Annotated in this window: 52 protein-coding genes and 2 pseudogenes (1 of these 54 only partly in view); 29 read left to right on the top strand and 25 right to left on the bottom strand. The window is 65.2% G+C overall.

Features of this window, described 5'->3' with window-relative positions:
• The 4 genes in view from ggt to AC1DGP_RS23340 are tightly spaced (at most 4 nt apart) and all read right to left on the bottom strand, a layout consistent with a single transcriptional unit that may run on beyond the window.
• On the bottom strand, nt 1-16 hold the beginning of the coding sequence (gene ggt, locus AC1DGP_RS23355) for a gamma-glutamyltransferase (protein ID WP_476832573.1). 1592 nt of this gene lie to the left of the window's left edge; 16 of the gene's 1608 nt are visible here — the first part of the coding sequence; its start codon is at nt 14-16; its stop codon lies beyond the left edge, outside the window.
• 4 nt (nt 17-20) lie between these two features.
• A complete protein-coding gene (locus AC1DGP_RS23350) occupies nt 21-1436 on the bottom strand; it encodes a dipeptidase (protein ID WP_476769310.1) in 1416 nt (471 codons plus the stop codon).
• On the bottom strand, nt 1433-1840 hold the full coding sequence (locus tag AC1DGP_RS23345; RefSeq protein ID WP_476832572.1) for an AtuA-related protein: 408 nt from the start codon (nt 1838-1840) through the stop codon (nt 1433-1435). Before AC1DGP_RS23345 ends, AC1DGP_RS23350 begins: the two co-directional genes overlap by 4 nt.
• Nucleotides 1837-3213: an acyclic terpene utilization AtuA family protein gene (locus tag AC1DGP_RS23340; RefSeq protein ID WP_476832571.1), complete on the bottom strand. Its 1377-nt coding sequence runs from the start codon at nt 3211-3213 to the stop codon at nt 1837-1839. The genes AC1DGP_RS23345 and AC1DGP_RS23340 overlap by 4 nt, the downstream gene beginning before the upstream one ends.
• Before the next feature lie 172 nt (nt 3214-3385).
• On the opposite strand from AC1DGP_RS23340, the gene AC1DGP_RS23335 reads away from it, so the two are divergent.
• Entirely contained in the window at nt 3386-4276 is an 891-nt protein-coding gene (locus AC1DGP_RS23335; protein WP_441493559.1) for a LysR substrate-binding domain-containing protein, read from the top strand.
• Between the two features lie 101 nt (nt 4277-4377).
• On the opposite strand, the pseudogene AC1DGP_RS23330 reads toward AC1DGP_RS23335, so the two are convergent.
• From AC1DGP_RS23330 to AC1DGP_RS23320, 3 genes and pseudogenes are all read right to left on the bottom strand, one after another.
• Nucleotides 4378-4479 (bottom strand): annotated as a pseudogene (locus AC1DGP_RS23330) (IS481 family transposase); the annotation flags it as partial.
• Between the two features lie 60 nt (nt 4480-4539).
• Complete coding sequence (locus AC1DGP_RS23325) at nt 4540-5865, bottom strand: epoxide hydrolase family protein (protein WP_476832570.1); 1326 nt, start codon at nt 5863-5865, stop codon at nt 4540-4542.
• A gap of 43 nt (nt 5866-5908) precedes the next feature.
• Nucleotides 5909-6130 (bottom strand): annotated as a pseudogene (locus AC1DGP_RS23320) (LysR family transcriptional regulator); the annotation flags it as partial.
• A 216-nt stretch (nt 6131-6346) separates the two neighbouring features.
• Here AC1DGP_RS23320 and AC1DGP_RS23315 point away from each other — a divergent pair.
• The gene (locus AC1DGP_RS23315) at nt 6347-6943 is read left to right on the top strand and encodes an IMPACT family protein (RefSeq protein WP_476769306.1); all 597 of its coding nucleotides are present in this window, start codon (nt 6347-6349) and stop codon (nt 6941-6943) included.
• A gap of 152 nt (nt 6944-7095) precedes the next feature.
• Nucleotides 7096-9168, top strand: a complete 2073-nt coding sequence (locus AC1DGP_RS23310) for a transglycosylase domain-containing protein (RefSeq protein WP_476832569.1) — start codon at nt 7096-7098, stop codon at nt 9166-9168.
• Between the two features lie 269 nt (nt 9169-9437).
• Here AC1DGP_RS23310 and AC1DGP_RS23305 read toward each other — a convergent pair whose 3' ends face one another.
• Both AC1DGP_RS23305 and AC1DGP_RS23300 read right to left on the bottom strand, forming a co-directional pair.
• The gene (locus tag AC1DGP_RS23305) at nt 9438-9812 is read right to left on the bottom strand and encodes a VOC family protein (protein ID WP_441508292.1); all 375 of its coding nucleotides are present in this window, start codon (nt 9810-9812) and stop codon (nt 9438-9440) included.
• A 171-nt stretch (nt 9813-9983) separates the two neighbouring features.
• Nucleotides 9984-11396, bottom strand: a complete 1413-nt coding sequence (locus AC1DGP_RS23300; RefSeq protein WP_476832568.1) for a M20 family metallopeptidase — start codon at nt 11394-11396, stop codon at nt 9984-9986.
• A 496-nt stretch (nt 11397-11892) separates the two neighbouring features.
• Between AC1DGP_RS23300 and AC1DGP_RS23295 the strand changes: the two genes are divergently transcribed.
• Both AC1DGP_RS23295 and AC1DGP_RS23290 read left to right on the top strand, forming a co-directional pair.
• Nucleotides 11893-12771, top strand: a complete 879-nt coding sequence (locus tag AC1DGP_RS23295) for a helix-turn-helix domain-containing protein (RefSeq protein WP_476832567.1) — start codon at nt 11893-11895, stop codon at nt 12769-12771.
• A 201-nt stretch (nt 12772-12972) separates the two neighbouring features.
• Nucleotides 12973-13875 carry a PhzF family phenazine biosynthesis protein gene (locus AC1DGP_RS23290; protein ID WP_476770743.1) on the top strand — a complete coding sequence of 301 codons (903 nt, stop codon included), beginning with the start codon at nt 12973-12975 and terminating at the stop codon, nt 13873-13875.
• 35 nt (nt 13876-13910) lie between these two features.
• On the opposite strand, the gene AC1DGP_RS23285 is transcribed toward AC1DGP_RS23290, so the two are convergent.
• Nucleotides 13911-14144 (bottom strand): hypothetical protein, encoded by a 234-nt coding sequence (locus AC1DGP_RS23285; protein ID WP_441493829.1) that lies wholly within the window; start codon nt 14142-14144, stop codon nt 13911-13913.
• 371 nt (nt 14145-14515) lie between these two features.
• On the opposite strand from AC1DGP_RS23285, the gene AC1DGP_RS23280 reads away from it, so the two are divergent.
• Nucleotides 14516-16318 (top strand): mechanosensitive ion channel family protein, encoded by a 1803-nt coding sequence (locus AC1DGP_RS23280; protein ID WP_476832566.1) that lies wholly within the window; start codon nt 14516-14518, stop codon nt 16316-16318.
• A 512-nt stretch (nt 16319-16830) separates the two neighbouring features.
• Here AC1DGP_RS23280 and rfbD read toward each other — a convergent pair.
• The 3 genes from rfbD to AC1DGP_RS23265 form a co-directional block, all read right to left on the bottom strand.
• A complete protein-coding gene (gene rfbD / locus AC1DGP_RS23275) occupies nt 16831-17724 on the bottom strand; it encodes a dTDP-4-dehydrorhamnose reductase (RefSeq protein WP_476832565.1) in 894 nt (297 codons plus the stop codon).
• On the bottom strand, nt 17724-17924 hold the full coding sequence (locus tag AC1DGP_RS23270; protein ID WP_476770288.1) for a dTDP-4-dehydrorhamnose 3,5-epimerase family protein: 201 nt from the start codon (nt 17922-17924) through the stop codon (nt 17724-17726). The genes rfbD and AC1DGP_RS23270 overlap by 1 nt, the downstream gene beginning before the upstream one ends.
• A 279-nt stretch (nt 17925-18203) precedes the next feature.
• Nucleotides 18204-18890, bottom strand: a complete 687-nt coding sequence (locus AC1DGP_RS23265; protein WP_476832564.1) for a GntR family transcriptional regulator — start codon at nt 18888-18890, stop codon at nt 18204-18206.
• A gap of 64 nt (nt 18891-18954) precedes the next feature.
• Between AC1DGP_RS23265 and AC1DGP_RS23260 the strand changes: the two genes are divergently transcribed.
• From AC1DGP_RS23260 to AC1DGP_RS23250, 3 genes are all read left to right on the top strand, one after another.
• On the top strand, nt 18955-20694 hold the full coding sequence (locus tag AC1DGP_RS23260) for an IlvD/Edd family dehydratase (RefSeq protein ID WP_476770286.1): 1740 nt from the start codon (nt 18955-18957) through the stop codon (nt 20692-20694).
• Nucleotides 20695-20773: 79 nt separating this feature from the next.
• On the top strand, nt 20774-21778 hold the full coding sequence (locus AC1DGP_RS23255; protein WP_476770285.1) for a Bug family tripartite tricarboxylate transporter substrate binding protein: 1005 nt from the start codon (nt 20774-20776) through the stop codon (nt 21776-21778).
• 91 nt (nt 21779-21869) lie between these two features.
• Nucleotides 21870-22787 carry a 3-hydroxyacyl-CoA dehydrogenase NAD-binding domain-containing protein gene (locus tag AC1DGP_RS23250; RefSeq protein ID WP_476770284.1) on the top strand — a complete coding sequence of 306 codons (918 nt, stop codon included), beginning with the start codon at nt 21870-21872 and terminating at the stop codon, nt 22785-22787.
• A 95-nt stretch (nt 22788-22882) separates the two neighbouring features.
• Here the strand turns inward: AC1DGP_RS23250 and AC1DGP_RS23245 are convergent, their stop codons facing one another.
• Both AC1DGP_RS23245 and AC1DGP_RS23240 read right to left on the bottom strand, forming a co-directional pair.
• A complete protein-coding gene (locus AC1DGP_RS23245; protein WP_476770283.1) occupies nt 22883-23158 on the bottom strand; it encodes a hypothetical protein in 276 nt (91 codons plus the stop codon).
• A 326-nt stretch (nt 23159-23484) separates the two neighbouring features.
• Nucleotides 23485-23640 carry a c-type cytochrome gene (locus AC1DGP_RS23240; protein ID WP_441493704.1) on the bottom strand — a complete coding sequence of 52 codons (156 nt, stop codon included), beginning with the start codon at nt 23638-23640 and terminating at the stop codon, nt 23485-23487.
• Between the two features lie 193 nt (nt 23641-23833).
• On the opposite strand from AC1DGP_RS23240, the gene AC1DGP_RS23235 reads away from it, so the two are divergent.
• Nucleotides 23834-24979, top strand: coding sequence for an MFS transporter (locus tag AC1DGP_RS23235; protein ID WP_476770282.1), 1146 nt, complete (start codon nt 23834-23836; stop codon nt 24977-24979).
• A 123-nt stretch (nt 24980-25102) separates the two neighbouring features.
• On the opposite strand, the gene AC1DGP_RS23230 is transcribed toward AC1DGP_RS23235, so the two are convergent.
• Entirely contained in the window at nt 25103-26596 is a 1494-nt protein-coding gene (locus tag AC1DGP_RS23230; RefSeq protein ID WP_476770281.1) for a sensor domain-containing diguanylate cyclase, read from the bottom strand.
• A 479-nt stretch (nt 26597-27075) separates the two neighbouring features.
• Here AC1DGP_RS23230 and AC1DGP_RS23225 point away from each other — a divergent pair, with 479 nt between their 5' ends.
• Nucleotides 27076-27348: a hypothetical protein gene (locus AC1DGP_RS23225; RefSeq protein WP_476770280.1), complete on the top strand. Its 273-nt coding sequence runs from the start codon at nt 27076-27078 to the stop codon at nt 27346-27348.
• Nucleotides 27349-27597: 249 nt separating this feature from the next.
• Here AC1DGP_RS23225 and AC1DGP_RS23220 read toward each other — a convergent pair whose 3' ends face one another.
• Nucleotides 27598-28596 carry a hypothetical protein gene (locus AC1DGP_RS23220; protein ID WP_476832563.1) on the bottom strand — a complete coding sequence of 333 codons (999 nt, stop codon included), beginning with the start codon at nt 28594-28596 and terminating at the stop codon, nt 27598-27600.
• Between the two features lie 845 nt (nt 28597-29441).
• Here AC1DGP_RS23220 and AC1DGP_RS23215 point away from each other — a divergent pair.
• Complete coding sequence (locus tag AC1DGP_RS23215) at nt 29442-29684, top strand: hypothetical protein (protein ID WP_476770738.1); 243 nt, start codon at nt 29442-29444, stop codon at nt 29682-29684.
• Nucleotides 29685-29833: 149 nt separating this feature from the next.
• Here the strand turns inward: AC1DGP_RS23215 and AC1DGP_RS23210 are convergent, their stop codons facing one another.
• On the bottom strand, nt 29834-30640 hold the full coding sequence (locus AC1DGP_RS23210) for a TlpA family protein disulfide reductase (RefSeq protein WP_476832562.1): 807 nt from the start codon (nt 30638-30640) through the stop codon (nt 29834-29836).
• A 137-nt stretch (nt 30641-30777) separates the two neighbouring features.
• Between AC1DGP_RS23210 and AC1DGP_RS23205 the strand changes: the two genes are divergently transcribed.
• From AC1DGP_RS23205 to AC1DGP_RS23190, 4 genes are all read left to right on the top strand, one after another.
• On the top strand, nt 30778-31413 hold the full coding sequence (locus AC1DGP_RS23205) for a TlpA family protein disulfide reductase (protein WP_476770736.1): 636 nt from the start codon (nt 30778-30780) through the stop codon (nt 31411-31413).
• A gap of 243 nt (nt 31414-31656) precedes the next feature.
• Nucleotides 31657-33606 (top strand): PrkA family serine protein kinase, encoded by a 1950-nt coding sequence (locus AC1DGP_RS23200; protein WP_476832561.1) that lies wholly within the window; start codon nt 31657-31659, stop codon nt 33604-33606.
• Between the two features lie 18 nt (nt 33607-33624).
• Nucleotides 33625-34929, top strand: a complete 1305-nt coding sequence (locus tag AC1DGP_RS23195) for a YeaH/YhbH family protein (protein ID WP_476832560.1) — start codon at nt 33625-33627, stop codon at nt 34927-34929.
• An 11-nt stretch (nt 34930-34940) separates the two neighbouring features.
• Complete coding sequence (locus tag AC1DGP_RS23190) at nt 34941-36497, top strand: SpoVR family protein (RefSeq protein WP_476832559.1); 1557 nt, start codon at nt 34941-34943, stop codon at nt 36495-36497.
• Between the two features lie 91 nt (nt 36498-36588).
• On the opposite strand, the gene AC1DGP_RS23185 is transcribed toward AC1DGP_RS23190, so the two are convergent.
• The gene (locus AC1DGP_RS23185) at nt 36589-37491 is read right to left on the bottom strand and encodes a GNAT family N-acetyltransferase (RefSeq protein ID WP_476832558.1); all 903 of its coding nucleotides are present in this window, start codon (nt 37489-37491) and stop codon (nt 36589-36591) included.
• A gap of 292 nt (nt 37492-37783) precedes the next feature.
• Between AC1DGP_RS23185 and AC1DGP_RS23180 the strand changes: the two genes are divergently transcribed.
• From AC1DGP_RS23180 to AC1DGP_RS23165, 4 genes are all read left to right on the top strand, one after another.
• Nucleotides 37784-39007, top strand: coding sequence for a M20/M25/M40 family metallo-hydrolase (locus AC1DGP_RS23180; protein ID WP_476832557.1), 1224 nt, complete (start codon nt 37784-37786; stop codon nt 39005-39007).
• A 353-nt stretch (nt 39008-39360) separates the two neighbouring features.
• Nucleotides 39361-39648 carry a hypothetical protein gene (locus AC1DGP_RS23175; protein WP_476832556.1) on the top strand — a complete coding sequence of 96 codons (288 nt, stop codon included), beginning with the start codon at nt 39361-39363 and terminating at the stop codon, nt 39646-39648.
• 17 nt (nt 39649-39665) lie between these two features.
• Nucleotides 39666-40166: a hypothetical protein gene (locus AC1DGP_RS23170; protein ID WP_476770729.1), complete on the top strand. Its 501-nt coding sequence runs from the start codon at nt 39666-39668 to the stop codon at nt 40164-40166.
• Between the two features lie 2 nt (nt 40167-40168).
• Complete coding sequence (locus tag AC1DGP_RS23165) at nt 40169-40786, top strand: OmpA family protein (protein ID WP_476770728.1); 618 nt, start codon at nt 40169-40171, stop codon at nt 40784-40786.
• Between the two features lie 397 nt (nt 40787-41183).
• On the opposite strand, the gene AC1DGP_RS23160 is transcribed toward AC1DGP_RS23165, so the two are convergent.
• Nucleotides 41184-41975, bottom strand: a complete 792-nt coding sequence (locus AC1DGP_RS23160) for a phytanoyl-CoA dioxygenase family protein (RefSeq protein ID WP_476770727.1) — start codon at nt 41973-41975, stop codon at nt 41184-41186.
• A 348-nt stretch (nt 41976-42323) separates the two neighbouring features.
• Between AC1DGP_RS23160 and AC1DGP_RS23155 the strand changes: the two genes are divergently transcribed.
• Nucleotides 42324-42785 carry a GNAT family N-acetyltransferase gene (locus AC1DGP_RS23155; RefSeq protein WP_476770726.1) on the top strand — a complete coding sequence of 154 codons (462 nt, stop codon included), beginning with the start codon at nt 42324-42326 and terminating at the stop codon, nt 42783-42785.
• 365 nt (nt 42786-43150) lie between these two features.
• Nucleotides 43151-43747, top strand: coding sequence for an SIS domain-containing protein (locus AC1DGP_RS23150; protein WP_476832555.1), 597 nt, complete (start codon nt 43151-43153; stop codon nt 43745-43747).
• Nucleotides 43748-43935: 188 nt separating this feature from the next.
• Here AC1DGP_RS23150 and AC1DGP_RS23145 read toward each other — a convergent pair whose 3' ends face one another.
• The 3 genes from AC1DGP_RS23145 to AC1DGP_RS23135 all read right to left on the bottom strand — a co-directional run bounded on the left by AC1DGP_RS23145 (nt 43936) and on the right by AC1DGP_RS23135 (nt 47596).
• The gene (locus tag AC1DGP_RS23145; protein WP_476832554.1) at nt 43936-44727 is read right to left on the bottom strand and encodes a hypothetical protein; all 792 of its coding nucleotides are present in this window, start codon (nt 44725-44727) and stop codon (nt 43936-43938) included.
• A gap of 168 nt (nt 44728-44895) precedes the next feature.
• The gene (locus tag AC1DGP_RS23140; protein ID WP_476832608.1) at nt 44896-46518 is read right to left on the bottom strand and encodes an arylsulfatase; all 1623 of its coding nucleotides are present in this window, start codon (nt 46516-46518) and stop codon (nt 44896-44898) included.
• A 139-nt stretch (nt 46519-46657) separates the two neighbouring features.
• A complete protein-coding gene (locus AC1DGP_RS23135; RefSeq protein ID WP_476832607.1) occupies nt 46658-47596 on the bottom strand; it encodes a formylglycine-generating enzyme family protein in 939 nt (312 codons plus the stop codon).
• Nucleotides 47597-48212: 616 nt separating this feature from the next.
• On the opposite strand from AC1DGP_RS23135, the gene AC1DGP_RS23130 reads away from it, so the two are divergent.
• Complete coding sequence (locus AC1DGP_RS23130) at nt 48213-49163, top strand: glutathione S-transferase family protein (RefSeq protein ID WP_476832553.1); 951 nt, start codon at nt 48213-48215, stop codon at nt 49161-49163.
• 258 nt (nt 49164-49421) lie between these two features.
• Here AC1DGP_RS23130 and AC1DGP_RS23125 read toward each other — a convergent pair whose 3' ends face one another.
• A complete protein-coding gene (locus tag AC1DGP_RS23125) occupies nt 49422-49835 on the bottom strand; it encodes a hypothetical protein (RefSeq protein ID WP_476832552.1) in 414 nt (137 codons plus the stop codon).
• Nucleotides 49836-50268: 433 nt separating this feature from the next.
• Between AC1DGP_RS23125 and rpiB the strand changes: the two genes are divergently transcribed.
• The 3 genes from rpiB (at nt 50269) to AC1DGP_RS23110 (ending at nt 52453) form a co-directional block, all read left to right on the top strand.
• On the top strand, nt 50269-50718 hold the full coding sequence (gene rpiB / locus AC1DGP_RS23120; RefSeq protein WP_476770225.1) for a ribose 5-phosphate isomerase B: 450 nt from the start codon (nt 50269-50271) through the stop codon (nt 50716-50718).
• 158 nt (nt 50719-50876) lie between these two features.
• Nucleotides 50877-51611: a metallophosphoesterase family protein gene (locus AC1DGP_RS23115; RefSeq protein WP_476770218.1), complete on the top strand. Its 735-nt coding sequence runs from the start codon at nt 50877-50879 to the stop codon at nt 51609-51611.
• On the top strand, nt 51608-52453 hold the full coding sequence (locus AC1DGP_RS23110; protein ID WP_441508262.1) for an EamA family transporter: 846 nt from the start codon (nt 51608-51610) through the stop codon (nt 52451-52453). The genes AC1DGP_RS23115 and AC1DGP_RS23110 overlap by 4 nt, the downstream gene beginning before the upstream one ends.
• 3 nt (nt 52454-52456) lie before the next feature.
• Here the strand turns inward: AC1DGP_RS23110 and AC1DGP_RS23105 are convergent, their stop codons facing one another.
• Nucleotides 52457-53350 carry a LysR substrate-binding domain-containing protein gene (locus AC1DGP_RS23105; protein WP_476770219.1) on the bottom strand — a complete coding sequence of 298 codons (894 nt, stop codon included), beginning with the start codon at nt 53348-53350 and terminating at the stop codon, nt 52457-52459.
• 105 nt (nt 53351-53455) lie between these two features.
• Here AC1DGP_RS23105 and AC1DGP_RS23100 point away from each other — a divergent pair, with 105 nt between their 5' ends.
• From AC1DGP_RS23100 to AC1DGP_RS23090, 3 genes are all read left to right on the top strand, one after another.
• On the top strand, nt 53456-54601 hold the full coding sequence (locus AC1DGP_RS23100) for a 2-aminoethylphosphonate--pyruvate transaminase (protein ID WP_476770220.1): 1146 nt from the start codon (nt 53456-53458) through the stop codon (nt 54599-54601).
• Between the two features lie 11 nt (nt 54602-54612).
• Nucleotides 54613-55866 carry a phosphonoacetate hydrolase gene (gene phnA / locus AC1DGP_RS23095; RefSeq protein WP_476832551.1) on the top strand — a complete coding sequence of 418 codons (1254 nt, stop codon included), beginning with the start codon at nt 54613-54615 and terminating at the stop codon, nt 55864-55866.
• 1 nt (nt 55867) lies between these two features.
• The coding region (locus AC1DGP_RS23090; protein WP_476832550.1) for an aldehyde dehydrogenase family protein at nt 55868-56202 on the top strand (335 nt) is incomplete at its 3' end.

The following is a 56202-nucleotide window of genomic DNA, read 5'->3' as shown; positions in this document are numbered from 1 at the left end:
CGATCATCCCGGCCATCGGCTCAGCCCTTCCCGCCCGGAGCGTCAGCCCCAAAAGCCGCGGCAGGAAAACGCCCGAGCTCCTCCAGCAGCATCGGCCAGGCCTGCAGGCCGAGCGGGATCGACGCCAGATGGAAGAACTCGTTGGGCGCGTGCACGTCCTCGTCGGGCAGATTGAAGCCGAACATCAAGGTGTCGAGACCGAGCGTCTCCTTGAAGATCGCGGTGATCGGCACCGTCGCGCCGAGCCGGACATGGACCGGCTCCTGCTGCGATGTCGTCCTCAGGACGCGCGTGGCGGCCTGGACCAGGGGGTGGTCGGCAGCCAGCGTCGAGGCCGGCGAGCCGCCGCCTATCGCCTCGAAGCTGACCGCGACGCCGGGCCGCGCCACCGCCAGGATATGTCCCTGGAGCGCCTGCGCCGCCTGGTCGGTGTCCTGCCCCGGTGCGAGGCGGATGGTGATCTTGGCGCGCGCCTCGTCGGGGATCACCGTCTTGCTGCCGGAGCCGGTATAGCCGCCCCACATGCCGTTGACGTCGATGGCGGGGCGCAGCGTCAGTCTCTCGCGGATGCTGTAGCCCGGCTCGCCGGCCGCGATGCCGCCGATATCGCCGACAAAGGCCGCCTCGTCGAAAGGCAGGGCGGCGGTGTCCTGCCGGTCCCGCTCACTGAGCGGGCGCACGGCCTCCATCAGCGCCGGGATGGCGATCGCGCCATTCCTGTCATGGAGCGTCGCGATGATCGCGGCGAGCTCGTGCAGGGCGTTGCGGACCGCGCCGCCATAGCGGCCGGAATGCAGCTCCTTGTCGGCGGTGCGGACCACGAGTTCGAGCTTGGTCAGCCCGCGCGCCCCGACATTGATCGTCGGCACGGTCGGGCTGGCGCGGCCACCATCGGCGGAGATCATGGCGTCGGCCTTGAGCAGCGGGCCATAGCGCGCGACGATGGCATGCAGGCTCGGGCTGCCGGTCTCCTCCTCGCCTTCGATGAAGAGCTTGATATTGACCGGGCAGCGGCCCTTGACCGCCAGGAAGGCCGCGACCGTCTCGATGGCGATCGTGGTCGAGCCCTTCACATCCGACGCGCCGCGCGCATAGAGCCGGCCGTCGCGGGTCGTCGGCTCGAAGGGCGGCGTCTTCCAGAGCGCCAGCGGATCGGGCGGCTGCACGTCGTAATGGCCGTAGATGATGATCGTGGGGGCGCCGGGCGCGCCGAGCCAGGTGCCATAGACCGCCGGCTGGCCGCCGCCATCGAGCAGCTGGACATCCGACAGCCCGATCTCCCTGAGCCAATCGAGCAGGAACGTCCTCGTGTCCTGCATGCCCTGCGCATAGGCCGGATCGGTGCTGACGCTCGGCAGCCTCAGGAAGGCATTCAGCCGGTCCAGTACGGCATCGTGCCGGGCGAGCAGATGATCGACGACGGGCTGGGCGCTCATCGCGGGCCTCCAGGAGTTTGGGGATGGCGGGTCGAAGCGAGGATCGGGGTCTCGTCGGCGACAGCGTTCAGCACGGCCTTGGGGACCGGGACGGAGGCCGCGAGCAGCAGGAAGGACAGGGTCTTGCCATGGCCGTCGAGGCCCAGGCTGGCATTGACGCCGCCGTCCAGAACATCGTCGAGGACGAAATTGAAGGCAGCCAGCCGGGGCAGTTCGTAGCGCACGACCCGGGAGGGCGCCCTCGCCCGAAAGATCTCCGCCACCAGATCGGCCGTGAGCTCTGCGGCCAGCACCGGGAAGAGCGCCGGGTGGCGGCAGACCAGCGCGATATTCAGGCGGTTGCCCTTGTCGCCGGAGCGGGCATGGGCAAGCGCATGGAGCGGCGTGCGGATCGGCTCGATCATGCCGCCTCCTCCAGGAAGCTGACGCGGGGCGTGACCCTGTCGCGCGCGACCAGGCAGGACGCGCTGCGCAGCCGCGGCGTCAGCCGCTTGCGCACCCCGCCCCCGCCCGCCGGCCCGGCGCAGTACAACGCCTCGACCTCGTCCAGCAGGCACTCGGCGGCAGCACGATCATCGCTCTCGGCGGCGAAGCGGATGCGCAGATCGGTCGGCAGCCTGTCCCAGACGAGGTCGGAAATGCCGGAGCCCGCGCTGTCTCCGAAGACGCTGACGGCGCCGATCAGATCGACGCGAATGGCGAGAGCAGGATGGAAGCGGCGCATCCGAAGCTGCACGGTCTCGATTGCGAGCTTCGCGCGCGCCCCGGCATTGGGGCCGGCATAGGAGATTTCGGCCTCGGCGAGATGGCCGCCATCGACGCAGATCGTCGCCTTCAGTGTGGGCGGCAGCGGGTGGCCCCTGGCGCCGGTGACGCGCACCCGGTCGGGGCCGACCTGCTCGATCTCGACCTCAGTCAGGTCGAGCACGACATCGGGCGTCAGATAGGCGGCCGGATCGTGGATTTCATAGAGGATCTGTTCGGTAACCGTGCGCCGGTCGACCAGCCCGCCGGTGCCGTCCGGCTTGGTCACGACGAAGCTGCCATCGGCCTCGACCTCGGCGATCGGATAGCCGATCCGGTCCATGCCCGGCACGTCCTTGATGCCCGGATCGGCGAAATAGCCGCCCGTGACCTGCGACCCGCATTCGAGCAGATGCCCCGCCAGGATGCCGGCGGCGAGCCGGTCCCAATCGTCCCAGACCCAGCCGAAGCTGTGGATCAGCGGCCCCAGCACCAAAGCGGGGTCGGCGACGCGCCCGGTCACGACGATGTCGGCGCCGCGCGACAGGGCCTCGGCGATCGGGGCCGCGCCGAGATAGGCATTGGCGGCGATGATCTCGGGCGCCCGCGCCAGGATCGTGCCATCGCTCTCGCAGGCGGTGAATTCGGCCGGGCTCATCAGGCCGAGAAGGTCATCGCCCTCGACCACCGCGATCTTCAGGCCGGGATATCCGGCCTCTGCGGCCCAGCTGCGGATTTTCGCGGCAGCGGCCCGCGGATTGGCCGCGCCGAAATTGCCGATGATCCTGATGCCGTGCCGGGCGGCGTCCCCGAGAGCCGGGCGCAGCAGGCGCTCGAGCGCGGGCACCTCGCCGCGGGCGGGATTGGCGATCCGGTCGATCTGCGCGAGCGCCAGCGTGCGTTCGGCCAGCGTCTCGAAGATCAGGAAACGGGGCCCGTCATGCTGCGCCAAGGCTTCGATCACCGGCCCGGCCGAATCCGATCGGTCGCCGGCAAAGCCCGCCGCAGCACCGATCCGAACCTGTGTCGCCATGCCGAACCCATCCGTTGCCGCCAGCCCGGCCCATGGCCGCGCCTGATGCATTGGTGGCGACGCATTCAGAAAGTCAAATAATGGGAATTCATTATTCCATAGGACGAGCCTATGACTGAGCTGCACGGGAGGCGACAGACCGCCGGCCCGGCCGATCGACCACCGAGGCGCCATGAATCTGACAATCCGGCAGTTGGAGATCCTGGTCGCGATCGGCGAAACGCTGAATCTCACGGCCGCGGCCGAGCGCCTGGGCATCACGCAGCCCTCCGTCAGCGAGACGCTGAAGCGCATCGAGGCCGAGCTCGGCTATCGGCTGGTGCACCGGACGACGCGCGCGCTGACGCTGACCTATGAAGGGCGGCACGTCGTCGCCAGCGCGCGCGATGCCGTGCGCAGTCTGCACCAGACCTTCGAGGCGATCGCCAGCCGGAACGAAGGCGTGCACGGCCGGGTCTCGATCGCCGCACTTCCATCCGTGGTCTGCACGCTGCTACCCCCGGCGATCCGCGCCTTTCGCAGCAGCTTCCCCGGTATCGATGTCCAGATCCGCGACGCGCCCCAGGACCGGGCGACGGAGCTGCTGGAGGACGGTATCGTGGACCTCGCGATCGTCGGCCACCCGGCCTCGCTCGGCGCCTTCGCCTTCGATCCGGTGACGTCGGACCGCATGCACCTGGTCTGTCACCGCCAGCACAGCCTCGCCACGCGCGAGAGCGTGACCTGGGCGGACCTCGCCGGCCATGACTTCATCGCGATCTCGCCGGCTTCGTCGGTGCGCAGGCTCACCGATGCCGGGTTCGTCCACGGCAACCTGTCGATCGAGCCGAGATACGAAGTCGACCAGATCCCCTCTGCGGCAGCCCTCGCGGCGGCCGGCCTCGGCATCACCGCGCTGCCATCGATGACCTTTGCGATGTTCCGGAGCACGGACCTGGCCATGGTGCCGATCACGGCGCCCAGCATCGAGCGCCGGATCGGCTTGCTCTGGGTCAAATCCCGGCCGCTCTCGCTCAGCGCGACCCGGCTGGCGGACGCGATCCGGACGCATGGCGGCGCCTGACCCAACGGCGCGTCGACGAGCCCCCTCGCCGTCTCAAGGTGCAACCGCTCTTCGCCGAAGGGCTGGATCATCGGACCGGAAATCGTGTCCGGTCCGATGATCTAGCTGTGGAGCGTCAACAGGTTGTCCTCGTCGAGAGCGAGTCTGCTGATGGGTGTCTTGGCCTGGATTCCGCCGTGGGGGCGATGCCAGTTCTGGGGATGCGTTCCGGCCGCAGGCTCGGCAGAAGCCCGCGGCCGGAACCGTGCACTTTGTGCGACGCCTCAATGCAGCGAGCGGAATGTCGCGCGCAGATCGTCCGTCAGGGCTTGCGGCTGCTCCCAGGCCGCGAAATGCGTGCCCGTGTCGTGGCGCCTGTAGAAGACCAGGTTCGGATAGGCCTTGCGCGTCCAGCTTTCCGGCGCCTGGTAGATCTCGTCGTGGAATGCGCTGACGCCGGTCGGCAGCGGCACACCCTTGGGCGCGAAGAACGCGAGCTTGCTTTCCCGATACAGCCGCGCCGAGGAGACCGCCGTGTTCGTCAGCCAGTACAGCGTGATGTTGTCGAGGATATCGTCCCGGGTCAGGCCCTCCTTCGCGCCATCGAAGACGCGCGCGATGAGGTTATAGCTGCGGATGTCGTGGTCGATGATCCAGGCCGCCAGCCCCACCGGCGAATCCGCCAGCGCGTAGAGAGTCTGCGGCCGGCCCGCCATTTCCTGCGCGTAGCCGAGCCCGTTCGCATAGAAATCGACGAGCTGGTCCCAGGCATGCTTTTCCTCGGCATCCAGGCCCGCGGGCTCGGGGCCGTTGGGAAGCAGCGGGGCGATCTCGGCGGGAACGGTCGCCGGCATGTTGGTGTGGATCCCGGCCAGCCCGGCCGGGCGCTGTAGCGCCATCTGCTCGGTGACCGCATTGCCCCAATCGCCGCCTTGCGCGACATAGCGCGTGTAGTCGAGCCGCTGCATCAACACCGCCCAGGCGCGTGCGACATGCTGCGGATCCCAGCCGTTGACGGCCGGCTTGCCGGAAAAGCCATAGCCCGGCAGCGACGGGATCACGACATCGAAGGCATCGGCTGCAGTGCCGCCAAAAGCGGTCGGATCAGTGAGCGGGTCGATGATCTTCAGCTGCTCGATGATCGACCCGGGCCAACCATGCGTGACGATCACCGGCAGCGCGTTCGGGTGTTTCGACTTCACCTGGATGAAGTGAATATCCACCCCGTCGATCGTCGTGACGAAGTTCGGGTAGCTGTTGATCCGTGCTTCGACGTCTCGCCAGTCATGCTGGTCCGCCCAATACGCGGCGAGCTTCTCGATGCTCGAGAGGCTGACGCCCTGGGTCGGGTCGTTCTCGCGCTCGGGCCATTTCGTCGCCTTGATGCGGCGCTTCAGGTCGGCGAGTTCTTCGTCGGTCGCGTGGTAGCGGAATGGCCGGATCGAACTGTCGCCGCTCGCCTTCGGGTCTGCGGCCGCGCTCTCCTGCGGCGAGCGCGAGGGAGAGGGCGCTGCGGTCGCGCTCACGGCGGGAAGCATCGCGCCGATCGTTCCCACGACGGTTGATGCGATGAAGCTCCTGCGGCCGATCAACGGGTGCGGACCAGGCATGGCGGTTCTCCTCAGGGGTTAAGGCGGAGACGTGGACGGTCTGTGCGATGATCTGGCGTGCCGCATCGACATAGTCGCGCCCCGCATCGGTGAGCTGGACATTCCGACTGGTCCGGACGAGCAGGCGCGTACCGAGATGGCGCTCGAGCTCCGCGACTTTCCGGCTGACGCTCGGCAGCGGCGCGTTCAGCTTGCGGCTTCCCGCAGACAGGCTGCCGGCATCGACGACCGCCAGAAAAACCTGCATCGCATCGAAGCGGTCCATCAGGCCCCACACTCCTTTGCGCCGGCGGCAGAGACGTTGTCCGCGCCCCCGGTCCGAAGCTTCGCACCGGCCTCGGCCAGCCCGATCGATGGGCCGGCTTCAGTCTAACGCGCGGTCGGCCTTGCTGCCATGGGTGACGCACCAGTCCCGGTCGCGCCCAGGCGGAGATCTGTCATTGGCTTTGCCCAGGGTGCTCCTGAGCCGGTACATGAGCGCATGGAAAACCGCTTCACACTCCTTGGGCTCAACTCATTCCGGCAGGAGATCAAGAAGAGCCGCTTCATTGCGACCGCCGCTCCCGTTGCGGATGAGGCGGCAGCCAAGGAGTTCATCGCTGCCCACTCGGACCCGGCGGCCAATCACAATTGCTGGGCCTGGCGTTGCGGACAAGGCTATCGCTTCAACGATGACGGAGAACCGAGCGGCACAGCGGGAAAGCCGATACTCGCGGCCATCGACGGGCAAGCGCTGGACGGCGTCGCGGTTGTCGTGACGCGCTGGTTCGGCGGGGTCCTGCTCGGCAGCGGCGGCTTGATCCGCGCCTATGGCGGCACGGCCGCCCTCTGCTTGCGCGCGGCCGAGACGGTGGCGCTGGTCGAGGCGGCATCAGTGACGATCACCTGCGCGTTCGGCGATCTGGCGCGCGTCCAGGCGCGGCTTGGTGATCTGCCGGGGGTGCAGCTGCGCGATCAGGTCTTCACGGATACCGGCGCAGTGCTGTCGGTGTCGGTTCCAAAGCTGGAGGCCGATCTGGTCTCCAAACTGGTCAGGGACATCACCAGCGGACGCGCGGCGATCAGATGGGACGACTAGGTTCTCGCTCTCCGGGCGGACGCGCGCCCGGCGACATCGCGCTGGCACGGAGATGGCGACAGAGCGCTTTGTCTGCTGGTCTTAGTTGCGCCAAGACCCGATGTCAGAAGCGCCCGATGGCACCGGCTGCACGGATTGGGGGCTGACCACAGGTGGCGAACGGATCTGACCGGCGCGAGCCGCTTGTCGACGCGCTGGCGACGGACGCGCATGAGCTGGATTTTCGCCCCTCCTCCGAGGATCGGGAGGGTGAGACCACGGCGCGCGGGCCGGCCTCTCAGGTCAGCGCTGATGCGTCCAGCCAGCCCGGGAAGGCCCGGCGCGTGGGCGGCGGCTTGGTCCTGAGAAAGCTGGCCTGTGCCGGGCTCGTGCTTTGCCTGGGCGGCGTCATCCTCTTGGGCGGCGGCGTCGCCTACTACGCCGCGCAGCTGCCTCCGCTCAGCCAGCTCACGGTGCCGAAACGGCCCCCGAACATCGCCATCCTGGCGAGCGACGGCTCGCCTCTCGCCAATCGCGGCGAGACGGGCGGCCGCGAGGTCTCGCTGGGGGAGCTGCCGCCCTCCCTGCCCAAGGCTTTCGTCGCCATCGAGGACCGGCGCTTCTACGACCATTGGGGCATCGACCTGATGGGCCTTCTCCGCGCAGCCTACCGCAATCTGGCCCATGACGGAGGCCTCCAGGGCGGCTCGACGCTGACCCAGCAGCTCGCCAAGAACCTGTTCCTGACCCAGGAGCGCACGGTCTCGCGCAAGATCCAGGAAGCGATCCTGTCGCTCTGGCTGGAGCGCAGCTACAGCAAGGACCAGATTCTCGAACTCTATCTCAACCGGGTCTATTTCGGCGCCGGTGCCTATGGTGTCGAGGCCGCGGCGCAGCGCTATTTCGGCAAGTCGGCCCGCAACCTGTCGCTGTCGGAAGCCGCCCTGCTGGCCGGCCTCGTCCAGTCCCCCTCGCGCCTGGCCCCCAGCCGCAACCGGGAAGCCGCACAGGCCCGCGCCGAACGCGTCATCGCGGCGATGAAGGAGCTCGGCTTCATCACCCCCGACATGGCCAGCACGGCTCTTGGCGCACCGGCGCAGATCGTGCGTCCCAAGGCGGCCGGCTCCGCCAATTATGCCGCCGACTACGTGATGGAAGCGCTCGACGACACCGTCGGCGCCATCGATTCCGACATCGTGGTCTCGACCACCCTCGAGCCAGCCCTGCAGGCGGCGGCCGAGCGGGTGCTCGTGGACGAACTCGACGCCAAGGGCCAGAAATTCAATGTGAGCCAGGGCGCCTTCGTGGCGATGCGGCCGGACGGGGCCGTGACAGCGCTGGTGGGTGGCCGCAACTACGAGACGAGCCAGTTCAACCGGGCGACCTCCGCCCGCCGCCAGCCGGGCTCGGCCTTCAAGCCCTTCGTCTATCTGACGGCGCTCGAGCGGGGGCTTCGCCCCGACACCGTGCGCTCGGATTCGCCGGTCAACATCAACGGCTGGAAGCCCGAGAACTATGACCGCGGCTATCGCGGGCCGATCACCCTGCGCAATGCTCTCGCCCTCTCCCTCAACACGGTGGCGGTGAAACTCACCATGGAGGTCGGTCCTCAGTCCGTCGTGCAAACGGCACAGCGCCTCGGCATTGCCTCGCCGCTCCAGGCCGACCCCACGATCGCGCTCGGAACCTCCGAAGTCACGCCGCTCGAGCTCGTCGGCGCCTATGCCAGCTTCGCCAACGGGGGCTTCGGGGTCGTGCCCTACKTGATCACCGAGGTGAAGGCTGCGGATGGCAAGCCGATCTTCAGCCGCCCGGCGCCGGACGATGCGGGCCGGATCATCGATCCAGGCACCGATGCGATGATGAACGCGATGCTGCACAACGTCTTCGTCATCGGCACGGCCCAAAGGGCGCGGATGCCCGGCTGGCCCATGGCCGGCAAGAGCGGCACCACCAACGACTACAAGGACGCCTGGTTCGTGGGCTTCACCGGCAATCTGGTTGCCGGCGTCTGGCTCGGCAACGACGACAGCACACCCACCAAGGGCGTATCCGGCGGCAACCTGCCGACCGATATCTGGCACAATTTCATGAAGATCGCCCTCAAGGACCAGAAGCCGGTCGGCCTGGCGGGCGTGGCCGGCGCCGGACAGGATCCGCGCTACGCCAATGAAAGCGGCAAGGGCCAACCCCGGCAGCGCACCAAGCGCCAGAAGAATTTCTTCGAGAGGCTGTTCGGGCTCTGAGGTCCAGTCGTTCGGCCCAGAGCTGAGCCCGTTGTTGTCACGGGGCCGCTCCGAGGCTGCGCCAGGAGCAGACTCTGGCTGGTGGCCTGGAAGCAGAGATTGCAAATCGTCTCGCCTGAATTCCGTTCGCGACCCATCTGGGACTGCGGGGAGGTCCGCTTTCTGTCGGGCCGATTGACCCGAAAGGAGAGGCCGAGATTGGACCGTCCGCTTGCCGGCGGATTTCCCGAAAAGCGGGATGATCTTGGGAGCGGCTGTTGCCAGTTGTGTTACTTCGTCGGCTGAGAGCGCGCGGTGAGCTTGTTTCCGTCCGGATCGCGAAGGTAGGCGACGAAGGCTCCGTTCGGGCGCTCGCTGGGTGGGCTCTCGATCGCCGTCCCACCATGCGTGGTGCCGGCCTTATGCCACGCGAGAACATGGTCACGGCTCGCAGCGGCGATACCGATAGTCCCACCGTTGGCCGCGGTCGCTGGATTGCCGTCGATCGGCTTCGTGATCATCAGCCGACCGCCCTTGTGGGCATAGATCAGCCGGCCTCTGGCATCTATCTCGCCAGGCTCGCCTCCTAACGCGGCGAATGTGGCGTCGTAGAAATCTCTAGCCCGCTCCAGGTCGTTGCTGCCGATCATGACATGAGTGAACATGCTTCTATCTCCAAAGAGGGCCTGTGCGAGATAGTCGCGCGCGGTCCGCAAGCGCCCCCCAGAATGCCGTCGCGGCACAGGCGATCGTGGGACTTAGGAGGCTCGGTGAGCTAGCGCGAGCTCGCGGCCATGGCCCGACCATTCGTCGGCCGGGCCATGGCCCTCCATTCGTCAGAACATGTGGAAAGGTGGCTTGGCGTCGTCTGGCAGGAGCGCCTTATAGGGCGTCCGGACCAGGCGCTCCTCGAAGTCGGCCTTGGCCTTTTCCAGCAATCCCGGTTCGACGAGCACGTCCGCGGCTACGCCCGCCATGACCTTCGCAACGTGAACCATGCCCTTGTGCGCCAGCGGCGATTGACCATGGGCCGTCAACTGCCAGGAATGCCCCGGCGTGCCGATCGTATACGTCGCGCCCCGCGCCTGTACCGTCGGCACGGCCCAGGAGACATCACCGACATCGGTCGAGCCCATCATACGCGGCCCCGGCACCTCCTTGGGTGCGATCGCGTTGCACAGGGGAAAATCCGTCACCGGCAATCCCGAGCGGCGAAATGCGCTTTCGATATGCGCGGGCGTCACGCACTTCTGCATGCGCCTGGCGAAGGCGACGTCGTCTGCATCGAACGGAGGCGGGCCAAGCCGATCGAAATTGCGCTGCATGGCATCCTCCAGGGGCGTGTTCGCCAGCAAGCTGCTCATCGCGCTGACGACTTCGCTGGTGACCGTGGTCTCCGTCATCAGTGCCGCTCCTTCGGCGATTTTCCGGACCCGGGCGAGGAGTTCATGGACCTGGGAGACCATCGTCGCCCGCACGACATATCGGAGCTTGGCCTTGGCTTGGACAACGTTCGGCGCGATGCCGCTTGCTTCGAGATACGCGTAGTGGATGCGCGCATCGCTCGGCATGTGCTCGCGCATGTAGTTGACGCCGACATTCATCAACTCGGCGGCGTCGAGCGCTGAACGGCCGAGATGCGGAGAAGCGGCGGCATGGCTGGCGCGCCCGGAAAACTCGAAGTCGATCGTCGTGTTGGCCAGGGATAAGGCTGCCGTCACCGCCGCAAAATCCGCGGGATGCCAGGAAATCGCGATGTCGACGTCCTTGAAGGCGCCCTCCTTGACCATGAACGCCTTGCCTGCCCCACCTTCTTCCGCCGGGCAGCCATAGTAGCGGACGCGGCCCTTGAGCCCACGCTCCGCGAGGAAATCCTTGACCGCCGCGGCCGCCAGCATGGCGCCGGCCCCCAGCAGGTTATGGCCGCAGCCATGGCCGGCCGGCTGGTCCGGAAGCGGTTGATGCTCGGACATGCCGGGGGCTTGCGAGAGCTCAGGCAGCGCGTCGTACTCGCCGAGGATGGCGATCACCGGGCCGTCCTCTCCCGCCTCGCCCATGACGGCGGTCGGCAATCCGGCGATGCTCGTCTCCACGCGAAATCCCTCGCGCCGAAGCTGCTCGGCGTGGGCCGCAGCCGACTTGACCTCGCGGTAGTTGAGTTCGGGCATTTCAAAGACGCGGTCGCTCAACTCGATGTAGTCCGCCTGCTTTGAATCGACGATCGTCCAAATCTTATCGGTATTCTGCACAGCCTTCTCCCGAGATTGCATTCGCGCCATAGAGGCCGCTGAAGGCCGCCGTCATCCGCAATCGCCGGATATCGACAGCCCCAGCCTTCGGGAGGCTACTACAAGGCGAACGGCAGAATGGCCGAATTTTACTCAGAAGAATCGGCAATTATTGCAGACTGATCGACGTTTGCTTGTGCGCTTCGAAATTCGCGATGCTTGCCTTTGTCCGTTCGTCCAACGACGGAGTCGGCTTTGCGCCCCAAGGCCTAGCCGTGAGCACGGCTAACGGAGCTTGGCGATCCCGATGCCATCGCGTTTCGCGCTGTCGATGGTTTCTTCGCTGTGGGTCATCGCTTTCGAAATCGAGTGGCAAGGCGGATCGTCTCCAAACCCCCTTACGCCCCCTGGGGGATATTCCTGTCGGGCTCGCGCGCAGAGACCGCCGGTGCTTGCCGAACGCAAGTGCAGGAGCCAATCATTCTCTGATCTCGCTTCTGATGCTAGGCATGCAAACATGCTCCGGTCGATCCAACAGCTTCGGGACAGCTCCGCGGTGGGCGCGCTGCTTGCCGATGGCGAAGAGCAATTGACGCTGATGGGCGGCGGCTCCGAATACCGCATGCCGTGGCATTGGCACGACTGCCTGATGATATTCCTGCCGCATGTCGGAGCGGTCGATTTCCGCGACGAGTCCAGACAATCCGGCGCCTGGCTGAGCGAGGACCGTTTCGTCGTCGTTCCGCCGGGCCTCGCGCACCAGACCTCGGCAGCCCGGCCGGTCCATCGCCATGTGGCGATCTACGCTGCAGATGGACAACTGGCGAAGATCGAGGCCCGCATCGGCTCATTGCATCGTGTGCGCGGCAAGCTCGGACGAACAGGCTTTTTCCCAATGACGTCCGAGATCCGGTCGCTTCGCGGGCTGTGCCAGAGTGGGCAGGCCGATGACGCCGTTGCGCAGGTCACGCGCAGCCACCTCGCTGCGGCATTGCTGATCAATTGCCTCGCGCAGATCGAGCGAAGCGATGAACTGTCCGGCGCGCGCCCGGAGGGTCATGGCGAGATGCTGGTTTCGGAGATCAGGTCGTTCATCAGCCAGAACGCCAGCAAGGACCTGCCGCTCGACCTCATCGCCGACAGGTTCGGCTTGTCCAGACGCCATGCAACACGCTTGTTCCGCGACAAGACAGGCTTCTCGATCGCCACCTTCCAGGACCATGAGCGGATCAGGCAGGCGCAGGAGCTGCTGGTCGAGACCACGCTTCCCATTGGCGAGATCGCCTGGCGCGTCGGCTTCGAATCCGGCTCCGCCCTGGCGCGGGCGATGAAGCGCCTGACCGGCCTGACACCCACGACCGCGCGGCGGGACCTGGCCCGATCCGACAAGTCTTGAGGCCCGCTCGGTCGCGCGAGGGCCGCCCCGCCCCTTATCCTGGCGGGATGCTTCAAGAGCCAGGGGAGGACATGCGATGCAGGGCGCTCAACCAACAGACTTCGTCATTGGTTCGGATCTGACGCAGACATTTCCGGTCGGCTCCGGGACTGCCGCCGTCGACGCCGTCGCGCCGTCCATGACGCGATCGGGGCTGCAACGATGAACGACATCAGGCTTGTCAACGTCTTCACCCATAGGGGAAGCGGCGGGAATCCTTGCCCGATCGCGATCGATGCGTCGGGATGGCCCGACGAAAGAATGCAGGCGGAGGCCCAGCGCTTCGGCCACGAATCCGGCTTCGTCCTGCCAGGCTCCAGTGCCGATTTCGATTATGCCTTCCGCTTCTGGGTGCCGCGCCACGAGATGGAAATGTGCGGGCACGCCACGATCGGCGCGCTGTGGTGCCTCGCCATGGCTGGCAGGCTCCAGGCCGATCAGCTGCGCATCGAGACGCGCAGCGGGCCGGTGACCGGCTATGTCGATCTGACGGATCCCGATGACCCGTCGGTCGAGATCAGCCAGCCGGCCGGCAAGGTCGTCGACCTGACAGCGGCCGAGGAGGAGGAGGTTCTGGCGACCCTCAACCTCTCGCGCCGTGATCTCCTCGACCTTCCCATCCAGAATGCGGTGACATCGCGCGTCAAGACGCTCATCCCCATGAAAAGCACCGCGCTTCTGAATGGCCTCTCGTTGAACATGAGGCGGACGGAAGACTGCTGCGGGCGCATCGGCTCCACGGGCCTGTATCCCTACGCGATCGAGGATCGGGGCGCGCGGCGTTTCGAGGCGCGGCAATTCCCGAAATCCTCAGGCTATCCCGAGGATGCAGCAACCGGCATCGCGGCTGCGGCCCTGGCCTTCGGCTTGCTCAGGAACGGGCTGGTGGGTCGCGACAGCCAGCGCATCACCATTCTTCAAGGGCGGGCCATGGGTTCCCTGTCCGAGATCGGCGTGCGCCTGGGATTTGCCGATGACAGGCCGGTCGGCTGTCTTCTTGGAGGCTCCGTCAAGCCAGCGGAACCGCACGAATGGCATCAGGGCAGCGAGCGCTTTGCCGTCTAGGGGTTTCGCGCCGACGCTTCTCCTGGTCGAGCCCCCTATCGCGCCTGATCGCGGCCCTGCCGTGGCTCGACTGCGGCGATAGAGGCGTCGCGCGAGGGGCCGGGCTGGTCGCGGCAGAGCTCGACCAGCCCTGCCCGGTCGCCGGCCTCGAACGCTGCGATCATCGCCCCCTGCCCGGCGCAGGCCTGCGCCAGATGGGCCGGTTTGCTGCCGTGTTCGATCGGTCGCGATTGGCGCGAAATGGCAAGACGGGCAGGCTGTCCACGCACGAAATGCCCGCCGCGGGACTCGCGGGCCGATTCGTCCGCGATTGCGTGCTGCAGCGAGCCGGAGCGCTCACGCAGGAGCCGGCACGGCAGGGGACAAGCAGCAATGTCAGGCGCAACGGCGCGCGATCTCGCCTTTCCGCAGTCTGCCGACACAGTCTCCTGCGCGACGGTTCTCAGGATCGACAGCAGGTGGCCCCCGCGCCAGGCCAGGGGGGCAAGCCCTATGCCGGATTGCGCCGCGAAGGCCGCAGCCCTATCCCGGCAGTATCGGGGCGTCCCTCCCTTGCAAGGCGTTCAGAACGTTCTCCGTACCGGACAATTGTCTGGCTTGGACGGACTGGTGTCGTCGACTTCCACGCGAGACTGAGACCATGGCTGCTGTTTCAACGACCGACGAGCTCGAGGTTGCATCCGGGATGCTCCATCGGTTCTCCATGCTGATCGAGGACGGTCTGACGAGGAGGCTGTCGGGCTGGCTCTCGTCCGGCGGTGCGTGGCACGATTTCGTCCAAGGTCTGGAGGCCGCCGGCTATCGTCCCGCGCTGCTGGCTCTCGGCATTGCAGCGGTTTGCCTGATTGCCGCTGTCGCAACGGCAGCTTTTGCCAGCGCGATCATCGGCAAAGTGAAGGCCCGGCCGCTTCTGTTCGGGGCCGCCTGGTTTGCGGCCGCCTTGCTCGCGGTGCTGGCGGCCTGGGTCCTGCTCCTCGGTCTCATCTCCGATACGGTGCTCCGCCGCGCCTTGCTCAACTGCGTCGTGATCTCGGCCGTGGCGACAATGATCTGTTTCCCGCTGGCCACCGGTCGCAGGTCGATCTTCTGGCCTTGGCGACGCGATCTCGCGGTCGCCATCGGCATCGCGGCCGGCGGCCTGGTGGTCCTTGCCTGTCTGCGCATATGGAATGCGGCCGATCCGCTACGCGATCTCTTCGCGACATTCGCGGTGTCCTTGCCGTTCACCATTCTGGTCGCAGCCGCGTATCTTCGTCATCGCGGGCTGGTGACCAGGGTTCTGTCATTCGGCAGCGGGGCAGGATCGCTCCGCCGGAGGCTCGCCGCGCTCTGGCCCGGGCTGGTGGTGGCGGTCGTCATCGCCGCCTTCCTCTTCATCCAGCTGGACCTAACGATCGGAAGGCCGACGCGGGGCGGATTGTTGCTGCTTTCGCTTCTTCTGGTTCTCGCCGGTCCTCATCTCGACGTCGCCATCGAAAGACGCGGCTGGCAGGCGGTTCGCTCGCAGGGCGGAGAACTGGCGGGCGCGCTGTGGCGCACCTTCCGCATCGTGGTCGCGGCATCGATTCTCGCGGTCTTGGCCACGCTCTGGCTCCTGCCGATCCTGGATGTCGTCGGCATTCCGCGGGGCACCGTCCTGCTGAAAGCTGGCGAGATCCTGATGCTCGTGCTGGTCATTGCCTTCTGCTGGAACTGGGTGGCCATCATGGCCGCGCGCATCAGACCTCAAACGCCGGGCGATCCGCAGGTCCCCGCCGCCATGATCGGCACGCGGCTGACCACTGTCGGCCCATTGCTCGTGGGCCTCACCAAGGCCGCGCTCCTGACGCTGGGGGCTCTGACCGTCCTGGTGATGCTCGGCATCAATGTCTGGCCACTGATCACCGGCCTCTCGATCTTCGGCCTGGCGATCGGGCTGGGCTCCCAGACACTGGTCAAGGATGTGGTGGCCGGTCTGTTTTTCCTCGTCGATGATGCCTTCCGCCTGGGCGAATATATCGAGACCTCGGGAGCCAAGGGCACTGTCGAGAGAATTTCGTTGCGATCGGTCTCCTTGAGGCACCCGCGTGGTCCGGTTGCGACCATTCCCTTCGGGCAGATCGGGAAGATCCAGAATTTCAGCCGCGAATGGGTCATCGAGAAGATGATGTTCCGGGTTGCCTTGGACACCGATGTCGAAGCCGTGCGGAAACTGTTCAAGAAGATCGGGCAGGAGATCGAAGCGGATCCGGAGCTGAACGCCGATCTGCTTGAGCCGTTCAAGAGCCAGGGCATTGCAGCGCTCGAGGAAGGCACTCTGGTGATCCGCGCCAAATACAAGGCCCGGGCCGGGCGTCAATTCCAGATCCGCAAGGCGATCCTGTCCAAGGTGCGGATCGTGCTGGCGGAGAACGGCATCAAACTGGTGCCCAAGCCCCTTCATGTCCCCGAGATGGGTGGGTGAGCCTGGCTGTTCGCCTTCGTTTACCGGGCATCGGGGCCTTGCGGCCACAAGAACCGGTCCAGCCAGAAGAACGGGTCCAAGCCGAAGCATCGGCCGCTCATCTGCGACGGGGCGCTAGGGCGACCCAGCAGGTCAGCGAATAGACAACCGATCCCACGGCGACCATCGCGATCTCAGCCATATCGCGCTCCATCGATCCTCCGGCCGTCAGGCAACCAGACATCGGGCGAATCTCGGGCGGGGCTTTGACCAGTCGGCACGGCCTGACAGTCGAAGCCTTCATCCGATCGATCGCTGTCCGATCAGCAGACGAAACCTGTCCAGATCATTTCGCGCATTGCCCGGCCGCCGGGTCTTGCCATTTGGCGCCAATCGCGTCGGCAATCGTTCGATCTCGTCAGGGAAGACGCCCCGGCCGAGCACGGCGATATCTGCGAGATCGCCCGCTTCTTCCGCGTCACGGCGGAGATCGCCATGGTGCGTGAGGCTCATCCGCCGCAGTTGGACGTGGTCTATCCCTGATCCTTGAGGAGACGCTCGACGCAGGTCGCCAGCGAGCCGCGCCATGCGGGAAGCGTAACGCCGTGCCGCGCAGCGAGCTTGCCGCAGTCGAGCCGTGAATTGGCCGGCCTCCGCGCTGGCGTCGGGTAATCCGTCGTGGCGATGCGCTTGACCGCGACCGACTTGCCGCCGAGCCGCTCCCGGTCTGCGAAGATCGCCTCGGCGACATCGGCCCAGACCGCTTCCCCCGCAGCACTCATGTGAAAGATGCCGCGCAGTGTTTCGTCCTGGGGGCGGGCGACCAGATTGCGCGCCACCGCCAGGACGGCGTCGGCGATGTCGAGCGCGCTGGTCGGGCAGCCATGCTGGTCCGCGACCACGCCGACCTCGTCGGTTGTTTCGGCCAGGCGCAGCATGGTTTTGACGAAATTCTTGCCGAAGGGGCTGTAGATCCAGGCCGTGCGCAGGATCGCGTGGTTGTCCGAGGCGGCCGCGACCGCCCGCTCGCCAGCCAGCTTGCTGGCACCATAGGCTGAGATCGGCCCGGTCGCGTCGTCCTCGCGATAGGGCCGATCGAGCGCCCCGTCGAAGACGTAGTCGGTCGAGATCTGGATGACGGGGACGCCAAGTGCGGCAGCCGCGCGCGCCGCTTCACCGGCCGCCTCGCCGTTGACGCGCATGGCGAGGTCGGGTTCGCTCTCAGCCTGGTCCACCGCCGTATAGGCCGCCGCATTGACGATGACATGGGGCCTGGCCGCGCGCAGTGCTGGCGCGATCATTTTGGGGATGGCGAGATCCAGATCCGGGCGGCGGAGCGCGACGACTTCAACACCGGCCGGCACGCGCTCCAGCATGGCGCGGACGACCTGGCCGGTCCAACCGGTGACGACGATGCGCAGACCCATCAGTCGAAAAACCGCAGCATCTCGGCGAGCCGCGGATGCTTGCGATCCTTGTCGGAGAGGGGCAGCGAGGACAGGGGCAGAGCCTCGGCGATGCCGAGGGCCGGATCATCGAAGGCAAGCCCATGATCGTTCTCGGGCGCGTAGGGCCCGGTGGTCTTGCAGAGCACTTCGGTGTCCGGCTCGTGTGTGACGAAGGGCATTGTCATGTCTCCGGCCTGTTTGCGCGGCACGATATGACCGCTGGCCCTGATGTTGTCCGCTTGAACCGATCCCCCACGTAGATCGACGAATTTTCGCGGCTCGTCTATGGACGCGAGCGGGGCCCGAGTCCGCAACACCTCCCGGCTCATGATCATAGTGACCTCCAGTGCTGAAGATCAGCCTCGTCTTCGCCAAATTGAATGGCCGAAAAGCGGACGTACCCAACGTCAGAAAAGGCAGTTCCGGACATTGTCACCCGCCCCCCGGCCAAAGCCCCCCTATCGAGCCTGATCGCGGCCCTGCCTCTGCTCCACGGCGGCGATATAGGCGTCGCGGGAGGGGCCGAGATGGTCGCGGCAGAGCTGGACCAGCCTCGCCCGGTCGCCGGCCTCGAGCGCGGCGATCATCGCCCAATGCTCGGCGCAGGCCAGCGCCAGATGCGAGGGGCTGGCTGCCGTGATCGAACGGGCGCCATGAACCTTCTGCGCCATCATCTGGACCAGCTCGACCAGGTGCGGATTGCCGCAGGCGGCAAAGAGCGCCTCGTGAAACGCCATATTGGCGCGGAAGGCCGCGCGCGCGTCGGCGTCGGTGACCGCGGCCGCATGGACGTCCTGAATGGCTTTCAGCCGTGAGACGATCTCGGAGCCGGCCGGCAGCGGAATCTGCTCAGCCGCCAAGGTCTCCAGCGCCTCGCGCACCGAATAGATCTGGCGCACCTCTTGCGGCTCCAGCAGCCTGACGGCTGCGCCCTTGTTCGGCACGCGCTCGACCAGCCCGACCCGCTCCAGCTCGGCCAGGGCCTCGCGCACGACATGGCGCTTCACCTCGAGCCGAGCGGCGATGTCCTCCTCGATCAGGCGCTCGCGCGGCAGCAGCCAGCCAAGCACGATCTCCTCCTCGAGGGCATCGGCCACCATGCGGATGCGGTCGGCGGTGGCGGGCTTCAACGCGAGGACGGACATGCGACTTATTCCAGTTCCAACATAATTGTTGACAATCATGTCAACGGCAACGCCTCATCATGTCATGACGAGCACCAATGACAAGACGGCCCCCGCCAAACCGGCCCCGCGCGGCATGCGCCGCAATCTCGCCAGCTATGGCGATCCCGGCTTTTCGCTGTTCCTGCGCAAGGCGTTCATCAAGGCGGCCGGTTTTTCCGACGATGCGCTCGACCGGCCGATCATCGGCATCACCAACACCTTCAGCGACTTCAACCCCTGCCACGGCAATGTTCCGCGCCTGATCGAGGCGGTGAAGCGCGGTGTCATGCTCGCCGGCGGCCTGCCGATGGAGTTCCCGACCGTCTCGATCCACGAGTCGTTCTCGAACCCGACCTCGATGTTCCTGCGCAACCTGATGGCGATCGACACCGAGGAGATGATCCGCGCCCAGCCGATGGATTCGGTCGTGCTGATCGGCGGCTGCGACAAGACCGTCCCGGCGCAGCTGATGGGCGCGGTCTCGGCCGATATCCCCGCGATCCAGCTCATCACCGGCCCGATGCTGGTCGGCCACCACAAGGGCGAGATCCTCGGCGCCTGCACGGATTGCCGCAGGCTCTGGGGCCAGCACCGGGCCGGCACGATCGACGAGGCCGAGATCGAGGTCTTGAGCGGCAGGCTCGCACCGACGCAAGGCACCTGCATGGTCATGGGCACGGCCAGCACCATGGGCTGCCTCGTCGAGGCGCTCGGCATCGCGCTGCCCGGCACCGGCACGATTCCGGCGACCCATGCCGACCGCATCCGCGCCGCCGAAGCCAGCGGCAAGCAGGCTGTTGCGCTGGCCAAGGGGGGCGAGAGCTCACGTGGATTGCGGCCGAGCGAATTGCTGACCGAGACCGCCTTCCGCAACGCCATGGTGGTGCTGCAGGCGATCGGCGGCTCGACCAACGGGCTCGTCCATCTCGCGGCCATCGCGCGGCGCGCAGGCTTGAGCATCGATCTCGAGGAGTTCGACGCGATCGGCCGCGCCGTGCCGGTGCTGATCGATCTGAAGCCGTCGGGCGATCATTACATGGAGCATTTCCACTGGGCCGGCGGCGTGCCGAAGCTGATGAAGGAACTGCGCGCGCATCTGGCGCTCGACGCCATCACCATCAGTGGCCAGACCATCGGCGAGATCGCGGAGGCCGCCGAGGAGGTGCCGAACCAGACGATCATCCGCAGCGCCGCAAACCCGCTGAAGCAGACCGGCGGCATGGCCGTGCTGCGCGGCAACCTGGCGCCTGGCGGCGCGGTGATCAAGCATTCGGCCGCCTCTCCTGCCCTGCTCCAGCACACCGGCCGGGCCGTCGTCTTCGACTCCGTCGAGGACATGGTGACGCGCATGGACGATCCCGCGCTCGATGTGACTGCCGATGACGTGCTCGTGCTGCGCAATGCCGGCCCCAAGGGCGCGCCCGGCATGCCGGAGGCCGGTTATCTGCCGATCCCGAAGAAGCTCGCCCAGGCCGGCGTCAAGGACATGGTCCGCATTTCGGATGCCCGCATGAGCGGCACCGCCTTCGGCACGATCGTCCTGCACATCACGCCTGAATCGGCGGTGGGCGGCCCGCTCGGGCTGGTCCGCGACGGCGACCTGATCAGGCTCGACGTGCCCGCCCGCCAGATCGAATTGCTGGTCGAGGCGGCCGAGCTCGACCGCCGCAGGGCAGAATGGCAGGCGCCCGCCCATCTCAGCGAGCCCTCGCGCGGCTATCGCGGGCTCTATCTGAAAAGCGTCCTCCAGGCCGATGAAGGCTGCGATTTCGACTTCTGCTGACTGGCCGCAGCGCGGCTCAAGACACGTGATGCAGGGCCGGACGAACCGGCCCGCAGCCCAACCCGGAGGACAATGCCCGATGCTGAAACGCGCCTTTCTCGGCGGCACGCTCGCCGCTCTCTCACTTGCCGGTCTGTCACTTGCCGGTCTGTCACTTGCCCTTGCCGGTCCCGCAGGCGCGCAGGCCTATCCGCAAAGGCCGGTCACGCTGCTCGTGCCCTATGCGCCGGGCGGGGCGACCGACATTATCGGCCGCGTCATCGCCGAGGAACTCTCGCAGACGATCGGCCAGCGCGTCATCGTCGAGAACCGCGCCGGCGCGGCCGGCAGCGTCGGCGCGGCTGCCGTCGCCCGCTCCCAGCCCGATGGCTATCTGCTGCTGATGGGCGCGCTCACCAGCCACTCGATCAATATGGGGCTGCAGGCCAAGCCCGGCTTCGACCTGAAGAAGGATTTCGCGCCGGTCACCATCGCCGGCACGGTCGGCCTGGCGCTCGTCGTCCACCCCTCGGTGCAGGCGAAGACCATCCCCGAGCTGGTCGCGCTCGCCAAGGCCAAGCCCGAGGACTTCAACTACGCCTCCTCCGGCAACGGCTCGCCGCAGCATCTGGCCGGCGAGATGTTCAATGCGCGCGCCGGGACGAAGCTCGGCCACGTGCCCTATCGCGGCAGCGGCCCGGCGATGACCGACATGATCGGCGGCCAGGTCAAGGTGATGTTCGACACCATTCCCTCCGTGCTCCAGCATGTGAATGCGGGCTCGCTGAAGGCGATCGCGACCACCGGCCGCGAGCCCTCCCCCTTCATGCCGGATTATCCGACGGCGATCGCGCAGGGGCTGCCCGATTTCGAGATCGGCTCCTGGTTCGGGGTGCTCGCCCCGGCCGGCACGCCGCAGCCGATCATCGACAAGCTCAACGCCGAGATCGTCAAGGCGCTGAAAAGCCCCAAGGCGCTGGAAGCGATGAAGCTGCAGGGCGTGACGCCCAAGCCCGGCACGCCTGCCGAGGCGGCCGCGCTGATCGACAGCGAGATGACGAAATGGAGCGACCTGATCAAGGCGACCGGGCTGAAGCCGGAGTGATGGAATTTGGCTCCGCGCTGCGCTAGGCCGGAGCGGTGGCACCGGTGAGATCCTGCGCTCATCGACGCCAGCCCTTGGGAGCGAGAGCATCATGACAAACCCCATCGAGCGCATCGCCATTGTCGGCGCCGGCATGATCGGCGCGAGCTGGGCGGCGCTCGCCTGTGCTCATGGCGTCGCTGTCGCGGCTTACGACCCCTCGCCCGCAGCCGAGGAGAAATTCTTCACTTACGTCGAGCGCGCCCGTTCGCAGCTCGCCGAACTGGGGCTTGCCGGCGCGGGGGCGCTCAGCTTTTCGACCAGGCTCGGCGCGGTGCTTGAAGGCGCGCAGTTCATCCAGGAGAACGGCCCGGAGAACGAGGCCGTGAAACGGCAGTTGCTGAGCCAGATCGACGCCCAGACGGCGCCGGATGCGATCATCGCCAGCAGCACCTCGGCCCTGCTGCGCAGCGCCATCGTCGCCGAGTGCCTCCGGCCCGAGCGCATCATCGTCGCCCATCCGTTCAACCCGCCCCATCTCGTGCCCCTGGTCGAGATCATCGGCGCGGATGAGGCCGTCATTGCGCAGGCCTGCGCCTTCTATCGCGTGCTCGGGCGCAGGCCCGTGGTGCTGAACCGGGAAATGCCGGGCCATATCGCCAACCGGCTGGCGTCGGCGCTCTATCGCGAGGCGGTCCATCTGGTCGAGCAGGGCGTGGCCAGCGTCGCCGATATCGATGCCGCCCTGTGCCATGGGCCGGGTCTGCGCTGGGCCCTGATGGGCCCGCACATGACCTATCACCTCGGCGGCGGCGCCGGCGGCATCAAGGGCTATCTTGCCCATCTCGGGCCGAGCCAGCTCAGGCGCTGGGAATCGCTCGGCCAACCGACTTTAAGCGAAGAGGTGCAGCGCCGGATCGTCGAGGGGGTCGCAGAGGAGAGCGCCGGCCGCTCGATCGCCGAGCTGGAAGCGCGCCGCGACGAGGGCCTGCTGGCGCTGCTGAAATCGCGCAAGCTGGTGAGCGAGTAGGCGGGGGCACAGGCCTGAGTTGGCGCGCAGCAAATCCCGCGCGCAGTCCCTTCGCGGATCAGGCGGCGGCACGCCCCTCGGCCCTGACAGGTGCCCTACAAATCGGTGATCGGCCCCGTGCCCTCGCGGAAGGTTCTCTCCTGCCCCCGCGTCCGCGACGCGTCCCGGCGCTCGATCTGGACGGAGAGGCTGAAGTCAAGCGCGCCGGAGCAGCGGCCACTCAGCGTGATCCTCGTTTCCCCCTGGTCGTGGCTGAAGCTGCAGGTGAGGGATTGGCTGAACCCGGGGCGTTGATCCTGCGCCCAGGCTGGCGATGTCGCGGCCAGGACCAGGGCCGCCGCAAACGCCTTGTCGGTCAGGGTGTGTCGCATCGGTCTGTCCTCCCGTCGACCAAACGTGGGAGTGCGCCTCATGATCAGGTCGGCGTGACGAATTGTGGGGCTCGGCATCCGCGGGATGACCGCGATCCCACCGGACGAGCCGGCGCCTCATCTCGCTTGCACGCGACGGGCCAAACTTAGCACAGCGCTCGCCCGCCGTGCCACACATCCCTCTGCCCGGAGAGACTGAGCGCATCATCCATCTCGATGCGAGGCGATCAGCTTGGACCTTGTCATCGGCGCGGACTCCCGCGTTCGTGCCAATATCTGAGTCATCCCGGCTGCTTGGGCTGAGATCATCACGTTCCAGTGGAACTTCACTGCGCCTTCTCATAGGCGGCATATTGCTCCTCCGTCATGCCCGGCAGCGTCTGCACGAAGGCAACGGCGGCCCGCAGGTCGTCGTCGCCATGGCTGTCCGCGAAGGACGGCATGCCGGTCATCCGAACCCCGTTCTTGACGATCCAGAAGATTTCGGCGGCGGGTGGGCGAAGCGATGGTGACCGACGGCGGGTCGGCCATCAACGCGGCGGGGCTGCCGGGCTCTTCCCGCTCGATTGACAGCATGTCGAATATTGCTACGCAGGCCGGCGAGGGAACGTCCTCAGTCCTGTTGCGGGATTAAAATCTCCGGGGCCGGCCCGGCCCGTTTTTTGGTTCCCGTGCGTGACTAAACCCAGACCTTGGACATCAAGCACTGCCCTGCTTGTCCGGTGGTTCATCTCATCGGCGACGCTCTCTGTCCCGCAGGCCGCAGGGCCGGTCGCCTTCGCGCTGGTCGCCCTGGCTCTGACGGGAGACACGAGCGGCGGCGCAGCGATGATCCTGGCGATGACGCTCGCGCAAGTGGTCGGTGCGATCCCGATCACCCGGGTCGGCAGACGCTTCCCGCCGACGACGTTCCTGCGGCTGCTGGTGGTCTTCCGGACCCTTGCGCTGGCCTCCATCGCAGTGCTGGCTCACCACGGGGCCGCGTTCGGCTGGCTCGTCGCATTCTCAGCCCTGGCAGGGGCGGTGAACGGCGCTGCCTTCGGCTATCTGCGCACGGTGCTCAACGCGCTGGCGCCGGCTGCGAAATTGCCGCGAGCGCTCGGCATCTCGGCGACCCTCAACGAGGTGACGTTCGTCCTGGCTCCCGTGGCCGCCTCCGGGCTGGGCGGCGTCTCGCCGGTCTTCGCCGTGCTGGTTGTCGCGGCGCTCGGGGCGATTCCAGCCCTGCTGGTGCCGACGACCGCCGCAGCCGCAGTGGAGGACGCGCATCATCCCGATGCGTCCGTGGTGAGCCCGGCGATCCTGCTCTGGCTGATGTGCGCCGCCGCAGGTGGATCGACCGTGGCGGCGATCGAGATCGGCGCTGTCGCTCTCGCCCTGCATTTCGGCTACCAACCGACGCTCGCGATCCTGTTCACGGTGCCACTTTGCCTGGCTTCGGTGGCGGGCGGTGTCTGGGTCAGCATTCGCAACCGCATGCAGACGCGCAGGGCTGTCCTGATCCAGCTGACGATCATGACGGTCGGCTCCATCCTCGTCGCGCTCCAGATCTCGCTGGCGGTCACGGTCCTTGGCGCGGTCCTCGTCGGAATGGTTCTGGCCCCGCTCGGCACCTATTACTCGCTTGCTCTCGACGCGCTCGCCCCTCCGAAGAAGCGGCCCGAGGTCTTCGCCCTGCTTCGCACCGCGAACGCAACCGGCGTCATCCTGGCCAGCGCGGTGATGACGGCCGTCTCCCTGTCCACGGCCCTGATCGTCGTGAGCTGCCTGATGATCACGGTCGTGGTCGTCGTCGGCCTGTCCTCGCGCATCAAAACCTGAGGGTCGGCGCCCGCGCTTCACAGCTTCGGCCCGGCTCAGTCCTGCCATGCCGGCAGCCTCCACCCCTTCACGGTCGTTGTGGCCTTCGCAATCGCCCCTGCCCCGGCGCTTGGAGCCCCCAGCTCAGGGCGCGGGGGGCGTGTCCGGCCGGCGACGGTCGTGATCGTTGCTGGCGTAGTAGCTGCGCTTGTTCTCATACATCAGCCGGTCGGCCCGTTTCACCAGGGACTCCATGGTTTCGCCCGGCTCGGAGGTGGCCATGCCGAGCGAAAGGCTGAGCGCCGTGTCGCCATGGAACTGGTTATTGAGCTCGATCAGCTGCTGGACATTGGCCAGAACCAGCCCCGCCTCGCCCGTGCCGGCGCCCGGCAGCACCACGGCGAATTCGTCGCCGCCGATCCGTGCCGCGAAGAGCGGCTTGTCCACCGCCTTGGCGAGCACCTCGCCGGCGCGGCGCAGCAGATCGTCGCCAGCGCCATGGCCGCACTCGTCATTGACGCGTTTCAGGCCGTTGAGATCAACCAGCATCAGCGAGACGCGCTGCGTGCGCTTGCGTTCGAGACGGTTGAGCTCGTCGACATAGAAGCTGCGGTTGTAGAGCTTGGTCAGCACGTCGTGCTTGCCGAGGAATTCGAGATAGGCCTCGGCCTTGCGCCTTGCCGTGATGTCGGTCAGCGCGACCTGGACCAGCGACCAGCTCTGTTCATGGCCGGGCAGCACCGAGAACTGCAGGTGCAGGTAGAGCAAGGTGCCGTCGAGCTTGTAGTTCACCACCTCGCGCTGCTGGAAGATCTTGCCGTTCCAGAGATCGATGAGCTGCTCGCGGAAGGGGACGCGCATCTCGCCGCGAAAAGCCTCGTCGAGATTGTCGAGCAGATGCGCCTTGTCGTGCGCCGCGAAGAGCTCGAGCGTGTGCCTGTTGACGTCGATCACCCTGATCTCGTGCATGCAGCGGTCGATGAATTCGGGATGCACCTCGGTGAAGACGCGCAGATCCTCGATGCCCTGCTCGCGCAGATCGTCGAGCAGGGCTTTGACATGGCGGAAATCCTCGACCCAGAGCGAGACCGGCGAATGGTCGAACAGGCCGCGCGCATAGGCCTCGCTCGCCACCAGCTCGCGCCGCGCCTGCTCGCGTTCGGTGATGTCGTCGATGGCGACCAGCACCCGGTCCCAGCTCGCCTCATGTCCCGGCAGGATGCGCCCGTTGATCTGGACGTCGAGGCGGCCGCCCGACAGCGTGTAATTGACGGTGCGGCTGCTGAAATCGAGCTTGCCCTCCCAGAGCTGGACCAACTCGTCGACATGGCTCTTCAGCATGTCGGCCCGGAAGACCTGGTCAAGATTGGCCATCAGGTGCGCGGTGTCGTCGGCGCCGAACAGAGTCAGGGTCTGCTGGTTGACCTTGAGCAGGCGGATGCGGCTGGAGCAGGCCTTGACCCGCCCAATATCGGCTTCGAGGAAGGCGCGCAGATCGTCGACGCCCTGCGTGCGCCATTCCGCAAACAGCGCCTGGATGCCGCTATAATCCTCCAGCCAGAGCGAGACCGGCGCGAGATCGAACATATGCCGATCATCGGCGGCAACAGGGGTGATGGCAGGGGGCACGCTTGTCATCGACCATTCCAATTCCGGCTTGCCCGGAGGGCTCAAGCCACCGATCGCCGGGGCGGCCAAGCCTGATTCGTCAGGCGCCATGATACCGCAAGTTGTGGCGCAGGTTCGCCCGTCGGGTCGCTGCCCGATCGGCCTGCGCGGGAGCGGTCGTCACGTCGACGCCAATACTGGAGCATCGCCTGCTCCTGCCCTCTGTCCGCAGGGACCTGCGAGGCGCAGCCGGCGCAAATCGTCGATCTGAAGGAAGCCCTGGAAGCCCCGGCGGCGGCGACTTTCTGCGAACCCGACAAATCAGCCTTAACTACGATCCCGCATCTCACGCACAAATCGTCGATCGCACTCCAAAGTACATTTGAGGCTGTTGGCGTTCCGCGTTAGTATTTCTAGTGGAAACGATGATACTCGACATCGTTCCTGCTTTCAGCCCTTGCCTATGCGTTCCTTGCCTATGTCTTCTGGTGGGTTCACGAGGGCGTTCCATGTCGGCTCAAGAACGCGGGCTTGCCCGCCTCATGCTTAGGCTCCCCGCGTTCCGCAATCGCTTCGCGCGAATGCAAGCCCCCCGGTTTCGCGGCGTCTGCGAGGAGTACGACGTCATCTGGGAGGTGATCACCCACCGGTCCCAGGACCAACGCTGCGCGATGTTCAGCTTCGATGATTACTGCCGCCTCGCGGTCTCGATCGAGAGCGACGCGATCGCGATGGCCGAGGCCGTTTCCGATCCCGGCACCATCGGCATCCTTGGCGTGTGACAGCCGGACCGACTGACGCATCCCTCCCCGTGAAGGCAACGCCTGCCAGTATCCGCCAAACTTGGCACAGTCTGCCTGCGTCCGGGGAATCCACTTGCGACCCAGCTCGGACTCTCCTCCCCTCGCCTGGGAGCGTCCGGATGAGTGGTTTGCAGAAGTCAGGCCGGGTTCATCGAGGGGCCGGATCGCGCGCTTAAGCGGAAGTTGGGCCGAGCCCGTATACCGGGCAATTCGCGCATAGTCTCGCCCTTAGCGTGCGTTCGACACCGGGCGTGATGGGGCGCGAATGGCCTGAGCGACCGCGACGGCGATCTTTTGCGCTACGCCACTTTCGAGGTCGATGAGATTCCCGGAACGCAGATCGGCCTCGTAAATTGCGGACCAGATAATGGCTGATGTGTCTCGGTCGACGAGGCGGCTGGTAATCCTGAGTTTGCCCTCGCCAGCACGGATCATGCCTTCAAGGATGTGCCGGGCGTCGAAATGGCGCCGGGCCACGGACCGCCGCGACGCCAACGCATTGGAAGCCTCGCTTCGAACGACCGTCAACTCCCGAAAGGTCGCGAGTTGTGAAAGCACCTCTTCGGAAAGACCTGTCGCGAAAGCACCGGCTTCTGCGGTCGGGGAGAGGTTGGTGAAGGCCTTGACGAGAAGCGAAGGACCAAGGGGGCTTGTCGATGACGCAGCCGGTCGCGATTGGTCTATCATCCCGATGAATGCCAAGAGAGTGCCGAACACCAGTGCGGTAGCCGAGCCGACGAGCCAGGCGCGCCTGAGCCAATCGAAGAATGATGCGCGGGTTTGCGCCCTCGGCTGCGGCGTTGSGGCTGAGAGAGGCTGGGCAAGTGTCTGATCGTCCAGTCGCCAGGAGAAGCTCGGTACGTAGCTTCCTTTGGGAATTTCGATCAGGACGGGGTCTGTCTTGCCCTCAAGGAAATAGTAAAGCTCCAAGGCGCGCCTGAGCCGCCCGGCCTCGATACGAACGACCGGATCGTTCAGAACGTCGATGCTCGTATCCCGGCCGAAGACTTCGACAGCGACCGAATAGGCTTTGATGCGGTCTGCCCGCCCAGCGAGCGTCTGTTCAACCACGTAGGACAGAAACCGGCGTACCCGATCGGGCGCCTTGAAATCGCAGCTTTCTAAAATGCGGTGGAGTTGGGCGCGGATATCGGCTTCGCAGGGCCCCGACACCGGTTGGGAGGCCGCGGCATCAGAAACACAACTGGATGTCGCTTGGCGTTTCATGGAGTTAATCTCCCGCCCATCAGCTCTGGAACACTCATGATGCCCAGATAGACGCAGGCATCACAAGCCAAATTCTGATGATCTCCGAGTTTTCGATCCCCCGTCTCAATGTATAGTAGCGCTAACCGTCAAAGACGATCCTCTCGTTTAACGAATTTAAAGCCCCCCGAAAGAACCGGAATTTACGCTAACAGTTTGACACTGCGTCTCGCCTTTGACTTTCCGTCCCACGCAACTGCTCCAAACGCCCGCCCTCTTCGCGCGCCGAACTGGGCGGCACATTTGATGTCCCTAGGTACAATTTTCGCACCACTTCGATAATGGCAGGGTTCAACATCACGAGCGCTTGCTGTCTTGAAAGTCCAGGGGACCTGAAATGACAAAGATCAAACTTGCAATCTTCGCTACGGCGACGGCCGGAATCGCCTTCACCGGTCTTGCCGCGACAACGGAAGTCGCAAATGCCGTCGTTTATTGTAGCTATATTGGTTATCCCGCCGGATGCGTCGCGCGGCCCGGTGTGCGCCTCGTCGCTCGGCCCGTCGGGGTCGGAGCCGTCACCGCGCCTCGTCCGGGAAATCGCAACGGGGGTGTCAACAGGGTCGGCGTTCGCCGCTAGCGCCTTCCGGCGACCGAGCCGGGTTGCAGCGCTCTGCTATCAGGCGCCAAGCAGCTTGGGCGCATGACGTTAAATTCGACGACGCGATAGGTCAGCAAACCACCCTTTTGCGGACCTCGCATATCGATGCTTGAAGGTCGTGATGGGGTCGAGTCTCCCTGTTGGCGGCTTGGCCAGAAGGCTGGCAGATTGTCCCCGGACCCAGGCGCCCCCTGAGACCGGGGCCATGATCTTGGGCGCGGAAACCCCCGGCGCGGGCCGCCCGCAAGCTCCCTCCCCGGCCGACCTGATCACCACGAGCCGGTGCCTGCTCGTTCGCGCGGGACGGACTATCGAGGCCGACGAGGACGGGCCCGCCCCGACGCTCGGCGCCGTCAGGCTCTCGCTTGGCCGCTTCAGCGCTGCCGCAGAGATCGACGCCGCCGCCGCGGCCCTGATCGCGGGCTACCGGAGACTCCAGGCACGGTGACGCTTTGCCGGCCGGTTGCCTGAGGCGTTCCCGCTCATCGCTGGGACGCGGAACCAGACGTGATCGCCCGGCACGATCGCGTCCCCAGGGTTGCGAAGGTGGTGCTGGTGCCAGCCTGAATCAGGACAGAGGGCGGCCAGGGGGATCGCTCAGCGCGGCTCCGCCATGATGCCGTCGATACCGGCTGCCAGGGCCTCCCGCGAAATCTCGCCCGTATGGAGCGAGGCGAGCGTGCCGTCGCGGCGCAGGAACAGCGTCACCGGCAGCCCAGGCGCCGCGTAATGGCGCGAGAGGGCCATGGCGGCATCGAGCAGGACATGATCGAGCGTCAGCCGGTCGGCCAAGAGATAGCTCCGGATCTTCTCGGCGCTCTCGCCCTGGTTCACGAAGAGGAAGCCGACATCCGCCCGCTCGGCCGCTTCGCGCGCCAGCATCGGCATCTCCCGGCGGCAGGGCGGGCACCACGTCGCCCAGAGATTGACGACGAGCGGCTTGCCCTCGAAATCGCCGATCGAGCGGAGGGCGCCGTCCAGGGTGGCCATGCGGGTTGCCGGCGCCTGCTGGCCATAGGTCGCCTTCGTCAGCTCCAGCGTCACCAGTCCGACGAGGCCGGCGACGAGCACTGCCCCGGCTGCACCGGCGGCGAAGCGAACCGATCGACCGTAGAATGCGGTTACGAGCGCCATCCCGAGCAGCCCGGCGGGGATCGAGAATCCGCCTTGCCAGATCGCCAGCATGCGCCATGGCTCCTGCGCAAAGCTCGACCAATGCAGGACGACATGGCCGAGGCGGGCAGCGACGATCGCGGCAAGGACCGCCGACGACGCCCATGCGTTCAAACGCGCGTCAAACCGCCTGGACAGGAGCGCGGCTGCCATCAGCAGGGTCGCGATCGCGAGGATCGCGGCGAAGCGGTCCGGCGCGAAGACGAAGGGACCGATGCTGACGGCATTCATCCGATTGCGCTCCTGCTCTCGCGCGATAAGGCCGGCCGATCCGAGGGCCGGTTCCGGCTGCATCGGGCGGGCGCCTTAAGCCAGGCTTAAGCTCAGTTTCCTCTCGGGCTTCGCAGGCAAGAGAGCAAGGCATCGCTATGACGCAAGACGACATCCGGCAGGACAGCGGGCCCGCGAGCCCGATCCTGCATCGCCGCCAGGTCCTGCTGGGCAGCTTGCTGCTGGGCGGATCGGCCGGGGCGATCTCGCTGTTGCCGCCGCGGGCGCTGGCGGCTCCGCCGCCCTTCGTGACCGAAGCCGGCGGGCAATTCATCGAACTCGACCCGCGCGAGGATGTCTCGGCCATCTCGCTCACGGATTTCAACGGCCGGACCCGGTCGTTCGCCAGCTATCGTGGCCGTCCCTGTCTCGTGGCCTTCTGGGCGAGCTGGTGCCCGCCCTGTCTTCGCGAGCTGCCGATCCTGCATCGCCTGCAGCAGAGACGCGATCTCGGTTTCGCCGTCGTCCCTGTCTCGATCGACCGCGACGCGGCCGCTGCCCGACGGCTCATCGACCGGTTGGGACTGCGCGGCTTTGCGAGCTTCATCGACCGCGACGGCCTCGTCGCGTCGGGACCGAAATCGCAGGTGCAGACGCCCTTCCAGCTCTACGGGATGCCGATGAGCTATGTCGTCGATGCCAGGGGCAGGACGGCCGGCCATCTCGCCGGCGCGGCGGACTGGGGCACGCCGGAGGCGATCCGGTTCATGCACTATTTCGCGCGCGAGGGCTGACCAGGACGCACTGCGCCCGCATACTGGAGCCTGTTGGCTTCGGCGTCATGGGAGATGCCCGAAGAACAGGCGGACGAACGAAAGGACCGAGGTCTCGACCCGCACCAGGCCGCGCGGCGCGCTCGCCGTTCGAGGCCCTCCGCCTGGCATCAAAGTGCCATGGGGCAGGAACTTGCGAGACCGTCATCGGTTGAATGTTCGGGGGCTGTCGTCGACAACCTCCGACGACGTGGGATGGTTGCCATGATCGAGAGAGACGGCGATGTATTCCGTTTATTTTCAGAGGATTATCGAAGCTTTTCGCAGGAGGAGATGAGCCTGCGGGAATACCTGCTGGCCTGCCGCGAAGACAAATCGATGTATGCCTCCGCCCCTGAGCGGATGGTCGACGCGATCGGCGCGCCAAAGCTTTTCGATACGAGCCAGGACGAGCGCCTCGGCCGGATATTCTCCAACCGGACGGTCAAGCTCTACCCGTCCTTTACCGATTTCTTCGGCATGGAGGATACGATCGAGAGGATCGCCGGCTATTTCCGCTACGCATCGCAGGGCCTGGAGGAGCGCAAGCAGATCCTCTATCTGCTCGGCCCCGTCGGCGGCGGCAAATCCTCCCTCGCCGAGCGGCTGAAGAAGCTGATGGAGGAGCGCCCCTTCTACACGCTCAAGGTCGGGGACCGGATCAGCCCGGTCTTCGAATCGCCTCTGGGCCTGTTCCGTCCCGATCGGATGGGCGATCTCTTCGAGGACAAGTACGGGATCGCGCGGCGTCGACTGACCGGCCTGATCTCGCCCTGGGCGGCGAAGCGGCTCGACGAGCTCTCGGGCGATATCTCTGGGTTCAGCGTCGTCAAACTGAACCCCTCGCGCTTGCGGCAGGTCGGCATCGCGAAAAGCGAACCAGGCGACGAGAACAATCAGGATGTCTCGACGCTCGTCGGCAAGGTCGACATCCGCCAGCTCGAAAACTTCAGCCAGTCGGACCCGGACGCCTATTCCTACAGCGGCGGGCTGAACCGGACGACGCAGGGCCTGCTCGAATTCGTCGAGATGTTCAAGGCGCCGATCAAGGTGCTGCATCCCCTGCTGACCGCGACCCAGGAAGGCAGCTACAACGGCACCGAGAACTTCGGAGCCTTTCCCTACCAGGGCATCGTTCTGGCGCACTCCAACGAGTCCGAATGGCTCCAGTTCAAGAACAACAAGAACAACGAGGCGTTCCTCGACCGCATCCTGGTGGTCAAGGTGCCCTATTGCCTGCGCGTCACCGAAGAGCGGCAGATCTACGAGAAACTGCTGCGCGAGAGTGAACTGGCCGGCAGCCCCTGCACGCCGGAAGTGCTCGATATCCTCAGCCGCTTCTCGGTCTCGACGCGGCTGGCCGAGTTCGAGAACTCGCCGCTCTATACAAAGATGCGCGTCTATGACGGCGAGAACCTCAAGGAAGTGGAGCCAAAGGCGAAGGCCATCCAGGAGTATCGCGACGCCGCCGGGGTCGACGAGGGCATGACCGGCGTCAGCACGCGCTTTGCCTTCAAGATTCTCTCGCAGACCTTCAACTACGACACCAGGGAACTGGCCGCCGACCCGGTGCACCTGATGTACATCCTGGAAGGCGCGATCAAGCGCGAGCAATTCCCCAAGGAGACGGAAGCGGCCTATCTCGACTTCATCAAGTCGGAGCTCGCGACGCGCTATGCCGAGTTCATCGGCCACGAGATCCAGAAAGCCTATCTGGAATCCTATGGCGAATACGGCCAGAACCTGTTCGACCGCTACATCGCCTATGCCGACGCCTGGGTCGAGGATCAGGACTACAAGGACCCCGATACCGGCCAGCTGCTCAACCGGCAGGTCCTCGACGCTGAATTGTCGCAGATCGAAAAGCCGGCGGGCATCGCCAATCCCAAGGACTTCCGCAACGAGGTCGTGAAGTTCACCTTGCGCGCCCGGTCCAGGAACAATGGCCGCAACCCGTCCTGGACCAGCTATGAGAAGCTGCGCCAGGTGATCGAGAAGCGGATGTTCGGTCAGGTCGAGGATCTGCTGCCCGTCATCAGCTTCGGCTCGAAGCAGGACAGCGTGACCGAGAAGCGTCACCAGGGCTTCGTTCAGCGCATGGTGGAGCGTGGCTATACCGAGCGCCAGGTCCGGCGCCTGGTGGACTGGTACATGCGTGTGAACAAGGCGGGTTGAACGCGGCCGGAGCGTGCCATGCCGATTTTCATCGACCGCCGCCTGAACCCGAAGGACAAGAGCCTGGGCAATCGCCAGCGCTTTCTGCACCGCGTCCGCGCGGAACTGAAGCGCAGCGTCCAGGAACAGATCCGGGCCGGCAAGATCGCCGATGCAGACGGGGCGCACGCCGTTTCGCTCCCGGCGAAGCGCACGAGCGAGCCGCGCTTCCGCGATGCCGGGGACAGCGGCCGGCGCCAGCATGTCCTGCCCGGAAACAGGCATTTCGCGCCGGGGGACAGGATGCCGAAGCCGGGCCGGGGCGGCGGATCGGGATCGTCGCCCGGCCTGGAGGATTCCGAGGACGATTTCCGCTTCGTGCTGTCGCGCGAGGAGGTGCTCGATCTGTTCTTCGAAGATCTCGCACTTCCCGACATGGTCAAGCTCAATCTCAAGGAGATCGTCGCCTTCAAGCCGCGGCGGGCCGGCTTCTCGGCGAGCGGCTCGCCGACGAACATCAACATCGCGCGCACCATGCGAAACAGCCATGGCCGCCGCATCGCCCTCCAGCGGCCCAGGCGCGAGGAGGTCGAGGCCATCCTGCGCGAACTGGCCAGGATCGAGGMCGACGAGCCAGGCGCCGCCGACGCCGACGTCGCAGCCCTGCGCGCCGAACTCGACCGGCTGGAGCGCCGGCGCCGGGTGATTTCCTTCGTCGACCCGGGCGATATCCGCTTCAATCGCTTCGACGCGCAGCCTCGGCCCAACGCGAACGCGGTGATGTTCTGCCTGATGGACGTCTCAGGCTCGATGGGCGAACGCGAGAAGGACCTGGCCAAGCGCTTCTTCGTCCTGCTGCATCTGTTCCTGAAGCGGCGCTACGATCGCACGGACATCGTCTTCATCCGCCATACCCACATGGCGCAGGAGGTGGACGAGGACACCTTCTTCTTCAGCATGCAGAGCGGCGGCACCGTGGTTTCCACGGCGCTGGAGGAGATGCAGCGCATCATCGCGCAGCGCTATCCCAGCCGGGAGTGGAACATCTACGCCGCCCAGGCGTCGGACGGCGACAACCTCGCGACCGACTCCAGGCGCTGCCTCAAACTGATGGATGGCGAGATCATGCGCCTGTGCCAGTATTTTGCCTATGTCGAGATCATCGACGAACGCGAGAGCGAGATCTTCGGCTCCACGGACAACGGCACCTCGCTCTGGCGCGCCTATCTCACGGTCAAGGAGAGATGGCCGAATTTTGGCATGAGCCGCATCGCTCGGGCCGCCGACATCTACCCGGTCTTCCGGCATCTCTTCACCCGCCAACCGGCGCAGTTGCGCAAGTGAGGGAAGCGCCGATGGCGAGGCAAACGCCCCGATCCGATCTGCTGTTCTCCGGCTCGGACTGGAACTTCGCGACCTTGTCGCATGTCTACGACGTCATCGAGGCGGTTGCGAAGGAAGAGCTCCGGCTCGATGTCTACCCGGTGCAGATGGAGATCATCTCCTCAGAGCAGATGCTCGATGCCTATTCATCCATCGGCATGCCGCTGATGTATCGCCACTGGTCATTCGGCAAGCACTTCCTCCGCCAGGAACTGCTCTATCGCAAGGCCGGTCGCGGCCTCGCTTATGAAGTGGTGATCAACTCCAATCCCTGCATCGTCTATCTGATGGAAGAGAACACCATGGCCCTGCAGGCCCTGGTGACCGCGCATGCTGCCCTTGGCCACAACCATTTCTTCAAGAACAACTACCTGTTCCAGCAATGGGCCGATGCGGGCGCGATCCTCGGCTATCTCGATTTCGCCAAGGGCTTCATCGCCCGCTGCGAGGAAAGGCATGGCGTTGCGGCGGTCGAGGCCATTCTCGACGCCGCCCATGCGCTGATGGAACAGGGCGTGTTCCGCTATCGCCGCCCTCCCCGGCTCTCATCCGACAGGCACCGCGAGGGGCTTCGCGAGCGGCTGGAATACGAAGAGCGTTCCTATAACGACCTATGGCGCACGGTCCCGCGCTTGGTGGACGACGCCAAGCCCGACGAGAGCGAGGCCTCGATCGCCGAACGGAAAAGGGCGCTCAATCTCCCCGAGGAGAACCTGCTCTATTTCCTGGAGAAGAACAGCCTGATCCTCCAGCCCTGGCAGCGCGAGATCCTGAGGATCGTCCGGGTGATCGCGCAGTATTTCTATCCCCAGCGGCAGACGCAGGTGATGAACGAAGGCTGCGCAACCTTCGTGCATTACACGATCCTGAATACGCTGTTCGACCGCGGCCGGATCAGCGAGGGCGCCATGCTGGAAATCCTGCGCAACCACTCGAACGTCGTCTTCCAGCCAGCCTTCGACGATCCCCGCTTTTCCGGCATCAACCCTTATGCGCTGGGGCTGGACATGATGCAGGACATCCAGCGTGTCGTGACCGAGCCGACCGCGGAAGATCGCGACTGGTTTCCCGAGATCGCGGGAACCGGAGACTGGCGCACGATCCTGCTGGACGCCTGGGCCAACCACCGCGACGAATCCTTCATTCGCCAGTATCTCAGCCCGGCCCTGATCCGGAAGTGGCGGCTGTTCTTGCTTTCGGACGCCGCGAACGACTCGTTCTACAGCGTGGCTTCGATCCATAATGAGCGCGGCTACGCGTCCATACGCACGGCCCTGGCCCAGAAATACGACATCGGGGCGAGCCATGCGGACATCCAGATCGTGGATGTGGACCTGCTCGGCCAGCGGCATCTGCGCCTGCAGCACAAGGTCAATGACGGCATCCTGCTGGAAAGCGCCGGCTGCGATGCGACGCTGCGGCATGTCCATGAGCTATGGGGCTATGAGGTCAGCCTGGAAGGCGTTGACGCGCAGACGGGGGGCACGGTCTTCGAACGGTCCAGCCGTCAGCTTGACGGATCGATATAGTTCATAGGCACCGGGACGCGCATTGTGCCACGCCCCCAAGGCCGCTGAGTCAGCCCGTTCCAACGCCTTCATCAGAAGCAGGTGCTCATGATCACATGAAGCCCGGATTGCGCGGCAGGTATCGCGTCCAGGTTCCATAGCCCTGCGACGCCATCAGCAGCATGGGAAAGGTGATGCGCATGCCCTGACTGACGGCAAGGCTCAACGCGCTTTCGCATGTGCCGGGCAGTAACGCCGATATTGTCTCGCTGGGCCTGTCGGCCGCTATCTTCAATGCCGCCGCAAAGACATCCCCGAGGTCGCCAACCTCCCTGACGGCGAGAGGTCCGATATGCCCGCTGGACGTGACATAGCTGTAGCCGAGACAATCGTTGCCGGCGCAGAGCAAGACCCCCGTGGTCGCCGGGTCATCGAGCAGGTAGCGGTGATGCTTCTCTCGCGAGACGCCGATCGCGCGGGAATCGATCTCGGCCAGTCTCTCCAGGGTCGCGGCGCTGCCGTCGATCGGGATGCTCTGCAACGCAGGCTCCGGCAGTCCCTCAATCACCCGCTCCCGCGCCGCACTGAGAAAATAGATCGGCATCTTTGGAAAGAGGCCATGCCGGATGTAGAGCCCCTGCGAGACCCTGTTGAAGGTAAAGGTGATCAGAACCTTGTGAGCAGCAGTTGATTTCCGGGCATGCTCCAGGCTCAACTTCATCAATTCATTGCCGATGCCACGTCCCTGCTGGCCCGGATCGACGAATAGCTGGGCAAGAAACCAGACATTCCCGCATACCCAACTCCAGGCGAAACCGAGAAGCTCACCGTCATCCTCCGCGACCCATAGGCCGTCGGGATCGTCCTTGAGTGAAAACAGCTGAAAATTGGGAGCGCTCGACGTCGCCATCGGACCGAAACCATGGCGCGTGGTCAGATCATTGATGCTGGCAACGACGAGGGCATCAGCCGTCGCCAAATCCTGCGCGCGGGCCGGCCTGTAGACGAGTGACATGGGACAGCTCCGTCAGAGCAATTCAGATCAGTCTTGGCATCGAATCTCCGGCTGACAAGGCCAATGCCATCGCGCTGCCGCAGGCCCGCTCTTTCGCGCGCCTGCTTGATGGCTGAGTTGGTCGTGCGCCCTTCCCGGCCGGCCTGACCGTCAAAAGCCCGTGCGCGCCTTGAGCCCGGCGCAATGGCGCCACGCGTGCCGCCCGGGGGAGAACGCTTGCGCCGCACCGAGGCTGAAGGCAGACGTTGCGCAGTTCTGAAGGTCATGAAGACCGCATGATGAGGAAATGCCAGTGCAGCGCGATCACGCCTCTGAAATTGCCGCGATCACCCACCATCCGGCCTTCAAGGAGGCGGTCAGGGTGCTCGAGGCCGAGCATGACCGCACCATTGCCGACATCATCACGCTGACCGAGATTCCCGCGCCCCCCTTCAAGGAGGAGAAGCGCGCCGCCGCCTATCTGGAGATGCTGCAGGCGCATGGCCTGGAGGATGTCGAGCAGGACGAGATCGGCAATGTGATGGGCCTCCGGCGCGGCACCGGCAACGGCGGATTGATCGTGGTCGCCGCGCATCTCGATACGGTTTTCCCTGAGGGAACCGATGTCACCGTGCGCCGCGAGGGCACGAAGCTCTATGCGCCGGGCGTGGGCGACGACACCCGCAGCCTTGCCGTGCTCCTGGCCTTCGTGCGCGCGATGGACGCCGCCGGCGTCCGGACCCGCAATGATATCCTGTTCGTGGGCGATGTCGGCGAGGAAGGGCTCGGCGACCTGCGCGGCGTCCGCCATCTCTTCAGCAAGGGCCGGTATCGCGACAAGATCGCAGCCTTCATCACCGTCGACAGTCCGCAGGTGGAGAAGGTCGTCGTCGGCGGCGTCGGCTCGAAGCGCTATTCCGTCAGGTTCAAGGGGCCGGGCGGGCACAGCTTCCAGGCCTTCGGCATCGTCAACCCGATGTATGCCATGGCCCAGGCGATCGTGGAGCTTGGCCGCATCCAGGTGCCGGCGACACCCCGCACGACATTCTGTGCCTCCATCGTCGGCGGCGGCTCATCCGTCAACGCCATCCCCGAGGAGGCCTGGGTCGATATCGACCTGCGCTCGGAATCGGCGGACGAACTTGCCAGGCTGGACGCGCGCTGCCGCGAAATCGTGGCTGCGGCGGTAAACCAGGAGAACGCGACCCGCTCGACCAGCGAGGGCGCGATCACGGTCGAAATCAAAGCATTGGGCGACCGCCCGGCGGGCAACACGCCGGTGGACGCCGATATCGTGCAATACGCGACCGCAGCGCTTCGGGCCCATGGCTTTGTGCCCAGGCACGAAGCCTCCTCCACCGACGCGAATATTCCGATGAGCCTCGGCATCCCGGCGATCAAGATCGGCTCGGGCGGCACCGGCGGCAGGGCCCATTCCCTCGGCGAGTGGATCGATGTCGAAAAGACAGCGAGCATATCGGGCATGACGGCGAGCCTTGCCACGATCCTGGCCACGGCGGGCTTCCCTGCCGCGTGAACGGTCCTGTCGCCCGGTCGTTGCCGCTGCATTTGATCGTGCTGCTCGACCGGTTGCGATTGCGCGGACAGAATGGCGCAAGAGACGAACTCGCCTTGCGCGTGGAGGATGTCGCGTCTTCGATCATCGCGGCACCGTCGGCTCTGCCCCTTAACGGCAGCGTCCCACCCAAGCCAGGCATTGGGCTCGGCCGGCTGCTTCGGTGGGCCGCCTAGCGCCAGCTCCGGGCGTCATGGTCTGGTACTTCGAATGCCGCCACGGGGTCGAGCGTCCCTGCTGGCGGCCTTGCCAATCGCCCTCCCCGGCTCAGGGCATGCCGTCCTCGGGTTCGCGCTGGGCGGCGAGATCCAACGATGGGTCGTCTTGGCGTTCGCGCATCTCGGCGTTCAGACTGCCTGAATCCCAAGGCGGGCCTCGTCCTGACCGCCCAGATATCGCCGGCGGCGTCGTGGAAATCCTGGATCATCGGACCGGAAATCGTATCCGGTGCGATGATCCAATCCCCGTGTGCCTGCATCGGCTTTCCCGAAACCCGCAATCCACCTTTCCAGCCGATGCGTCAGGAGGCAGCCACATTGCCTCCACGCAAGCCGGCTATGGAATTTCGTATTGTGATTCGTACGCCCTGCCTGCAATTTTGAAAGTAAAGAGGATTGACATGGTAAAAGTGACAAGAATTACCATGACCGCCTGTGCCTTTAGTGCCTTCCTGGCAACGGCTGGTTTCGTTCAAACTGCGTTTGCCCAAACTCAGGCCGAGGCCAATTCTGTCTCGCCCTTGGCTACTGGCTTGACTGATGGCGGGGCCGCCGAAGCCCAAGTCGTCGAAGCTACCCGCGCCGGCGATGTCCTTACGATCAAGCTTCGCTTCAAGCCAATCGCCACGAACAAGCTGGAACGACTCTATGATTCGATCAGCAAGGATGCTTATGAAAACAGCTTCTATGTTCTTGCCGGCAAGAAGAAATACCTGCTGCTGACAGATAGCAACGACAAGCCGCTGACAAATCCTAACCTGGTCATCAAGGCCAACAAGGATTCTCCGATCGCGGGCTCATGGCATGGCAGGTTCCCTGCTCCACCGAAGGATGTCACGGACGTGTCGTTGACGATCCCGGGGGTCGAGACGCTCGACGCGATCAAAATCACCGACCGATAGCCATGGCGGGTGCGACCAAGTCTTCCCTCGCGATCGTCGTGTTTCTGGGAGTGGCAAGTAGCTCGTTTGCGCAAGAGCCACCTTACCATCGCGAAATACGCGATCTCAAAGCCACGGTTCTGGATCTTAAGGCCACGGCTCTGGATCTGAAGGGACTCCCCTCCGACTTGAACAGCGCGGTATCTGATCTGTCGGCGAAAGCCGGCGGACTTGCCGCCCGGCACGGTGGTCTTTCCGTGCGACACGATGCGACGACCGTCAGGCTGTCGATGACGGGCGATATCCTGTTCGATTTCGACAGGGCCGACATCAGGTCGGCTGCCGAACCGACACTCACCGATATCGCGCGTCTCGTCGCATCTGTCCCCGCTGGCACGATCGTCATCGAGGGGCATACGGATTCAAAAGGGTCTGCTCGGTATAATCAGGAACTGTCCCTTCGGCGGGCCCAGGTCGTCGCGCAATGGCTTGTGAGACACGGAGCAGATAAAGCGCGGCTTTCGGTCAAAGCGCTCGGCGATAAGCGTCCGATCGAACCCAATACGCTTAAGACCGGAGCGGATAATCCCGAAGGGCGTGCCCTGAACCGACGCGTCGAGTTCGTTATGCCCAAGCAGTAGAAGCGATTGTCTGCGGGCCGACGACAACGCGTCGGCCCGCTCCCGGCCTCCGGCAAAACGGCCGGATGGCCTGGCGCTCAGAAACCTCCGCCCCGCAGCGACATTCCGAGCGCCTGCTAGAGCAGCGGCCCGAAAAGTGGATTGCGGTTCCGGGAAAGCCGGTGCAAAGACAAAGGGTTAGATCATCGGATCTGGATACGATATCCGGTCCGATGATCTGATCAGGCGACCACAATTGGATATTGGAATCTTGCCCGGACGCTGACATCCGAGATCGGATGGGGTGACATCAGCTCCCGACGCTTGCCGGACGCTACGGACGTCCGCTTTGGGAAACACCGGAGGCTGCCAAGGCAAGTTGGCGTCCGGAGCCGCAGCATGGCCCCGGACGCCAGGATCAGAAGGTCAACCCGCAGGCTTGACGGATGGCGATCTGAACTGGCGAGGGAGACAAGGACGGATCAAACTCGCCCCGTGGCAACAGCGGCGGCTGCGCCATGAATCGCGGATGCTGGCCGCAATGGGGTTGCGCTGCATGAACCAGGAACGGGTGGCATAAATAGACCGTGCCCGCCGCTCCGGTTGCGACTTCGACCGCACAATCTGCAGTCGAGGCGTAGCCGTTCGCGGAGAGCTGCCGGAGTGTGGTTCCCGCCTCGCCGTAGGGCAGAAGCTCCCGCGCAATCACGGCATGCGAGCCCCGGCGAATTCTCGTAGGAGCATCGTCGGGCCCGACATCCGATAGCAGGAAGAGCATGAGCAGGGCTCGTCCGCTGCTCCTTACATTGGCTCGCCATTCCATGAAATCCGGATTGTCCAGGCCAAAGCTCACATCCACATGCCAGCCGTCGTCCCCTGGCGCTTGCGCCGAGGGGAACCGAATCGGAAAGGTCCCAAGCCCCCTGGGGGCGATCCAACGCTCTACGCCGACGAGTTGATCGAAGGCCTTGTGCAGGGGCGGCGTATTGGCCGCCTGGATGAAAGCAGGCGAGGATTTCGAGCTCACCCGGATGACCGGTCGCGTCCAGCCTTCCGGCTTGCTGGGCGATAAGCCGATATCTGCCCACAATTCATCCCGGCATTGCCTTGCAAAATCGGCACTGAAGGCGTTCTCGATTTTGACGAATCCGTCGTCGATGAAGCTCTGGACCTGACGGGATGTCAGGCCAATCTGCGCATTATTGGGCATTGCACGTTTCTCCGCTCGGCTGCCGTATCAGCGAAGCCGTTTTGATCTGATCTGATCGGCGCGAAGGCGCCGGACGGCTTGAGGCCGTTCAGATCAGGGGAAAGAACGTGGAGGCGAACATCATGACGAGCCCCCCTACCACGGCAACAAGGGCAGCCTCAAGGTCACCATTGCCCGGCTCTTCCCCGTCAAGGCGCCAAGAGGTTACTCCGAGTCATCGCCCGGAAGCGGTCGCTCCGGATCAAACTGCTCAAGACCCGGTCTCGAGCCGTTGCAGGATTCCCGACGGCCGTCTCGACAGGCTAGTCAGTGCTCGCCTCGACCGGCCATCGTGATAGGGAGGAGGCTATGGCCTTCACCCTCCACTGTTTTGCCGACATCCCCACCTCCGACTGGCTGGTTCTGCTGAACCATCCTGACGTCACGCGTCACATGCCGCTCGCCGATGGCAAGTGGACTGAAGCATCTGCCCTCGACTGGGCCAAGGGCAAGGACGCCCAGTGGCAACACAACGGCTACGGTCCATGGTCCATCCTCATTGATGGTCGCTTTGCGGGCTGGGGTGGCTTTCAGAAAGAGGCAGATGGCGCTGACCTCGCCCTCGTTCTCCTACCCGCGTTCTGGGGGCATGGCGCCGAGCTGTTTCACGGCTTCATGGAGCGTCGGGCCGACCTTGGCATCGGCAATGTCAGCATCCTGCTGCCGCCGAGCAGGTCGCGGGTGAAGGGCCTTGCCCGACTTGGTTTCATTGCCGACGGTGAGTTGGACTACCACGGCCAACGCTTGTTGAAGTTCCGGACGACCGCGTGAACGGTCGACCATTTACAGGTCGTGGTTGCCGCGGACGTGGAGCACCTGCGCCGCCCTGATTGCTTGCCTGCGCAGTTTTCTCGTGGGCGCTTCCAGGCGAAGTATTGCTATGGTTTTCCCCGGCTCTATCTGGCCTTCCAATGTGATTTGGGTTCCGACTTCAAAGGCAAAGAGCCAAGAAGCTTTGGGATCTGCGTCGCTCGGACCCCAGGACCTCGCGTTTCTTCCTGGATCATGACTGATGAGGTCAGAGCCGGCGCCCCTTTCATCCGACAGAGCCCATTCTCGGCGCGGTCCGTATCGCCCCGTTGCGGACCTTTCGGCGACGGGGCATGAAGTACCTTTGGAGGTATCAGGACGTGGAAATGACCAATGTCCAAGAGCGAGCGCAGCAGATATTGCGTGCTGAAGCRGCGGCCATCGCGGCCGTAGAGGTTAATTCGGCTTTCGATGCTGCGATTGAGGCCATAGAAGCCTGTCGCGGCAAGGTGATCGTCACCGGCATGGGGAAAGCCGGTTTTTCTGCCAATCGTTTTGCAGCCGTCCTCTGTTCGACYGGGACGCCAGCGGTCTTTGTGCACCCAGGCGAGGCCGCGCACGGCGACCTGGGCGTCGTCGGCCCAGGGGATTGCCTGTTCGCATTCTCCACGTCAGGCAAAACGCGCGAAGTGGTCGAGATGGTGGAACTTTCCCGGCATCTGGGGCCCCACAAGGTCATCGCCGTTACCTCGCATCCCCAGTCCGATCTTCGTCTTGTGAGCGATATCATCATCGACATGGGACAGATCGCGGAACCCTGTTCCTTGGGACTGACCCCGACCGCGAGCATTGCCGTCATGTCGGCAATCGCCGATGCCCTTGCGTTGATCGTCATGGAGCGGCGTGGCTTTACGCGAAAGGACTATGGCCTCCGGCACCATGGGGGTTACCTTGGTGCCAAGGCGCGTTTGGACAACGTCTGAGAGCCCGTCCCGAAACGCGCCCTCGTCAGGTGTTCCGGGTGCGACGCGGTCGATGACCTGCCTTTTCCCCGCCGCGCCGGCCTCGTTTCCGTCCGCCGGTGACGGTCAACCGTCCACGGCGCCCCCTTTGCCGGCGGTTTGCGGGATGAGGCGGCGCCGGCACGCGCACGTCCCGGGCCGGACTCCGCTCATGGTTCCGCCGTGCCTACCCGTCCGAGCGCAGCGTCAGCCTCGACCACGGGATCGTTGAAGGTCCAGCGGGGGATCGTGCGCATGCGGTCGAGGCCGGCGAAGACGGCCGCAAAGCCGCCATCCGGCGAAACCTCGCGGAGCGCGGCATCGAATTCCTGGCCGAACCCGTTGAAGCCCTCGGCCTCCACTTCGCAGAGATGAATCTGGTTCCAGTCGATCCGCAGCGCCGGATCACGGTAGAGCACGGCCGCCGTCTCCATGGTCCGGAACGTCCCAATCCTGTTCGCCTGGACGAGCTTCGCAGCAGCCGGCCCGATATAGTTCCGCATGATCTCTCGGTATTCGCCGAGAGAGGGAGCCTGCACCTCGATATATTCCAGCGACGCCTGCCGCTCGGGCCGATCGGCTGAGCCCTGCCAGTTTCGCGGCAGGACGAAGGCCGCGGGGGTGGTCAGGAGAATCTCCGCGCGCAGCACCTGGATCTGCGGCGGTTGCTGCTTGACCACGAGTTCGCGAATGGCGTCGGCAGGAACGATATCTTGGAAGTAGCTCAGTTCGAGATGGCTCCAGACAGCCGCTTCCGAAGCGTTCCGAAACACGGAGCGGTGCCGATACAGCGCCTGCCCGAGGCACGTTTTCGCAAAACGCGCCCAGTCGACGACGCGGTCCTCGAGCTCGGCTTCCGCTCCGGGATCCGCTTGTATCGTCCGGGCTAGCACCACGAGGCGGTCGCCGGGCTCGATCCGGGCCAGTTGCGACCCGTCAAGGGGATGAACACTCTCAGCCATTGGACGCCTCGGATCGTTCGTCTCGTCGTATCTGTCCCCGCTGGCACGATCGTCATCGAGGGGCATGCGGATTCAAAAGGGTCGGCTCAATCGAGCCCTGAATCGAGCATTGCTGCGACGATTTCGGCCGGGCCTCGTCTGGCCCGGCCAGCCGACCTGGGGCCGTGTTCAGTTGCCCGACGGCAGCGCGATGCTGATACCCTCCTTCGACAGGATGTCGCGGACGCTCTGGAATTTCTGATAGTCGGACAGCGTCATCGGCCCGGTATAGCTCTCGCTCTGCAGCTTGCGCGGCGGATACTGCACATAGGTCTTCATCAGCTTGTTGATGGCCTCGGAGATCGTCACCATCGTCCAGGTGCGCTCGGTGTAGTTGTTCATGAAGATGTCGTAGCGCTCCTGGGGATCCTGCCAGAGGTCGAAGACCTGCGGGACGGTGGCGACATATTTCTCGGCGCCCTTCCAACCGAGATTGCTGTCCACCGCCAGACCGCCGGTCGGGGCGCCGTTGTCGCCGCGCAGGTTGAAGACGGCCTTGTAGTTGCCGATGCGTGCCGCACCCGGAGAGAGCTCGTTCTCGGTGAAGTAGAACCACTCGTTGCGGGGCGAAGGGCCGGTCCCGAACAGCACCGGCGACAGGTCGTAGCTGTCGAAGATGATCGGCTGGTTGGCACGATCCTGGGTCGGCAACCGCACCCCGCCGACCGAAGCGAACGTCGCCATCAAATCGAGACCGCCGGTCACTTCGTGGTTCTTGGAGTTGGGTGCGATCTTGCCCGGCATCCAGGCGATGGCGGGAACGCGGTTGCCGCCTTCGCGAACCGTGCCCTTGGTGCCGCGGAACGGGGTATAGCCGGCATCGGGATAGACGTCCTGCCAGGCGCCGTTGTCGGTGGTGTAGAAGACCAGCGTGTTGTTGGCACGGCCGGAACTGCGCACCTTGTCCATGATCCGCCCGATCCGCGCGTCGAGCTCGACGACGGAGTCCGCATATTTACTCTTCGACATCGACTTATGGATGTAGTCGGGATGCGGCATGTTGGGCTGGTGCACCTTCATGAAGTTGATGCTCATGAAGATCGGCTCGGGCGAATTCGCGTTGCGGTCGAGATAGTCGAGCGCCGCCTTCTCGACATAGCCGTCGAAGAACGGGATGCCGACCACGCCTTCGGCGCCATTGATCACCGGCGTGTCGACATATTGGCCGTTGATCTTGAACTCCTCGCGCGCCGGCTGCCCGGCATTGCCCGACAGGGCTCCCTTCGTTACCCGCTGGAACATCGCCCGAAGCTCGGGTGACATATCCGGGAACCAGGTCGGGTCTGCGTAGGTGTAGGCGTTGAGATGATAGAGGCCGCAATATTTCATCTCGTCGTAGCCCTGGGCATTGGGCAATGCGTAATCGGCCTCTCCCAGGTGCCATTTGCCGGTGAAGAAGGTCTTGTAGCCACCGGTCTTGAGCACCGAGGCCAGCGTCCATTCGGCAGCGGGCAAGCCGCCGCCCTGGCCCTGGAAGGCCACGGTCGTCATGCCGCTCCGGTTCGGGATGCGGCCCGTCTGCATGGCGGCGCGGCCGGGCGTGCAGCTCGGCTGCGCATAGAAGGAGAAGAACGTCATTCCCTCCGCCGCCAGCTTGTCGATATTAGGGGTCGGCATGCCGCGGCCGATGCCGCCGCCATAGGGGCCAAGATCGCCGTAGCCGGTGTCATCCGACACGATCATGATGATGTTAGGTCGCTGCTGCGCCGCCGGTGCCGGTGTCGGGGCGGGTTGCGTCTGCGCCGCCGCCATCCCGCTGAAGGCGAGCGATGTCAGTGCAGTCGCTCCGAACAACGCCGCGCCAAAGCGCTCGCGCCAGGCTCCGAACCGCTCCAGCGCCCTGGCCGTGGAACTGTCTCTTTCATCAAGCTGCAGGCAATCAGGCATGACCTCACTCCTCAGGCTGCTTTGGATCGGACGGTGGTCTCCAGACGCATCGAAATCCGACATGACTGGTCGAGGTATCGACCGGCTCGGCATGGCGCGCGGCCGGGCGATAGCGGCGGCAATAGTTGGGGGCGCATAGGTGCGAGCCGCCCTTGATCACCTTGCGTGGAATCCTGATCTCCGGCATCGCCGGATCATAGCTTGCGCCCTCCCGCCCGCCGCGCGGGTTCACCGGGATGCAGCAGGCCTTCGCCGCGTCGGCCTCATGGCGGGCGGAGTACCAGTCTTCAGTCCATTCCCAGACATTGCCGATCATGTCGTGGAGGCCATAGCCGTTCGGCGGAAAGGCGGTGACCGGCGAGGTGCGCTCGAAACCGTCCTGGTTGCTGTTCTCGTGCGGGAAGTTGCCCTGCCAGGTGTTCGCCAGATGTCGGTTGCCGGGCGTGAGCTCCTCCCCCCAGGCATATTCGGCGCCGTCGAGCCCGCCCCGCGCTGCGAACTCCCATTCCGCCTCGCTCGGCAGGGCCTTTCCGGCCCAGCGCGCATAGGCGAGCGCATCGGCGAAGGTGACATGGACGACCGGATGGTTGTCGAGGGCGTTGATGTTGCTGCCGGGACCATAGGGGCGACGCCAGTTCGCGCCCTTGGTCAGGCTCCACCATTGGCTCCAGTCGCGCAGGTCGACCGGCCTCGTCGGCGGCGCAAAGACCAGCGAGCCGGCATAGAGCATATGCGGCTGCGTGCCGGGATAATCCTTCGGATTGGGCACGACCTCGGCAAAGGTGACATGTCCCGTTGCCCTGACGAATTCCTTGAACTGCCGGTTGGTCACCGGGGTCCGGTCCATCCAGAAGCCGTCGACGGTGACGCGATGCGCCGGAGCCTCCTCGGGGTAGTGCCGGTCCGAGCCCATGCGGAAGGTGCCGCCGGGGATGGAGATCATGCCTGGTGGCGGCGCTGTTCCTGCATCGGGGGCAACATGCGGTTGATCGCGGGAGGCCGATGGCTGTCCGTCGGCGATTTCGAGGATACGCATGGCAGGCACTCTTTGGAGAATTGGAGCAATTCTGTTCTAGAGTCAGAGAATGACAACACGAGACAATCGCGGCACTTACTTCAAGGTAATTTTTAGAATCCAATTAAATGACAGGAAAACGACAAGTAAATKACAAGATAAATTATAAATCAAATCTATAATCAAAATTAGATATTACGAGTTACAATTAAATTGTAGAATAATTACTGCGTTGCCTCCCATGCTAGAGATGTTTCTCGCGGGCGTCTACTGTGTGCGAATGAACTCCGATCACCTCTCCTTGCCCAGGGGGTTTGTTGCCATAGCCAGAATGGCTTGGCTGCCATCGACCGAAATTCACCGCCCTCGTCAGGGCCGGACGCAGGATCCATTCGCTGTGGAAGGCGCCCAAGATAAAACAGCCACCCAGCCGATTATGGATAGTCTCCACCTCACTTCCATGGGCGGCGCGAAACGGCGAACCTTTCAATGAAGGGTGAACCCGCAGGCATTGCTGCCACGCCAATCTTGAAGGAATTCCGAGATGGGTTTGCTGATAGATGGTGCCTGGCATGACCAATGGTACGACACATCGTCAACCGGCGGCCGCTTTATCCGGAAGGACAGCGCATTTCGCAACTGGGTGACGCCTGATGGCTCGGCTGGCCCAAGCGGCGCTGGTGGTTTTGCCGCGGAGCCTGATCGCTATCACCTCTACGTAAGCCTGGCGTGTCCTTGGGCACACCGGACCCTGATCATGCGCACCCTGAAGGGATTGGAAGAGCTTGTTCCGATCTCGGTCGTGCACTGGCTGATGCTCGAACGCGGCTGGACCTTCCAGGCAGGCCCCCGGGTCGTTCCCGACGCGGTTAATCACGCGCAGTATCTGCATCAGGTCTACACCGCTGCCGATCCCCACTATACCGGCCGGGTCACGGTTCCTGTCCTGTGGGACAAGCGGACCGGCACCATCGTCAACAACGAGTCTTCCGAGATCATTCGGATGTTGGGAACGGCGTTCGACCATCTCGGCGCATTGCCCGGGGCCTACTATCCCGCGCCGCTGCACGAGGAGATCGATGCGATCAATGCGCGGGTCTATGACACCGTCAACAATGGTGTCTATCGCGCCGGGTTCGCGACAACCCAGGAGGCCTATGAAGAAGCGATCGGGCCCTTGTTCGAAACACTGAACTGGCTAGAGGAGCGGCTGAAGGCACGGCGCTATCTGCTCGGAGACGACCTGACCGAGGCAGATATCCGCCTGTTCACCACGCTCATTCGGTTCGATCCGGTCTATGTCGGACACTTCAAGTGCAACCTGCGCCGCATTGTCGATTACCCGAACCTCTGGCGTTACACCCGTGACATCTACCACCTGCCCGGCGTTGCCGGGACGGTGAATATGCAGCACATCAAAGGCCACTATTACGAGAGCCATCGCACGATCAATCCGACCGGCATCGTCCCCCTTGGCCCAGAGATAAGCTACTGAAAGAGGACGAAAAGCCCCGGCAACCGCGCAAGCAGTTCATCGTGCCCAAGGTTCTGGTTCTTGATTGCTCTTCCCGTGGCCATGTCGAAACGCTGGCCTACGCCGAGGCCGGCCCCTCAGCTGCGGGCTCGGCAGGCAGTCATCTACGTGGCGTCATGTCCCGCCCCATGTGCGGCAGAGAAGCGCGGCTGTCGTAACGAAATTTGGGTGGGACGCCCCGCGCGCCCGGACGAGCGCGCGGGAGAGGCAAACGAGCGCTCAGCGATAGTCGCGGTAGTCGTACGCCGGGGCATAATAGCGCCTGCCGTAGACCGGCGCGGCATAGACCGGCCCGCCATAGACCGGCGCGGCATAGTAACCATTGTCGTAATAGTAGGGGTCAGCATAGGCGCGGCGGTTCGCGGCGATCGCTGCGGCACCCAGAATTCCGAGGCCAACGGCGCCGGCCACGGCTGCGCCACGGCCGCCGCCATACCAGCCGCCGCGGTAGCCACGATAGCCACCGCGATAGCCGCGGTAACGATATTGCGAATATTCCGCCGCTGCCTTGTCGAGCCGCGAGGCATCCACGACCGGACGCGCTTGCCCAGCGAAGGCCGGCACGGCCGAGCCCGCCGTGACCACGCTCGCGGAAGCCAGCGCAACGATGGCGGTTTTCCTGAGGGACATCATGATCGAATCTCCTTTTATCGGGCTCTCCTCCTCCCGAAGCTGAGGACAGGTTCGCGCCGCCCGGTTGAATGGCGGGTGAACCAATCGCGGCTGGATTGCGGCAGGCGCCAAGCCGTCTCCTTGCGCGTGCGTCGCCAAACAGTCGCTTTGAAGGGAAGCATCGACGCTTCCAAAGACTGCATTGTCCAATCAACGAAGGGCGGAACCGGTTGTTCCCCTCGCCGCCATGTCTCCGAGAACGGAAGCCAGCAGCCCGCTTTGCGATAGCGAACTCGATTACCGTCAATCGTCCCGCCGTCGCCTCGGCCCAGGCACCGCAGCGGGTCGTCAGCGTCCGGCTGCGATCAATCAGTGCAAGGAGAAGATGCGCGTCGCACCCTGCTTGGCCATGAGAGCCTTGAAGCGTTCGCTGGAGGCCGCCTATACCGTCTCCATGACAGCCAGCAACCGCATCGTCCTCTCCAGCGACCACGCCGCCATTCCGCTCCGGCAGGCCATCGCCGCTCATATCGCGACGCATGGCTGGGTCGCGGTCGATATCGGACCGACGACGCCGGAGAGCACACCCTATCCCAGGCAGGGCGAAGCGGCGGCGCGGCTCGTCGCCTCCGGCGATTGCCGGTTCGGCATCATCCTGTGCGGCACCGGCCAGGGCATCATGATGGCGGCGAACAAGGTCAAGGGCATCCGTTGCGGCGTCTGCGCCGACACGTTCTCAGCCCGCATGATCCGCCAGCACAACGATGCCAACATGCTGTCGATCGGCGTGCGCGTGGTGGGCGAAGGGCTCGCGCTCGATATCGTGGATGCGTTCCTCTCCGCCCAGTTCGAAGGCGGCCGGCATGCGATGCGGGTCGAGATGATCGAGGCGCTGGAGGGCTAGCGCCCGCGCGCGCCCCGAGCCGACACGGCCACCGTCCTGAACAGAGTCTCTAACCCGCATCCGCGCAAAAACATTTCGCTGGCAAAGCGTCCCGCATGCTGTAAAGCGCGCGGCGCGACCCTTGATGCCTCCGGGGTTCGACGGCCACGGAGTGAGCCATGCGCATCGGCGTCATCGCGGACATACACGGCAATCTGCTGGCTCTCGAAGCGGTGCTGGACCGTCTTCGCCACGCCTCGCCCGATCTGATCGTCAATCTCGGCGATTGCGCCTCGGGCCCGTTATGGCCGGCAGAGACGGTCGCGCGGCTCAGGGCGGCCGAGATGCTTCACGTCCGCGGCAATCATGACCGCGCCCTGGGAGCAGCCTCGCCCGAAGGGCTCGGTCGCTCCGACCGCTTCGCCTGGGACAGGCTCGACGCCGCCGATCGCGCTTGGTTGTCCACGCTGCCGGCAGAACAGTTCGCCGCCGGCGCGCAATGCGTCCATGCCTCACCCGGCGACGATGAAGCCTATCTGATGGAAGCCGTCGCGGCTGGCCGCCTCCTTCCCGACACGGCCGCCGCCGTCGAGGCACGGCTGGCCGCCGCGAAAGCGCCGCTCCTGCTCTGCGGGCACAGCCACCTGCCGCGGGTCCTGCGGTTGTCCAATGGGATGGTCGTCGTCAATCCCGGCAGTGTCGGGAACCCGGCCTATGAGGACGAGACGCCGCCTGCCCATGTCTCCGAGAGCGGAAGCCCGCATGCCCGCTTCGCGCTGGTGACGATCGCGGACACGATCACGGTCGAACATCACGCCATCGCCTATGACTGGGACGCAGCCGCGGCACGCGCCCGGCAGAACGGGCGCGACGACTGGGCCCATGCCCTGGCGACAGGCAGCGTGCGCCGGTGAGCCTCGGGATCTTCCTCACCGTGCTCGCAGCAGCGGCGATGCATGCGGGCTGGAACGCCTTCGTCAAGGTGAAGCTCGAACCACTCCACGCCATGGCGATGATCTCGCTCGCGTCCGGGCTTATCGCCCTCCCCGTGCTGCTGGTGACGGGCTGGCCGAAGCCTGAGGCCTGGCCCTGGCTCCTCGCCTCGCTGATCCTGCATCTCGGTTACTATATCGGCCTGTCCGGAGCCTATCGGCGCGCCGATATGAGCCAGATCTATCCGATTGCACGTGGCGGAGCCCCGCTTCTGACCGCCGCGATCGCCATGGCCGTCTTCGGCGAGCGCCTCGCCGTGCCGCAGCTCGCCGCCATCGGCCTGCTCGGCACCGGCATCATGCTGGTCTCGGTCCTCGGGCGCCGGCGCGGCGCTGCCTTCGATCCCGGGGCGCTCGGTTTTGCAGCGCTGACCGCCGTCATGATCAGCGGCTACACCCTGGTCGACGGGCTCGGCGCACGGGCGGCGGGTGACCCGCACGCCTATTCGGCGGCGCTGTTCGTGATCAATGGCACGCCGCTGATCGCCTATATCGCCTTGCGCGGTGGACGGGACGCGCTGACGGCGATGCGGCCGTTCTGGCTGCAGGGCACGGCCGGAGGCATCCTGTCGCTCGGCGCCTACTGGATCGCGATCTGGGCGATGACGGTCGCACCGATCCCGCTTGTCGCGGCCGTCCGCGAGAGCTCCGTGCTGTTTGCCGCAGTGATTGCCTATGTCTGGCTGAAGGAGCCGCTGCAGGCATCGCGCCTGGTCGCCTGCGGCTTCATCGTCGCGGCGCTCGCGCTGATGCGGCTCGCCTAAAGTTCAGCGCGCGATCGTCGCCTCGGCCTCGACGAGTCCCTGGACCGTATCGAAGAAGCCGCGCACCAGCGGAATGCGCCGGCGCTCCGCCCGGCAGGCCGCATATTCGCCGACCGCGAAATCGGCGCCGGTGATGACCAGCCGCTTCAGCGCGGGATCGGGCCGGAACTCCGCCTCGAAGATCACCCCGATGCCGAAGCCGGCGGCGACGGCCTCCCGCACCGCCTCGCGCGACTGGACCTCGAGCAGGTTCGCCGGCTTGATTCCCGCCTCGGACAGGCGAGCCTCGAAGGTCTCGCGCGTGATCGAGCCGCGTTCTCTCAAGACGATGTCCTGGCCCGCGAAGGCCTCGATCGGGATGCTGTCATGCTGCGCCAGGCGGTGCTCGCTGGCGATGAAGGCGACCAGCCGGTCAGCGCGCAGCTTCACCGTATGGAGGCGCGGATCCGAGCTCTGCCGCGCGGTGATCGCCACATCGGCGGCGAAATCCATGATCTGGTCGACCACTTCGGAGGAATTTCCGATCGTCAGCGAGAATGTCAGGCCGGGATAGCTTTCGCGCATCCGTGCCAGCGCGGCCATGACATGGGTGGCGCTGTCGGCGGCAATGCGCAGATGGCCACGCTGCAGCGTCCGGCTGCCGGCAAGCAGCGATTGCGCCTCGTCCTGCGCCGAGAACAGCCGGGCCGTGATGGCGAAGAGGCTCTGGCCCAGCGGGGTGAGCTTGGTCTTTCGGCCGGCCCGATCGAACAGGCGCACGCCATAGGCGTCCTCGAGCGAGCGGACCTGCGCCGAGAGTGTCGGCTGGCTGACATGGCGCGCCTTGGCCGCGCCGGTGAAGCTCTCGGCCTCCGCCACCGCGTGGAACGCCGACAGGCCGGAATAGCTGATCGCCATGCCATAGATCCTTTCTATGGATCGCATGGATAGGATGTATTGGAGCTATGTCAAATCTCGCCCTACCGTTTCGCCATCGGCTGCAACGACACAAGCGAGATCGACATGGCCCAAGCCCGCCGCCCCGCCGTTTCCGAGACCGGTGATCCCCTCCTCCTGACGCCCGGACCGCTGACGACCAGCAAGGCGATCAAGGAAGCCATGGTTCATGACTGGGGCTCCCGGGACGCCACCTTCGTCGGCATCAACAAGGCCGTGATGGATGAGCTGCCGAAGGTCATCCATGGCGAGGGCAGCTTCGTCACCGTGCCGATGCAGGGCTCGGGCACTTTCGCGGTCGAGGCCATGCTGACGAGCTTCGTGCCGCGCGGCGGCAAGGCGCTGGTCCTGATCAACGGCGCCTATGGCCAGCGCGCCAAGCGCATCCTCGAGATCGCCGGCCGCGATGTCGTCACCCACGAGACGGCCGAGGACATGCCGCCCGATCTTGCCGAGGTCGATCGCATGCTCGTCGCCGATGCGGCGATCAGCCATGTCTTCGTGGTCCATTGCGAAACGACGAGCGGCATCCGCAACCCGATCGAGGCGGTGGCTGCGCTGGTCAAGCGCCATGGCAGGCGCCTGCTGATCGACTCGATGAGCGCCTTCGGGGCGCTGGCGCTCGACAGCCGCGAGGTCTATTTCGACGCTGTCGCCGCCTCTTCGAACAAGTGCATCCAGGGGGTGCCCGGCCTCGGCTTCGTCATCGCCCGCCGCAGCGCCCTGGCGGAGACCAAGGGCAACGCCACCACGCTGGTCCTCGATCTCCACGATCAGCACGCCGCCTTCGAGCGCACCGGGCAGTACCGCTTCACCCCGCCGATCCATGTCATCGTCGCGTTCCATGCGGCGCTGCAGGAATTCTGGACGGAAGGCGGCGTCGCCGGGCGTGGCGAGCGCTATGCCGACAATGCGCGCATCCTGATCGAGGGCATGCAGGAACTCGGCTTCCGGACGCTGCTGCCGGCCCACCACCAGGCGCCGATCATCGTCACCTTCCACATGCCGCAGGACAAGAACTTCGTCTTCCAGCGCTTCTACGACACGCTGAAGGACGCCGGCTACGTGATCTATCCGGGCAAGCTGACCGTCGCCGACAGCTTCCGCATCGGCTGTATCGGCGCGCTGGGCGCGCAGGACATGAAGGCCTTCGTCGCCACGGTCTCGGACGTGCTTGCCGAGATGGGCGTCGGCCTGAAGTCGGCGGCGTGAAGGAGCAGATGATGAACATGCATTCAAAGGTCGGGTCGGATATCGTCGCGAACGGGCGGGCCTATGCCCGGCCGCAGCGTGCGACGGTCGTGATCTGCATGGACGGCTCGGAGCCGGCCTATATCGAGGCCGCCAGCGCCAAGGGCCTGACGCCCAATCTCGACCGGATCATGCGGGCCGGCACCAGCACGCATGCCTATTCAGTGATCCCGAGCTTCACCAACCCGAACAATCTCTCGATCATCACCGGCCGCCCGCCGGCGGTCCATGGCATTGCCGGCAACTTCTTCTACGACCGCGAGGCCAAGGAAGAGGTGATGATGAACGATGCCCGCTTCCTGCGGGCGCCGACCATCCTGGCGGAGTTCCAGAAGGCCGGCTTCAAGGTCGCGATGGTGACGGCCAAGGACAAGCTGCGGACCCTGCTCGGCAAGGGGCTCGATTTCACCAGCGGCACGGCGATCGCCTTCTCCTCGGAAAAGGCCGACAAGGCCAACACGGCGGAGAACGGCATCGATCAGGTGCTCGGCTTCGTCGGCATGCCGGTCCCCTCGGTCTATTCGGCCGATCTCTCCGAGTTCGTCTTCGCCGCCGGCGTCAAGCTGCTGGAGAGCTTCAAGCCGGACCTGATGTATCTCTCGACGACCGACTATGTGCAGCACAAGGCGGCGCCGGGCTCTGAAATGGCGGACGCGTTCTACGCCATGTTCGACAGCTATGTCGGCAGGCTCGATGCGCTCGGCTGCACGCTCGTCATCACCGCCGACCACGGCATGAACGACAAGCATCTGCCCAATGGCGAGCCGGACGTAGTCTATCTGCAAACACTGATGGACGAATGGTATGGCAAGGGCACGATGCGCGTGATCCTGCCGATCACCGATCCTTACGTCGTCCATCACGGCGCGCTCGGCTCCTTCGCCACGGTCTATCTGCCCGAGGGCGCCGACCAGACCGAGGTTGCGGCCCGCATCTCCGGCATCGACGGCATCGCGCTCGCGGTCACCTCGGCCGAGGCCTGCGAGCGTTTCGAGCTGCCGGCGGACCGGATCGGCGACGTGGTCGTGGTCTCGACGCGCTCGAAGGTGATCGGCACCTCGCCGGATCGGCACGACCTCTCGGGGCTGACCGAACCGCTGCGCTCGCATGGCGGCATCACCGAGCAGCGCGTGCCGATGATCGCCAACCGGCCGATCTCCGTGCCGGAGGGGCGCACGCTCCGCAATTTCGACGTCTTCGACGTCGCCCTCAACCTGGTGAGCTGAGATGAACGCGAATGTGAATCCGCCCGTGCGGCGCGAGACGATGCGGATCGCCGGCAAGCTCGTCTCGACCGACGACATGGTCGAGGTCCGCAATCCCTACGACAATTCCGTCGTCGGCCTCGTCCCGGCGGCCCGGCCCGAGCATGTCCGCGAGGCCTTCGCCAAGGCGCGCGCCTTCAAGCCGACGCTGACCCGCTATGAGCGCCAGCAGATCCTGCAGAAGACGGCCGAGCTGCTGCGCGACCGCAAGGACGAGTTCGCCCGGCTGATCACGGCCGAAGCCGGGCTGTGCTGGAAGGATTCGCTCTATGAGGCGAGCCGGGCCTATGACGTCTG

This window comes from Allobosea sp. 05T433 (genome assembly GCF_056396065.1).
Note: the sequence above shows the minus strand (reverse complement) of the source record. Positions and strands in the feature narration are given on the sequence as shown.

Coding starts and splice junctions, on each gene's coding strand:
- AC1DGP_RS23350 (WP_476769310.1), bottom strand. CDS start 1,436: ATGAGCGCCCAGCCCGTCGTCGATCATCTGCTCGCCCGGCACGATGCC.
- AC1DGP_RS23345 (WP_476832572.1), bottom strand. CDS start 1,840: ATGATCGAGCCGATCCGCACGCCGCTCCATGCGCTTGCCCATGCCCGC.
- AC1DGP_RS23340 (WP_476832571.1), bottom strand. CDS start 3,213: ATGGCGACACAGGTTCGGATCGGTGCTGCGGCGGGCTTTGCCGGCGAC.
- AC1DGP_RS23335 (WP_441493559.1), top strand. CDS start 3,386: ATGAATCTGACAATCCGGCAGTTGGAGATCCTGGTCGCGATCGGCGAA.
- AC1DGP_RS23325 (WP_476832570.1), bottom strand. CDS start 5,865: ATGCCTGGTCCGCACCCGTTGATCGGCCGCAGGAGCTTCATCGCATCA.
- AC1DGP_RS23315 (WP_476769306.1), top strand. CDS start 6,347: ATGGAAAACCGCTTCACACTCCTTGGGCTCAACTCATTCCGGCAGGAG.
- AC1DGP_RS23305 (WP_441508292.1), bottom strand. CDS start 9,812: ATGTTCACTCATGTCATGATCGGCAGCAACGACCTGGAGCGGGCTAGA.
- AC1DGP_RS23295 (WP_476832567.1), top strand. CDS start 11,893: ATGCTCCGGTCGATCCAACAGCTTCGGGACAGCTCCGCGGTGGGCGCG.
- AC1DGP_RS23290 (WP_476770743.1), top strand. CDS start 12,973: ATGAACGACATCAGGCTTGTCAACGTCTTCACCCATAGGGGAAGCGGC.
- AC1DGP_RS23280 (WP_476832566.1), top strand. CDS start 14,516: ATGGCTGCTGTTTCAACGACCGACGAGCTCGAGGTTGCATCCGGGATG.
- rfbD (WP_476832565.1), bottom strand. CDS start 17,724: ATGGGTCTGCGCATCGTCGTCACCGGTTGGACCGGCCAGGTCGTCCGC.
- AC1DGP_RS23270 (WP_476770288.1), bottom strand. CDS start 17,924: ATGCCCTTCGTCACACACGAGCCGGACACCGAAGTGCTCTGCAAGACC.
- AC1DGP_RS23265 (WP_476832564.1), bottom strand. CDS start 18,890: ATGTCCGTCCTCGCGTTGAAGCCCGCCACCGCCGACCGCATCCGCATG.
- AC1DGP_RS23260 (WP_476770286.1), top strand. CDS start 18,955: ATGACGAGCACCAATGACAAGACGGCCCCCGCCAAACCGGCCCCGCGC.
- AC1DGP_RS23255 (WP_476770285.1), top strand. CDS start 20,774: ATGCTGAAACGCGCCTTTCTCGGCGGCACGCTCGCCGCTCTCTCACTT.
- AC1DGP_RS23250 (WP_476770284.1), top strand. CDS start 21,870: ATGACAAACCCCATCGAGCGCATCGCCATTGTCGGCGCCGGCATGATC.
- AC1DGP_RS23245 (WP_476770283.1), bottom strand. CDS start 23,158: ATGCGACACACCCTGACCGACAAGGCGTTTGCGGCGGCCCTGGTCCTG.
- AC1DGP_RS23230 (WP_476770281.1), bottom strand. CDS start 26,596: ATGACAAGCGTGCCCCCTGCCATCACCCCTGTTGCCGCCGATGATCGG.
- AC1DGP_RS23225 (WP_476770280.1), top strand. CDS start 27,076: ATGTCGGCTCAAGAACGCGGGCTTGCCCGCCTCATGCTTAGGCTCCCC.
- AC1DGP_RS23215 (WP_476770738.1), top strand. CDS start 29,442: ATGATCTTGGGCGCGGAAACCCCCGGCGCGGGCCGCCCGCAAGCTCCC.
- AC1DGP_RS23210 (WP_476832562.1), bottom strand. CDS start 30,640: ATGAATGCCGTCAGCATCGGTCCCTTCGTCTTCGCGCCGGACCGCTTC.
- AC1DGP_RS23205 (WP_476770736.1), top strand. CDS start 30,778: ATGACGCAAGACGACATCCGGCAGGACAGCGGGCCCGCGAGCCCGATC.
- AC1DGP_RS23200 (WP_476832561.1), top strand. CDS start 31,657: ATGATCGAGAGAGACGGCGATGTATTCCGTTTATTTTCAGAGGATTAT.
- AC1DGP_RS23190 (WP_476832559.1), top strand. CDS start 34,941: ATGGCGAGGCAAACGCCCCGATCCGATCTGCTGTTCTCCGGCTCGGAC.
- AC1DGP_RS23185 (WP_476832558.1), bottom strand. CDS start 37,491: ATGTCACTCGTCTACAGGCCGGCCCGCGCGCAGGATTTGGCGACGGCT.
- AC1DGP_RS23175 (WP_476832556.1), top strand. CDS start 39,361: ATGGGTCGTCTTGGCGTTCGCGCATCTCGGCGTTCAGACTGCCTGAAT.
- AC1DGP_RS23170 (WP_476770729.1), top strand. CDS start 39,666: ATGGTAAAAGTGACAAGAATTACCATGACCGCCTGTGCCTTTAGTGCC.
- AC1DGP_RS23165 (WP_476770728.1), top strand. CDS start 40,169: ATGGCGGGTGCGACCAAGTCTTCCCTCGCGATCGTCGTGTTTCTGGGA.
- AC1DGP_RS23160 (WP_476770727.1), bottom strand. CDS start 41,975: ATGCCCAATAATGCGCAGATTGGCCTGACATCCCGTCAGGTCCAGAGC.
- AC1DGP_RS23155 (WP_476770726.1), top strand. CDS start 42,324: ATGGCCTTCACCCTCCACTGTTTTGCCGACATCCCCACCTCCGACTGG.
- AC1DGP_RS23145 (WP_476832554.1), bottom strand. CDS start 44,727: ATGGCTGAGAGTGTTCATCCCCTTGACGGGTCGCAACTGGCCCGGATC.
- AC1DGP_RS23140 (WP_476832608.1), bottom strand. CDS start 46,518: ATGGCGGCGGCGCAGACGCAACCCGCCCCGACACCGGCACCGGCGGCG.
- AC1DGP_RS23135 (WP_476832607.1), bottom strand. CDS start 47,596: ATGATCTCCATCCCCGGCGGCACCTTCCGCATGGGCTCGGACCGGCAC.
- AC1DGP_RS23130 (WP_476832553.1), top strand. CDS start 48,213: ATGGGTTTGCTGATAGATGGTGCCTGGCATGACCAATGGTACGACACA.
- AC1DGP_RS23125 (WP_476832552.1), bottom strand. CDS start 49,835: ATGATGTCCCTCAGGAAAACCGCCATCGTTGCGCTGGCTTCCGCGAGC.
- rpiB (WP_476770225.1), top strand. CDS start 50,269: ATGACAGCCAGCAACCGCATCGTCCTCTCCAGCGACCACGCCGCCATT.
- AC1DGP_RS23115 (WP_476770218.1), top strand. CDS start 50,877: ATGCGCATCGGCGTCATCGCGGACATACACGGCAATCTGCTGGCTCTC.
- AC1DGP_RS23105 (WP_476770219.1), bottom strand. CDS start 53,350: ATGGCGATCAGCTATTCCGGCCTGTCGGCGTTCCACGCGGTGGCGGAG.
- AC1DGP_RS23100 (WP_476770220.1), top strand. CDS start 53,456: ATGGCCCAAGCCCGCCGCCCCGCCGTTTCCGAGACCGGTGATCCCCTC.
- phnA (WP_476832551.1), top strand. CDS start 54,613: ATGAACATGCATTCAAAGGTCGGGTCGGATATCGTCGCGAACGGGCGG.